Below are 54,591 nucleotides of genomic sequence, written 5' to 3'. Positions count from 1 at the left end.
TCATAAAACCGCTCCGGCTCGTCTAAACAAAGTGCGAAATCCGATAATTTCTTAAAACTAATGTTTTCGCGTTGCTGCAAACCATTTTTAATTGTATAATTAAGAGTACGCAAGTAGAAAGCGAATATACGGGAAGGAACGTGAGATCCTTGGGAAAATCCGCAGAAATACCCAAGCAAAAACACCAACCTGACCGAACCGCAAGGGACAATTAAAACATGGACAGAACAGCAGAAATTAACCGCGAAACAGCAGAAACCCGTATCCGACTCCGCCTCGACCTTGACGGGACTGGAACCTCTGATATCAATACCGGGGTCGGATTCTTAGATCACATGTTAGAACTCTTTGCCAAACACGGTTTCTTTGATTTAGCGGTCGAAGCGAAAGGCGATTTACATGTGGACGCACACCATACCACCGAAGATGTCGGTATCTGTTTAGGACAAGCCCTCCAAAAAGCAGTACTCGACAAAGCAGGGATGCGCCGGTTCGGCAGTTTCAGCGTCCCAATGTATGAATCCCTCGCTAAGGTTGACTTGGATGTCTGCGGACGCCCCTATCTCCACTTTGAAACACCACTTCATTACGGAAAAGTCGGCGATTTTGATAGCGAACTTGCAGAAGAATTTTTTCACGGGTTTGTCAACCATAGCGGAACAACTTTACACATCAACGTCCCTTACGGCACAAATCAACATCATATCATTGAAGCCATCTTTAAGGCAGTGGCGAAAGCATTGCATGTTGCTACACGCCTTGATGAACACATTACCGGTGTCCTATCCACCAAAGGAAGTTTATAGTTACCAGTTGTCAGTTTTAACCATCAACTCGTGCTTTAACATTTATAACGGAGTCGAGTTGATGGTTAAGGTTAAGAGAAGTTCCTGTAACAATTCACGTACGCTTGGCGCTCGCCGGACGCAGGTGATTTTGCCAAACAGTCTCTTAACTGAAAACTAAGAACCGATAACTATTAAAAGGAGCACGTTTATGAGTAACGGAAACGTTATTGCAGTTATTCTTGGAGGCGGCCGCGGCACCCGCTTATTTCCGTTGACACGCGACCGAGCGAAGCCGAGTGTCCCAATCGCAGGCAAATTTCGACTCGTGGACATACCGATTAGCAATTGCCTACATTCAGGACTGGAGAAAATCTATGTCTTGACCCAGTTCAACTCCGTCTCCTTGAATCGACATATTGCACAGACATACCGCTTTGATACATACCGCCGCGGATTCGTCCAAATCCTCGCAGCGCAACAGACGCTGATGGGCGAAGAGTGGTATCAAGGAACAGCGGATGCCATCAAGCACAATGAACCGTACATTCTGAATCCACGGTTCAAAGACGACTATGTTCTAATTCTTGCCGGTGACCACCTCTATCGGATGGATTACCGAAAAATGCTGCAGGTTCACACCGAATCTAATGCAGCTATCACTGTGTCTGTCATTCCGGTAAAAAAAGAAGACACCAGTGGACTCGGCATTCTCCAAGCAGATGCAAACGGACGGATCGTCGATTTCGTTGAAAAGCCACAAACAGAGGAGGAACTTCAGCGACTACGCGTTGACCCCGAAGTTTTCACCTCGCGGGGCATCGAACCGCACGGAAGGGAATACATCGCCTCAATGGGAATTTATATCTTTAACCGCGAAGTCCTCCAAGAAGTACTTCAAGATGACGCAAACGTAGACTTCGGCAAGGATATTATCCCAAAAAGTATTCAGACGCGTCCGGTCTCCGCATACTTTTTCGATGGCTATTGGGAGGATATTGGGACGATACGTTCTTTCTATTCAGCAAATATCGCACTCACTGATACCGCCCCGGCGTTCAATTTCTACGATGAACAGGCACCCATTTATACCAACCGGCGACATCTACCGAGCACAAAAGTCAATAGCAGTAGTGTTCGCTCCTCCATCCTTGCTGAAGGGTCTATTATTGATGATTCCGAGATTGATAGGACAATCGTCGGTATCCGAAGTGTTATCTCCAACGGCAGTCGAATTTACCAGTCTGTACTCATGGGAGCGGACTACTATGAATCAGGGACGGAGAGCAAACGAGCAGGCATACCTAACATCGGCATAGGTCAAAAGTGCCTGATTCAGAATGCAATCATTGACAAAAATGCGCGTATCGGTGATAATTCGGTACTTGTCAACCGAGAGGGAATTGATAATTACGATGGTAAGAACTACTACATTCGCGACGGGATCGTTATTGTGCCAAAGGATGCAACGATACTTCCCGATACCGTCGTCTAAGGTTATTTACCGCCTCACCGTTGCTGGCGAGGATTGTATCCTCGCCGTTGCGTTGGTGTATAAGTAATATAACACGGAGAATTTCTTATGTGCAGAGTACTAACATTTTTGGTCTTGAGTCTTTTCGCGCTAACACATTTTATGGCAACGCATGTCATGGCATTGGATACGGACGGCCTTGTCGGTGTATGGCTGCTGGATGAAGGCAAAGGGGAAGCCGTTAAGGATTCCTCCGGGAACGGATTGGACGGAAAAATCGCACAAGGCAAACCGAAATGGGTTAAAGGCAAATTTGATGGCGCAATGGAATTCGGAGGGTCGGATATGGTGACGGTCGATGATGATGACGCTCTCGACTTAGAAGAATTCACAATTGCCGCATGGATAAATATCCCAAAAGTCTCTGGCGCGTGGCAAATCATCGCTTCCAAAGAAAACCGCAATCCGACCGGTAGAAACTACGGACTCTTCGGGCATATTAACACCGGGGTTATCCATTACTCTTTCACAACGAACTCCGGATGGAAATCCTTTGATGCCAAAACCGTGGCAACGGATGGGGAATGGCATCATGTGGCAGGCACTTATGACGGTTCTGACTTCAAATTCTATCTTGATGGCGGCATCGATGCACAAGTGTCGCCAGGCACAAAACCCGACAACCACGATAATTTTCTTTTTATTGGTGGGTGCAACATTGGTAACTACTGGATGACCGGCACTATTGACGAGGTCGTGCTTTATGACAGAGCCCTCAGCGAAAAGGAAATCAGCGAGTTAATAGCGGATGGGATGTTGGTTACGTTAGACGTTCAACCCGGCGGGAAACTGGTGACAACTTGGAGCCAAATTAAAGCACAAGCGACTCGGTAGATACCAACAGATAAGGAGAATACACTCACACTATGTCTGAATTAAGACAACAATTGCTTGTACTCCATCTGCACACACCTGACTTAAATAGCGGTGTTGTCGCTTGGGCAATGTACGATGGTACAGGTGAAAAACGGTATACGACAGGTGACAGCGAGGCACCGCCCTATAGCTCGGTTGTGGAAGCTATGCGAGACGGTTGGCGGGTGATTCAGTTTCCACAGCAATTTCCTGCCTATCCAGGCATGGAATATCATACCTCATATCTCAGGTTTGAATATATCCTTGAGAAATTGGAGGAAATCCAATGATTGACAAAAAGTATTTGCTCAATACGGAACAGATGGCGAACTTCGTTGCGGACGGTTACCTTCGCTTCGATGAATTGATCCCTCGCGAATTAAATGAAGCCGCACATGTGGAAATGGAAGAAGGGATTATTGTGCGGGGGCGCGGCGGCACAGTTTTAGACGAAGTCTGGGATGATGACTCCGCAGTCGGCAAAGTCTTCCGACTTCCAGAAGTACAGGGTATTATCCACAGTCTGGTCGGTGAAAACCCACTCTACGATCATCATGCCGTTCATATCGTGCGTCCCCAAAATGAGATAGGACAAATTTGGCATGCCGATGCGATAATTGACTTGCGGATGCATTTCGACATCCAATTCTTCTATTTTTCGCACGACACGCCGCGCGAAATGGGGGGAACGATGATTCTGCCGGGGAGCCATTATCGCCGCGTCTGTGAGACAGACATCGCGCGTTATCAAAACTTCCTTGGGCAGCTACCCATTGCTTGTAAGGCAGGGACGCTTTTTGTTGTACATCACGGGATGTGGCACTGTGCACAACCAAATCTGACGGATCAGACACGCTATATGTTCAAACTCCGCCTCAATCCGACAGTCCGGCAGTGTCAACTCTGGAACACGGACGATATGGACACAGCGGGGGTCCACGGTGCTTTGGGCAGGAACCACAGATGGTATGGGAACGATGTACGGCTTGAGATCGTCAACCGCATCAAGCAGTGGCGTTTCCTTATCGGTGATGATTCGTTTGATATCGGATACTGGCTCTCTCGACTCGAGAACATGCCAGAGAATACCCAAGAAGCAGCATAGTTATTCGGTTAAAACAAAAAGGCGCGGTTTCAAATCGCGCCTTCTTATTTCCGTCCACATAAATCTTGGAGTAACCAAGCACCTATCTATCGCGTCCACGTCCTCGTCTGTTTTCACCGCGTCGCCTACGGAACTGCTCCATCATCTCTCGTCGTTCCTCTCCTGAAGCTTCCTTCATTTTTTCCATCATTTCCTGTCTCCATTTCTGTTGATTAGCAGCCTGCTCTTTCATCTCCATTTCCCTGCGCTTTGCGGCATCCATCTGATTGCCTCGGTTTCGCCCATCATTACCTGCTTTTTCGGAATCGCCTTCGCTGCGTCCACCTTCTCTACCGCCCTCACGTCCCCGACTCGTTGTCAGAAACTGTACGGGCCCCTCTTTCAGTGTGACTGGCTTTCCGGCTTTGTCCAAGATTACCTGTTCAGCTTGGATGTCCTTTACCGTCATATCACCGAGTTTTGTGCCTATCCTCACAAAGTGGTATCGGTTGGATCTCTTTTCAAGGAGTGTCGCCTGTGATATTCTGCCGTTTGCGTCAACAGCCGTCCCGACTAAACTGTATGCGGGTTCGTTGTTTGGTGGGGTCCACCCCAGAGGTCGAAAGAGATTGTTGTCAATAATTGTTTTGTAAAACGTCTCGTTCTCTCCGAAGTCTACTTCCGCTCTACCACGGTTTTGCCGTCCCCAGGCTCTATTGCGTTGTGGCGCGGCTTGTTCCTTCGCTTTAGCCATTGCCTCCATTTTGGCGGCATTCATCTCTTCCATTTTAGCAGCGTTCATTTCCGGTTTTGTACCGATAAACTCCGCTTTTGTTTTATCTTGCGCGTAGAGCAGTATCCCAAAACCGAGGAAGAGGCATACAACGCAACCGATTCCAAGTTTTGTAATGAGACCTGCCCGGTTATTAACACTTTTTAATTTCATTTGCTTTTCCCCCGTTGTTTCCATTTTTGAGGTACACTTCTTAAACGCACCACTTCATAAGAAGCACATTTATAGATCATGCATGAGCATCCATTTGCAAGTAAGACAATCTCTATTGTAAAAAGGTTCACGTTAATTTTACTCCATAATTTGCCGAATGTCAATAGAAATCGTTGTTACGGCGGAACCAGTCGGTTTTTCCCCTGTTTTATGGTGAAAGCGGACATCTTGTAGGGGCACCCCTTGTGGGTGCTGTTTTATGGTGAAAGCGGACATCTTGTAGGGGCACCCCTTGTGGGTGCCCGTAAACTGAATGCCGCTGGCGGTATAACAAAAAGCGTTGACTTCCAGCAAAAGATAAGGTAAACTTTATAGAAACAGAATCGTTACGAAAATAGAATCTTTTTTCGTCAGAGGAACAGACTCAACATGAAACGTTATAATCCCGTTCAAAAATACATTGCATTTGCGTGCAGTTGTGTCTTCATCTTCATCCTAACGACGCAGCATGCGGACGCTGCACGTCGCTCACGTGTGTTATCAATAGCACTCTTTGCCTCCGGTATGGGTCTCCAATTTGGGGGAAATTTTCTCAACGCCTCCGCCCAAGATCGTTATGATGCCTACCTCAACGCCGCAATCCAAGCAGACATCCAAGCACACAAGGATGCCTACCTCGCGAGAAAAAATGCCAGCACTATCGTGTCGCGCGTTGGTTTTGGATGTATAGGGCTTGCCGTGCTTCTCTCAATTTATAGCCAGTTGAATACACCAGAATCTGTGGATGAATCGGTCTCTTCAGTTTATGACTTACCAATCCTACCAACACGCCTCAGCAGTTTCGCAAATCATCTCTCTGGTAATACAAATTTGCTACTTCCACATACCTCGTTCCAGTTGCGTCCACACTATGATTTTCAAACACGGCGCGCGAGTCTAAGTCTTCTACGATCTTTTTAAGATTGGATTTTCGCCCCGTCTGAAGAACGTTGGTTATGGTAAGTCTTTTTAAGGAGAAAAAAGTTATGCGTCTATTCAGTAGATTATTCAACGGTAAGATTGCTGTGCTAAGCCTTTTTGTATGCTTTGCGTTTCTTCTGTTTAGTGCCTGCACAGGTGGTGAGGATTTCGCCAACCCCCTTGATCCTGAGAACCTACGGACCTCTGGTGCACCGGACGGTCTCACACTCTACGCAGGGGATAAGCAGGTGCGGGTCACGTGGAACGATACCGGACAAGAAGGCATTAAGGCATACCGTATCTACAGACGTTCCACAGGTGGCACAGACACAGCGTTCACGCAAGTTGGATCTATTGATGCCCCCGCAGATGAATTTATTGATACGCAAGGACTTGAAAACGATCGGCGCGATGCGGCTGGACGGATCCTTGCTTACGAATATCGCATCACTTATGTTGATATCAATGGTGTTGAAACCCCAGATCCAGCAAATCCACCTACTGAAAATGAAGAACCGCTCCGCGTCTGGAAAACTGCTCTCGCAACACCGAGTGTTCCGCCGCCTGCGCCAACTGTAACCCTCGGTGATCCAACGGATCTCACTATTAAACTCTTTTGGGAAGGCTATGAATTCCCTTACGATTTTTCTATTTTTCGTGTCTACGCTGCACTTGACACCGAAGACGACAAACCGCTCCGTTTTAGGTTAGTTGCCGAACCGAAGCGAGATAGGCTCTATTATTTTGACAACGATTTCAAGGTCGATGGCACTCGAAAAGTCTATCGTGTTGCTGGCGTTGATGAATTTGGAGCGGAGGCGATCACGACGATCACTGCGGCAGTGCCGAATGTGCCACCGGCTCCCCCGAAGAACGTTCGGGTACGTTACTTAGCGCGCTCGCTCTTTAACACGAAATACGATGCAGTCATCTCGTGGACACCAAACACCGAACCGGATCTCGCTGGGTATCAGCTCTATACTGTGGATGCAGATGGGAAATTGCTCCCGCGTCCCGCAGTCGGACCTAAAGATCGCTCCTTCACTATCCCCGGTGAAGACCCGATTCTTGTCGGGCAGTCACTCGAATTTAGGCGATACTACATAACCGCTTTTGACAATACACCTGGACCTGATGGACGACGGGACGAAAGTGCACGCGTAGAGGCGCGATCGCAATAGGAGTTAGACCACTTCGGCAAAGCACTTGAAAATAACTACAGAACTTACGCAGCCCCTTCGCTGGCGAGGTTTGTAACCTCGCCAGATGCACGTAATATATCGGGATTCATAAAAAAATTGCGTAAGTCCTAAACGATATACGCTAAAGGATAAATCTATGTACCCTAATTTTTCTGGAGAAAGTTTTGAGCGCACAAGTCACGCTCGAAAAAACAAACCGCACCACACACAAGTCTTCTTTCGTATTATCTTTACCTTAGTTCTTTTCATTGGTACAGCAGCGACACCGCTTTGGGCACAGTTGCCAGCCATTTCGCATCTCAGTACGATCCAAACCGCAGAACCGATGGGGAAGGGCGGCTATAGCACTTCGTTTGGGATACTTCAGTACAGCAAGGTAGACCTACTACCGGATCTAAAACAAAAGGTCGATATCGGTGGATTTGAGGAATTCCATCGCGTGACACTTGAGATTGAGACGTTCCTTATACCCGTCAGATTCACTTACGGCTTAAGCGACGAACTTGATCTCCTGCTCGGAGGGACATTTTCAACAGGCAATGGCGTGAGGAAAATTGTCCACGATTTCTATAATACTGCTACTGAAACCGCTGACGATCCAAACATCAATCGTCGCGTCTACGATCAACCGTTGTTTGACGGTGTCATCGGACTCAAGTATAATATCAAACCCGATCGGAATGATAACTTACCCAGTATTTCTGTTGGTGGAGATGCACAGTTTGGGTTCACCGCTGATGATCGGCTCAATTCGGACAATGAATTCCTTGACCATAGTCCCGCCGATGGGTTTCCATTTTTAGGCATCAATACCTATTTGGTAGGAAGCCAAAGGATCGGCAGTCTTTTTAAACTCCATGGCGGTGTTGGGATTTTCTTAACGTCAAAAGCACTCAAAACAACGGATTTTTTCACCCTTAACTGGCAAGTCGGTGGTGAAATCGCTGTCTCAGATAACATGTGGTTGGTCGCTGATTTCTCACGCGAACTCCCGTATGCAGGTGTACACGTAACCAACCTCATTGGGTTCGCGTTCCGCTATGAAATCTCAAATACACTTGCGTTTCAACTCGGATTCAACAGCCAACCCGGGTTCCTGTTCAACTTAACCTTCGGTGGCGAGAAAGCACAGTCGATTGATGAGGGAAACCTGCTCTTTTAGGGTAAAAATCGAGAGAATTATCAAGGAAAAATTAATAAAGATGTAAGCAGTATCCCGCAATCAGAGTCCATCCCCCCGTCCAATATGAACTAATCAGTAGTCCGTAACGTAGTGGAGGACGGCTTGAATACAGAAAACGTCAAAGCCTTAAACCCCGTTACTTATCCGCAAGGAAAATTAAAAGAATGCGAGCAGTTGTCCAGCGTGTCAAATCAGCGAGTGTTAAAGTTGAGGGTGAACTCGTCTCTGAAATCCGGGTGGGGGTACTTGTCTTCCTCGGCATTGCCCATGACGATACCGCAACGGAACTGGAATATATCGCTAACAAAGTCGCTAATCTGCGCATCTTTGAGGACGAAGAAGGCAAAATGAATCGCTCACTTCTCGAAACCGGAGGGGCTGCCCTTGTCGTTTCGCAATTCACGCTCTACGGCGATTGCCGCAAAGGCAGGCGACCGAGTTTTATCAACGCTGCCCGTCCCGAAGTCGCGAACACACTTTATGAGCAGTTCATCACTATCCTAAAACAGCAGAACGTCCCAACACACGGTGGCACCTTTCAGGCAATGATGGATGTGGAACTCATTAATGACGGTCCCGTCACCATTCTATTGGATAGCGACAAACAATTTTGAACCCGCATAGGTTTATCACTCAATTCTTCCTTAAAAGCACTCCAGCGGAGTGCTATGTCTATAGGAGTAACCATGGCTCGGAAAATGCGTCTCGGTTTAGGTCAATTCAGTGAACTCAGCGAAGAGCGATTGAAGTTTATCAAACAACTCGGTGTCGAAGATGTGCTGCTCAACACAGCACAACTTCCCGGCACAGAGCGGTGGGAGTTTATGGACATCCTTCAACTTCGGACAGAGGTAGAAGATGCTGGACTGCGATTAGCGGCACTTGAGAATGTGCCTGTCTCATTCTACGACAAAGCGATGCTCGGTTTGCCCGGGCGAGACGAACAGATTCAGAACATGGCAACGACGATTCAGAACATCGGTAAGGCGGGTGTTGAGATTTTCGGATACCACTGGATGCCCAATGAAGTCTGGCGAACCTCCCGAACCACGCCGGGGAGAGGCGGTGCCGCCGTTACCAGTTTCGATATGGAGCAAGTTAAAGACGCGCCTTTAACGCACGGCCGTGTTTACAGTGAAGCCGAAATGTGGGAGAATTACGAGTACTACATGAACGCCATCCTACCGGTCGCAGAAGAGGCAGGCGTTAAACTCGCACTCCATCCCGACGATCCACCCGTGGAATCCCTTGCGGGGGTGCCTCGCCTGTTCCGTAACTTTGAAGGTTTCAAACGCGGAATGGAAATCGCTGACAGCCCGATACATGGACTCGACTTCTGTGTCGGTTCCTGGTCAGAGATGGGACCGGGTGTTACGGACGCAATCCGTTACTTCGGCGAGCGTGATAAAATCTTCTACGTCCATTTCCGAGATGTCCAGGGGCATGTCCCAAAATTCGCTGAATCCTTCGTTAACAACGGCAATTGCGATATGTTTGACGTGATGCGCACACTCAAAGAGGTCGGCTTTACAGGCTTCATGATTACCGACCATGTCCCTCACATTGTCGATGATACAGGCTGGGGACACCGCGGACGCGCATACGCCATCGGATACATGACAGCATTCCTCGAAATCTTAACAGCCACGTAGAGGTGGAATGATTATAAATACAGATGGCAGATCAGCAGATGTCCCAAGATGAGTTCGCAGCGTACATCGCGCAGAAAATCCAGACCTGCTCTTCACAATCTCGTGCTCCACAATTGGTTGCACTAAGCGGGCCTGATTGTGCAGGAAAGTCAACCCTCGCTGTTGATGTGTGCAAGCAACTGGATCGTCTTGATTTGACCATGAGCGTAAAATTGTTGTCAATGGATGCTTTCTTAATTCCCCGACATCTTCGGACACCAAAAACGCCCGAATTCATGGAGTATTTTGAGTGTGCTTTTGACTATCCCACGCTTGTGGAGACGCTTAAAGCTGTGAGGTATCCTATGCCTTCAATCGATCCAAACAGTGTAGCCAAGGACACACCTGACATTGTTCTCGTTGAAGGGGTCTTTTTGCTGCGGAAAGAACTTTATCACTGGTGGAATCTTACGGTCTGGTTAGAGGTGGACACCTCTGTGATTATGAATCGAGCGATCAAGCGTGATAAGGAATACTTCGGTGATGAACGGACCGTGCAACGCGTTTATGAAAATAGATGTCTGCCAGCTCAGGATTACCATATACATCGAGATTTACCAAAGCAAAACGCTGACATCGCTGCTACCTTCGAGGAAGGATTGTGGACAGTACACACATCGTTAGCAACCGAACGCGCGCTTCGGGAAAAAGGCAAAGGAAATGAAACATCCTGAATACATTGACACCATCAAGCAGGGCGACTGCATCGCGTTGATGTCCGAAATGCCGGATGAATGTGTTGACCTCATCATAACGGATCCGCCCTTTGCCATCGACTTCAAAGCGACTCGCCACAACTATAACCGAAAAGGGGATCGTGTCCTTCAGGGTTACAACGAAATTGAAGGAAGGGATTATCTTGCTTTTACGCTTGACTGGCTTTCCGCTGCAACAAGAGTCCTAAAGGATTCTGGTAGTATGTACATCTTTTCCGGTTGGAACTATCTAAAAGACCTTCTCATAGCAATTGATCAGTGTCAACTTATCACAGTCAATCACCTCATTTGGAAATACCAGTTTGGTGTTGTTACGAAACGTAAGTACGTAACCTCTCACTACCACTGTCTTTTCTTGTGCAAAAACGATGAGAAACGAAAATTTTATCCCTATCGTCGATTTGACAAGGACGCAAAAACTGAAAATGGTGGGTCGGCACACTACAAGGACAAAGAGGATGTCTGGGAAATCAAGAGAGAATATTGGCAAGGTGCAGTCAAAACGCCAACGAAATTGCCAGCAGAACTCATAGATAAAATCCTTGATTATTCCAGTGAAAAAGGAGATGTTGTTCTGGATCCGTTTTTAGGTTCCGGACAGGTTGCTGTTGTCAGCAAAATGAAGGGACGGCATTACATAGGCTTCGAGATCGTGCCAGCATATTACGAATTCGCACTTGATAGACTTAAGTCGGGGAAATACTTAATAACCCAAGTTGCTACTAACAAATTCTGAACGTTCCAACGAGGGGTTTAGGTGTTTTCCGCACCCCAGCGGGGTGGTATATCTATAGAAACTGGGGTCCACAACTTCTTGCACTCCAGCGGAGTGCTATGTACACAAACAGGTGGCAACTTAGGTTACTTAATAGAAAAAACACGGAAGGAACCCGTCTGAAATTTATTTGGTGATGAGATGTAATTTTATAAAAAGGAAGACAAAATGACGCAAGTTATCCCCTTAAGATACGACACCGCTTTTAAAAAAGCGTTCAGCCAACCAGAGATCTTCTGTCAATTTGCCGAAGATGTCTTAGGTATCAAATTCCATACCGATGAGGTACATCGCGGCTACAAATTCCTTGAACCCATTGGGCAGGTTGATATTGAATACGATCTGTTTGCTGAGGACCAGGAATCTCGTATTGTCGTTGAGATACAACATGTCAAAGAGCGACACTTCTATGACCGTTTCCTATATTATCATCTTATTAACCTCGTCGAACAGGTAAAAAACAGCAAAGCGTACCAGTTTGATCGGACAGTTTACACAATTGTCGTCCTAACAAGTCCGTATAGTGAGAGCGAAATTGACTTTAGTGTTGCCATCACAGATTTCAATCCAATCAACGAATTTAGCCGTAAAGTCGAAGTCTATCCGCATCAACTTGTGTTTGTAGTGCCACGTATGGTTAATGAAAAAACGCCATCTGGCATCAAAACGTGGTTGGAACTCGTGTTGGATTCCCTTGATGGTGAGATAGATGAAAGCCACTACAACTCCCCAATTTTCGAGAGGGTGATTGAGGCGGTTAAACGGGACAACATCTCACCAGCGGAGCGCAGGGTCCTCAAAGATGAAGAGTCTTGGGAAGATACTCTCATAGATGTGAGGCAGAAAGAAAAGGAAGATATTGCACGCGCACTGATTAGCGAAGGCATAAGCACCGACGTTATTACACGAACAACGGGTCTCACAGCAACAGAAATCGAAAAACTGAAACAATCATAAACCCCGAGCCGTGCTAATAACGGTGCAATACGATAAACTACTAAAAACAATTACACACAACGAGGTGCTCTCATGTTCAACAGACCCCCAACCATCGGCGAATATCTAATCAGAAAACTGGAGAGCTACGACATTGAACATATCTTCGGCATCCCCGGCGATTATGTGCTGCGGTTCTATAACCTTATTGAACAGAGTTCAATTCAGCACATCGGCATGACGCGCGAGGACGCAGCAGGCTATGCAGCGGATGCCTACGCGCGGATAAAAGGCATGGGTGCGGCTTGTGTCACCTATTGTGTCGGGGGGCTATCGATGGTGAACGCCGTTGCAGGTGCTTATGCCGAGAAATCGCCCGTTGTTGTTATTAGTGGTGCACCCGGCATTAGAGAACACGGGAAGGATGCACTTCTACACCACAAGGTTCGAGACTTCCATACACAGCAACGGATCTACGACGAGATAACCGTCGCAACGGCATTACTCGATGAACCCTTTACGGCTTTCAATGAAATTGATCGCGTGCTTGATGCTGTGTATCGCTATAAACGCCCCGGCTATATTGAACTTCCACGCGACATGGTAGATGTCCGCGGCACGCTCTACCAGCGTCCTTCAACCGGTGGACACCTCAGCGACCCAGAAACATTGGATGTTGCTGTTGAAGAGGCTGTTGATTTCATTAATCACAGTAAAAGACCTGTCATCCTCGCGGGAGTAGAACTCCACAGATTCGGCTATCAAAATAAATTGCTTAGACTCGTCGAAGAAAAGCGGATTCCGGTGGTAGCGACGCTCCTCGGAAAATCGGTGATGCCGGAAGCACACCCGCTTTACTTGGGTATTTATGAAGGCGCAATGGGAAGGAACGAGGTCAGGGAATTTGTTGAGGATTCGGACTGTGTGATTATCCTCGGTGCTTTCATGACCGACGTGAATCTTGGAATTTACACCGCGAACCTTGACCGCGCCCATTCCATCTACGCCACCTCGGAAAAAATCTCAGTCCGCTATCATACCTATGAAGAGGTAATGTTTGATGACTTTATTGATGGCATCAATTCGCCAAAACTCCGAAGACGCAGGAAACCGAATTTAGGATGGGCATTGCCAGATGCGGGACCTTTCGAGGTCGAACCCAAGGCACCTCTAACAGTGCGCCGACTCTTCCAACATCTCAATGAATTCATCAATGATGAACTAACGGTTATCGCTGATGTTGGTGATAGTTTATTCGGTGCTGTGGAGTTGCGAATTCATCAACACACCAATTTTATCAGTCCTGCCTACTACACCTCAATGGGGTTCGCGGTGCCAGCGTCCGTTGGCGCGCAATTCAGCATGCCAAACACCCGATGTCTCGTTATTGTCGGGGATGGTGCCTTCCAAATGACAGGCACTGAACTCTCAACAGTTGCACGTTACGGACTCAATCCGATTGTCCTTATTTTAAACAACCACGGGTACGGTACGGAACGACATCTCCTTGAAGGTTCCTTTAACGATATTGGGGCTTGGAACTATAGCTGCATGCCAACACTTTTCAGTACCGGACGCGGATTCCATGTCCGGACCGAAGGCGAATTTGATGAAGCCATCAGAACTGCTCTTGATGAGACAGAACATTTTACCGTGATTGAAGCAGAACTTGACAAGTTGGACACTTCACCTGCACTTGCGCGATTGGCAGAACGGATGTCAGGAACAGTTTGAAATTAAAAGTAGTAGGCACGCTCCGTCGTGCCGTAACCACAATGTTTTTGAGATTAAAAGTAGTAGGCACGCTCCGTCGTGCCGTAACCACAATGTTGATTTTCAATATACCTCATTTTGCCACTTGACGAAACAATACGTTTTCTATAATACTTCAATCTTCTCTCGCAAAAATCCCGTGCAATACGGCACCTGCTCTTCTGACAAACCGTGCAGCACAACAGCACCGTCATAACCGCTCTCCTTTAGCAAACCGAGATACTGATCATAATCCAGCAGCCCTGTCCCAGCAGCGAGGTGTCCTGCCTGCCCATCGCGATCCAAGTCTTTCCCGTGTGCAAGCGCGATGTCATCACCGAGCAGTGCGAATGCTTCATCAAGGATTTCTTTCATTTTCGGCAGTTCACCTTTATGGAAGATATTCGCACCGTCCATACAAACCTTCAGGTAGGGCGATTGCATCTCGTCGAGCAAACGCCGCGCTTTCTGCGCAGAATCCACAACGTTCGCCACTTCGGGTTCGAGTGCGAGCGTCACCTCGTATTCCTCCGCGACTTCCAGTGCCTGTTTCATAGATTCAACGAGATCACGCCACGCCTCCGGTGTATTGTTATCGGGGTGGGCGCGCCACATGCTGTCCGGGTCACGTGAGCCGGTGCAGATCGTGATTACCGATGTTCCCATCGGCGCGCATTGCTCGGCAACGGAACGCAGCATCCGTAAACCGGCGTGGCGTTTCTCAACATCGGGATCAATCATGTTATAGGTGCCCCCAAGTGCCGAGATCGTAATCTGTCGGTCGTCTATCTCCTTGCGAACCTCCGCAAGCGACAGCCCCGCAGGCACATGATATTGTAGATGGTGGACATCGTGTTCCACAATAGCGTCCAAGGTCGCCCCGAGCGTTTTCCGCCGAATCGTCCCAACCATAAGTCCAACGTGCATAAGTCTCTCCTATCAATCAAAAATCGCCAAACTATATGGTGATTATACAACACGAAACATCAAATGACAAGGTAATAATGAACTTTGGATACTTCGCATCAATTAGCGCAACCTAACAGGATACGCTACAAAAGAGAAAACTAAACGAACCTGGAACCAAATGGCTCTACATTTGACCTTTTAATGCATTCATGATACTATGTTTTCCATTCAACAGTGCGGAGGTATCATTTCTGATGAAACCCGAAACAATGATAAACAAAATATGCAACGCTATTGATCTGATCATCGAAAGCAGTAAACCATACAAAGGGCTGTTCCCGTCCATTCTGCATCCGCAGACGGGTGAGATGCTAACGGAGAAGCCGACGAAGATTCCCGGACAAAGAGATGGAGACCGAGCACACCGCGGTTCTAATCTGATCCATGATGAGCCGTTGCTCGCCACGATGAACGCGCTCGCTGAAACTGAATCGAAACCGGAGTACGTTGAAGCCGTGGATTGGTATTTGGCGCACTTTGCTCAGAATTGCACGAATACGACAACAGGATTGTTCCCTTGGGGCGAGCATTCCTTTTGGCAACTGATTGAGGAACGGGTCGGGTGTTCGCGGAATCCGGCAGGTGGTGCCGCAATTCACGATCATCTTCGCAAGGTACCACTCTGGATCTGGCAAAAATTGAATACGTTTAACCCTGCCTGTGTCCAAAGTTTCGCCGATGGGTTGAACTATCATTGGACCGAAGGCGACGGGCTTGAATACATCCGTCATGCGAATATCGACACAAAAGCGCATCTCGTTCGCGGGAGTCGCGCCTGTGATTTTCCGAGGCACTCAGGTTTTTACATCTTCGATTTGGCGTTCGCGTATACGCAAGACCAGCGTCCAGAAACCCTTCAACAGATTCAGAATTATACCGATTACTGGTGGGAAAAACGGGATGACCGTGGGCTTTTACGTATTGAGAGTCGCTCACCGAAGGACGATGAACGTTTTTTTGAGAATAATGCTCCCACGCAAACGTTCTCGTTGGGGATTAGTTTACTTGAATCCGCAGCGTTGATAGAATCGCTCCAACCAGATTTGGCAGACCAGATGCGGAAATACGGCTTGGTTTACATTGACGGATTCCTCGCTGCCCCGCATAATCTTGAAACTCGTGAATTCATCAGTTTATGCCAGTGTAAGACGAATCGAGTTGTTGAACGTATGTCTGTTTGGGGGAGTGTCTACGGTGCCGGGACTTCCTGCAGCACGGGGGTGCTTTGTCTTGCTGGTTGGCGATTGACACAGAATGAAAAATTGATGGAATACGCACGCACCGTTGGCACGACCTATCTTGATGAGAAATTTCCGGTTGATCGCGTTCAGACGGAAGCGTTTAAGATTCCGGCATCGGATGCAGGTCTTACGCTGGAGTTGTTCGCCGATCTCTACGGCATCACAGGTGAATCGGTATGGTTAGAAGGCGGCATTGAACTTGCCGATACAGTGTTAGAAGTCTATTTCCCAGAGACGCTTCCGTACGGTGCATCAGGGATTGACTGGTATGAATCACAGATGGGAGCAGCGTTCCTGATTCACGGTTTAGCACGAGTGGCGTTATTGGCACTTCACCGAACCTGTCCACTCACACCCAATTACACTGCACGATAGAGAGACTAATAGAAACGTTTGTAGTAGGGCGATTTATCGCCCGTTGGTGTTTCAGTATAAAAGAAAGGAAAATCATGGCAAGAGTACCGATTGGTTTAGAACTATTCTCCGTCCGAAATGAGTTGGCAGAAGATGTTCGCGGCACAATAAAGGCAGTCGCTGAGATGGGATATGAAGGCGTTGAATTCGCCGGTCCACCGCAACATTCCGCCCAAGAACTAAAAGGTTATCTTGACGAGTTTGGCTTAATCTGCTGTGGGTGGCACACACCCTTCAACCTCGTCCAAGAAGACACGCTTGATGAGACGATTGAATTCAACAAGGTCTTAGAAAACCCGTATGTCATCGTTCCCGGTATCCCCGGTGAACTTCGTCAATCGCGCGCGGATTGGCTAAAATTAGCCGATGTTTTCAATGGAATCGCCGATAAACTCGCAGCGCACGATATGGTAACCGGCTATCATAACCATCACGTCGAATTTACGCCGCTTGACGGCGAACAACCGTGGGATACCTTCTTCGGTAGCACGAACGAAGGCGTTGTGATGCAACTGGATATGGGCAATGCGCTGTCTGGCGGTGCTGATCTCGTCGGTATTCTGGAGAGATACCCCGGACGTGCTGGTACAGTGCATCTCAAACCGTACACCGAATCAGCAGGCGAAGCGGACAGACACGCCGGTTTCCGTCCTATTATTGGTGAAGACAGCGTGCCGTGGGATGAAATTTTCCGAGTCTGCGAAACCACCGGTGGCACGAAGTGGTATATCGTCGAGTATGAAAGCGATGCCTACCCACCGCTTGAGGCTGTTGAACGCTGCCTAAGCGCGCTAAAAGCGATGGGTAAATAGCCATCAGCAGCAAAAACACCCATACCACCGCTGGCGAGGATTGTATCCTCGCCCTTATGTTGGTGTATGGAACAAACGCCTCACCGCCGCTGGCGAGGATTGTATCCTCGCCTTCCTATAATCGTCAAATAATGCTGCCCTTTACCATAAGTTTGTTCTTGGACCCTGTAGAGGTGATATGCCTGTAGAAGAAGGCATCCCAGGAGTGATAAAATGAGAACCTATTGTGCAAGCACCCTCCCATTCTCCCCTTTTCCTTTAGCGGAGTTTGTCGGCGAGTTATCCCAAAAAGGCGTGTCTGCCATTGAACTCGCCCAATCCCATTTCTCGGATGTGAAAGCCGAAACGATTGACGCGCTTCGAGAAGAGACCGGAGTCCGTTTCAAATCTATGCTGAGCACGGTAGCGGTTGATGCGCCGGACGGGCTTGAGGCGTTAATCTCTATTCTCGACACTGCCCAGAGGCTTTCTATTCCAATGGTCAGCATCGCAAGTGGTGGGAACGAGACCGCCGCGACTCGCGAGATTAAAACGATCATCGGTCATCTCAAAACGGTCACTGAAGAAGCACAGGCTCGGAATCTAACTCTTATGCTCTACGCGCACGAAGGGAGCTTGGCTTACAACCTTGAACGCACGCAGCAGATCCTCAGTGCGATCCCCTCCGAAAATTTCGGCTTCTACTACAGTCCGTTTCATTTCCATCGCGCCGGAGACGATCCGGTTGTTGCCTTGCGCACCTTGTCAGAACGGTTGTTCAGTGTCTATTTCAACTGCGGTGTGGATTCAAAGACAGGAAGCGAACCGTTCTGGGCACCGGAGATGGATTTTCCTGCCATTTGTCAGGAGATAGAGCGTGTCGGCTACACTGAGGAAATCATGCTCATCTATTTGGGATTGCAGGCAGAAACACCGCAGCCAATTGTTGAGGGTGTCGCGAACGCGCGTGCGAAGTTAGAGACCTACTTTTAAGCGAATTCACGTTAAAATTACATGAACACCCACTGGTAGGCGCGCTTTGTAGGCGCGCCGATTGACGTGTATCGTTTACTATAGATGAACGTTATCTCGGTAGCAACCGAATTTCAAATCCCACACTCCTTTTAACCATTTGAATCCAGAATACTTAATATATGATTTCAATCGGCACAGTGTTGTTAATATTTTGGATCTCGTCCCTGTCTCGTCCTCATTAATCAACATCTAAGAAAAAAATAACAACATCTGTGGTATTGTATGTGAGTGCTCCGGGTCCCTACGCAGTCGGCGGTTTATTGCGCGTTTGAAATCCGACCTTTGGAGAAAAACGGCTAAAAAATTCAGATAATTTTCATTTTTTTTCAGATTATGCACGTTTTCAGTACCCAAATTACGTCATTAGACAATCAAAGGGTAAAACAATCGTTTCGTTTTAACGATACTATGTGTTTTGCTTCAGTATTTATGTGGTTTACCTGAATTCTACAGTCCTATAAATAGGAGAAAAAAGATGTCAAAAACTTTTAACTCGGAAACTTTCAAAAAAACGTTTGACGCGTACATTCTAAGGTGGCATATATCGGAAGCAGTTTTATTGATTTTGGCTTTCTTGCCTTTCTTGGCGTACGGCATAGCGGCATATTTAGAACTTGTCAAAACCGAAATTACGCCATTTCTATTGGGTGACATAACTTTTGGCGCAATTTCATCCGGTATTGTCTCTTTCGGAGCGGTCTCTTTTGGAGTTGTTTCGATTGGTGCTGTTTCTTGTGGTGTGATTGCTATTGGCACCGTATCTTGCGGGATCATCTCGATCGGTGTAATATCCGCGGGGGGTTTCGCTTTTGGAAATGCCGCTGCTGTTGGGCTTATCGCTATTTCTACAGGTTCAACTGGGGTAACCCCTCGGGTCGGTGGAAATGCTTTTGGAGTTATAGCGATCGGTCGGCAGGCAAGCGGACTCTACGCGCTTTCCTATGAAAGAAAAGGCAACGATGTTTATCAGTTTTCACCTGAACGTCAAGATATAGAGGCTGTTGCACTGTTTACCCGCTGTCTCCCAAAATTTAAGAAGGTGTATGGGTAAACCCTTTAAACTAACGTGAGGGACGATTGAAGACATGGGGAAATACCCTATGTGCTAACGTGGTCCTACAAGATTTTGGATACCTAACACTTGGAGGTAAAAAGATGATTAACAGAATTAAACACGCCATCGTCGCATTCCTTATCCTTGCCAATTTTTCTCTCGCTTCCGCTGCACCGCCTGAGGTGACACGCTTTACATTAAGCAACGGCATTAAGGTTGTCAATCTCTATGTTGAAAATTCCACAGATGTGGGGATTTTCAGTTATTTGCCCCTTGGGCTTGTTGCGGATGGAAAAGCAAAAACACAGTGGAGCCATCTGATTGAACACTTGACAATCCGAACCACAGGACCCATTGATTTCAAAACGAGTGGCGCAGAAACAATGGCTGATAACATGCGCTTGGATTTCATCGGTAACACCGATAATTGGACACAGGGTTTGAAACGACACGCACAATGGCTTTCTGGATTGCCATTTTCAGCAGAAAGTTTAGCCGAGGAGTTACCGAAGGCCTTGTCCGAGATTGACGCTACTGAAACGAGATTAGCGACGCACAAATGGGCGTTCGCTGCATGGAATCAAGTTTTTCGACATGGTGAAACCGCCATATCAATGCGCGGTGATGTTCAATCAGCACAGTTGCGTGGATTACAGGAATACCGAGATCTACACTTGCTCCAAGCGGATCGGGTGCTTTTATGTGTCATCGGTGGAGTTAAGGCGGAAACACTACAGCCAGTAATCGAAGAACAACTCGGATCTATCAACCTAATGGCAAAAACACTTCCGCCAGCAACAGCAGCATCGGAGACAGCGAATGACCAAGTTGTCACTTGGGATATCAACGTAACCCACTACATGGAAACTTACGCGATACCCAACGTTGAGAACAGAGACTACCCAGCACTTTATATGGCGAGTCTGCTGTTGCGAATAGCCTGCATGCAAGATGTGCAATTGAAGGAATTGATTGGACTCGTTTTCTGTGGGGTTGACCTTATCACGCCTGAACAGATATACTTATATGTCAGTGCTTCGCTCAAACCGGATACAGATATAGAAAACGTTAAGCAGCGGATTAGAGAGTTGATAAACCAACTAAAGCAACCAGCGAACAACGCGCAGGTAACGATGTACGCCCAGGCACTTTCGATGGAACTCGGTTCACCGCCGGACATAACGATGGTTATGCAGCAATACAAATCTGCAGGTATGACAGAAACTATGATGCTTGGGAATATCGGTTTACAGTGGGGTATGCTTGAATATCAATATGGCGATACTTTACCGCACCTGGCGAAGGCGTTTGCCAATATCTCCGCGGCGGATGTTGCCGATGTTGTCAATCGGTATCTGACCGAAGATGAACGGATGACATTGCTTCTCACACCGCGGACGTTGGAGTGATATGAGGCATTAGTAGAAATTCAGTCGTTGTGTTGATGCATTATGGGGGGTTCTGATGGAGAAGAATGACGTTCAGTTGATTCACAGCATCTTGTCTGGCAACGATGAGGCGTTCAGCACCTTGGTTCAAAAATACCAAAAGAGTGTTCACGCCCTCGCATGGCGGAAGATCGGTGATTTTCATTATGCTGAGGAAATTACGCAAGACACTTTCCTTCAAGCTTATGAAAAACTCTCCACACTCAAGAATCCCCATCAATTTGCTGGATGGCTCTATGTCATTACAAATAATCTATGCACCGATTGGCTCCGAAAGAAGAGACCTGCGATGCAACCGCTGGGGGACGCGTCTGTGAAAGCAATAGATAAACTAACTTATGAGCGTTATATGTTGGAACAACGCGAGACAGAAGCAACCGAGCGTCGTCATGAAATCGTCAAGCAACTTCTGGAAAAATTGCCAGAGAGCGAGCGGACTGTGGTGACACTCTACTATCTCGGCGAGATGTCTACAAGGGAAATTAGCAAGTTCATTGGGGTATCAGTGAATACGATTACGAGTCGGCTCCAACGGGCGCGGGAGCGTTTACAAGCGTCGGAAGAACTCTTGATTAACGAAACGCTTGGCGGCTTGCAATTGTCTGGTAACCTACTTGAAAACATCATGCGGCAAGTTGTTGACATAGAACCGGGAGCTTCTCCGACCGGAAAACCGTTACTGCCATGGGTGTCTTTGGGTGCAGCTACGGTTTTGATTATATTGCTGCTCGGTGCAGGTCATCAATACCTCGTCAGATTCCAGCGACCGTATAGTTTTGAGGCGCAAGCCGAGCCTACTATTGAAATTATTGAGGCGGCTGTTGTTCTTGAAACCGACGCAAAACCGGCTGTGCGAAATCAAATCGGGCAGGCTGCCACCCCCGGTAAAAACAGTAGTGTAGACTCACAGATCTCTGAGGAAGTCTTAGCACCTAATGCATCAGAGGACTTCCCTAATCTGCTTAGTGCTAATACCACACCTAAAGTGACGCGCTTTACGTTAAGCAACGGTATCCGAGTTGTCAATCTCCATGTCGAAAATTCCACGGATGTCGGTATTTTCAGTTATCTGCCCCTTGGACTCGTCACTGATGGGAAAGCAAGGGCATATTGGAGCCATCTCATTAATCATCTGACCGTCCGAACCACAGGACCCATTGATTTCAAAACAAGTAACGCCGAAACAATGGCTGATAACATGCGCTTAGAGTCTTGGGGCGGGAAAGATACATGGACCCAGAGTTTAGCACGACATGCGAAATGGCTTTCCAGACTGCCGTTTTCAGCAGAAAGTCTTGCTGAGGAACTCCCAAGAGTCTTGTCCCAGTTTGACTATATCGAAACGAACTTGGCAACGCATAAGTTGGCAGATGTTGCGTGGAATCAAGTCTTTCGACATGGTGAAACCGATATAGCGATGCGCCGAGGCATTCAATCAGCACAACTCAGTGAACTCCAAGACTATCGCGATCAGCATCTCGTCCAAGCTGATAGCGTCCTTTTGTGCGTCATTGGTGGTGTTGATCCCGAGACACTGAAAGACACTATGGAAACACAACTCGGAACTATTAACTTAACCGAGAAAGCCTTTCCCACGCCAACAGTCCCTCCAGAAATAGCAAAAGATCAAAATGCTACTTGGGATATCAATGTAACCCATTACATGGAAACCTACCCAATTCCTCACCCTGAAAACAAAGACTACCCCGCGCTCTATATAGCGAGTCTGATGTGGCGGTTAGCCTGCACACAGGATGCCCAATTGAAGGAATTGACAGGTTACATTCACTGTGGTGTTGATCTCGTTACACCTGAACAGGTCTACTTATACGTCAGTGCCTCACTCAAACTGGGTACAGATATAGAAAAGGTTAAGCAGCGGGTACGGCAGTTGATGAACCCATTAAAACAACCGGAAAACAACACGCAGGTCCCTATGGTTGCCCAGTCCCTTTCCAAGGAACTCGGTGCACCGCCGGACATGAAAACGCTCATGCAATATAAACCAGAGAATGTGCCGGAGGCTCTGATGCTCCTTCAGCTCGGTGTGCGTTGGGGAACAATAGAATACCAATTTGGTGGGAACTTATCGCAGCTCGCGAGTGCATTCGCCGATGTCTCCGCCGCTGATGTTGCCACCGCCGTCAACCGATACCTAACCGAGGATCGTCGCATGACGTTACTTCTCACGCCACAACCAGTCGTTAATCCCCAGACTCGGTAGAGTTTTCACGTGGGTATTTCAACGTATAATTTATCTAAAACTGAATACTCCTCGACTTACTCACTCGCTTTCACAATAGTGTATTGCTGCGGTTGACCGTCAACAATTTTCAACACGCGGATACCCGAAGCAGGTTTGACAGGATGACGGTTACCATCAAAGCTCGAAATAATTGTCGCCCCTTGGTAGTCAGTGATAGCAGCAACTGCATCCCGAATCATAATAGGGTCTGTTGATTCCACGTTTTCAATCGCTATTGCCAATAACTTCATCGCATCGTAACCTAACGGAGCAATACCAATAGGCTGATTTTTAAACATGGTTTCATAAGCATCCATAAAATTTGCAGCAAGTTCATCCGAGATACTACAATAGTAGGAATTTTCAAGAGGCGTGTTATCCTCTAAAATATCTAACATCAACGAATCATCCCAACCATCGCTGCCGATAAACGTCGACTTAATGCCCATCTCTCGTGCCTGTTTCACTATCATCGGACTCTCTGGCGGAAAACTTGCCAGAAGCAGGACATCAGGGTTTGCCTCTTTGATAATCCCAAGTTGCCCATCAAACATTATATCGCCTTGTTCATAGATTTGATTGGCAACAATGCGACCACCAAGTTTCTGAAAATTCTCATCAAATGCGTTAACGAAACCTTTAGAGTAGACATCCCCGTTCTGCCAAATCATCGCTGCAGTTTTCTTGCCGAGGTCGTTCACCACAAAACCTGCCATCACTTTCGCTTGCAAGGCATTTGAATTCGCCACCAGAAAGAGAAAATCTCTCGGATCATTCCCAGTATTCGTCACGTCGGCACCTGTTGCACCCACAATGACAGGGATATTGATGATCGGTCCAACTTTAACAGCACTACTTGAAAACATCGGACCTAATATAGCCACAACATTTTCCATTTCAGCTAATTCTCTTGCAGAATCAGCAATCGTTCCTGTTTCTACTTTATAAATAAGTTCTACTTGCCGCCCAAGAACACCCCCTGCCTTGTTGATTTCGGCTAAGGCGAGTTTTGCTCCGTCGCCAAAAGTAGCGTAATTTAGCAACGGATGAATCAGGCCCACTTTAAGTGTAGGCATCGGTTCTTCAGTTATTCCGACATCTTCCGCTCTCACCCCCACAGACAGGTAAGCGACTGAGAGGACGAGTAATACGCATAGTGTTAACCTAAAAATTTTCGGATTCATAAACTACTCCTGTGTTTTTAGACCAACGCGCCTAGCGCAGGACAGTCTAATATTCTGTTGAAAAAACGCTCTATAACGTTGCAACGTAAATTTAATCAAAATTGCTTAACCCCATTTTCCACAAATGTATAGTTAAGCGCGAACTTTAAGTCGCGCCAACAGATCCGTCATCTCCGCATGAATCTGTTCTTCAACCGCTGGCAACAACGCCAACCGATACGGACCACTAAGCGCATGGTTCCGCGGACCCGCCTCATAACCCGCCTTCAACCCCAACTCGTAAGCCGCTCTGGTCGCAATATAGACCTCACTGCCGTTTGTGTATCCAAAAACAAATGTGTGTGAGAACGGGGACACTTCCTCTACAAAAAGTTGGTACTCCGAAAAGAGTTCGTGCGATACAGACAGAAAGCAGAGCGCATCGCCGACTGCAAACGCACTCATTGGGAAGGGTAAGGTGCGTTTCTCGCCACTTTTAGCGACCTCCAATAAAGCAACATAGCGTTCGTCATCGGGGAATTCTTCGATTAACTGCTTGCATTCTGCAACCGATGGTGGATCTCGGAACGGCAAATTGACGAGTTTAGAACACGCTTTAAGGGGTGCTGCTGGGATCTCCTTCGCAGTCTTTAACGCTTGGTGTGTCGCAAATGCGAGTGCGAATCCAGCGACATCGCACGCATCAAAACCACCTCGCAATGGATACCCGTTGATGTCTGCCGCGCAGCCTTGTGCGAACAGCAAAACACTTCCCGGCTTCAGGTCCAAGAAATTGCGCAGATGTTCAACGGCATAACCGGGGAAGTCCGCACCCATCTCCTCGCTCGACCAGTGGACAATCACCGGATGTGCCGCATGTGAGAATAATACCGCGATGATATCTCCGTTTTCATCATAGGCACCTAACACATCAACCCACGGCACAACGGGACCTTCCGGGTTCGGTGCCATTGTAATATAGCCGTCTTCGTTCATCAGGCGACGATTGTAGCCGATTTGGACAGGCGCGCGTCCTGACCGCAATGTTGCAGGTTCAAGTGCGTTTATCGCATCTTTTACCAATCCGGCAAGACACGTCGCCAACCACGCTTCGGATGCCTCTGTTATCCACCGTCCATCAACACCCGGGGCGTTATGTGTATGGCTGCAGTTGATAACAATATGCTCTGGCGGTATATCTGTTGCTTTCTGGATGGCATCGAGTAGTGCTTTATTGTACTGGAGTGGAAACTGTCCGTAGTCGGCTGTCACAATAGCGAGCTGTTTTTCGCCATCGGCAAGCACCAATGCTCGCGCATACAGTTCGGCGTAAACTTCGGGCTTGTCCTTTATGGAGGTAATCACAGTCTCGGCTGCACCTGCCATGAGGGTATCCATGAAATTACTCCTTGTCCGACATTACGACGCAGGATGTGTGTTGATTACTCTTAAGTCAGTTCCGTAGATTGGATAGAACGGATACTCTCAAAACCCTAAGAAATCATAGAAAAGCAACTTGCCACCGGAAGCACCGCCTCAACCAGAAACCCAGTAAAACCCAACACTCTTATGTCAAATCCGTGAGTTGCGGCATCACCTCGTTCTTGAGAAGTGTCATTGAGTTCAACCACTGCTCCTTCGGTTCCCATTCGTGTCCCATGGCGAGTAAGACTCCAAAACCACCGACTTCATCGTAAAGTTCGCGTAAACGATTGGCAACGTGATCCGGACTTCCAACGATCCACAAGGTATCTAACAGATGCTCGAGGGTCATATCGGCATCGTCCATATCTGGATCCGGTTTGAAGTTCCCCGGGCTAAATAACTTGAACCAATAGTCCGTAAAATCGCGTCCGAGCGTGCCTTCGAGTGCTTCTTTTCGCGCCTGTTCAGTCGTATCCGCAACGTAAACCTCACGGGCAATGCGCCACGTCGAGCGACATGGCGATAAGCCAGTCTTTTCCGCACCCTCTTCCACTGCGTCCCAGTGTGTTTTAATGGTAGAAACATGCGCTAAATTAATACTCATCGGAATCCAGCCTCGCTCACCAGCGAAGATGAGCGTGTCCGACCTTGCGGAAGACCCCGCCAACGCAATTGGCGGATGCGGTTTCTGATAAGGCTTCATGTGCATACTTACAATGTTCGGACGGTACTCGGGGATCTTAAATTCCCAGAAATCGGTCTTATAATGTCCGGGTTCTGGATCTGTCCAAATCTTGAGTACGGCATCAATCCCTTCACGTGTTGATCTACGCCTGTCTTCGCCAGCCATGAACATCTCCGCATCGCTCGGTGTGGAACTGGAACCGACACCCCAATGAAAACGTCCGTGCGTTTGATGGTCCAGTTGCGCGATGCGATGCGCCACAACAGCGGGATTGTGTATCGGCATACAGGTGATTCCCGTGCCGAAAATAATGTTCTCTGTCATCGCAGCCGCTTTTGCAATAAAGAGATCTGGGGACGGAATATTCTCCCATGTAAATGTGAAATGCTCGCCAACATACGCTTCCTTGTAGCCTAACTCGTCTAATACTACCATCTGCTCAATATCGTGGTCAAGCGTCTTGGTGGTGTCGCTACCGGGTGGATGCAAAGGCATTGTGAAAAAACCGAGTTCCATGAAAAGGCTCCTTTGTGGGTTGCAAATTTTTAAACTACTATTGGATATCCCAAACCTTCTTCAGCCCCGTAGGGCGAAATTTCTGTAGAAATGGATATCCCAAACCTCTTCAGTCCCGTAGAGGCGAAATCTCTATAGAAATACGTCTGCGAAAACTTATCTTCCATCCCTCTCGGTTTCAAAATGCAATTCAAGCCCGCGTATACGATCCCTGTAATCCGAGCAACGGGGCCCTTCAGTGAGCAAAAGGTGAATCAGAATGTACTCAAGATGGCTAATAGTTTCCTCATCAGGGTAGGCCTCAAGGTCAAGACCAAGAGCTTCAAGTATCTTATGAACATGGTAATAAATGGGATCGCCGTTAGGCATAATGTGTCTCCAGAACAAAAATTTGCGGACATCATATACGATATATTTTGGAAACTTGACAAAATCAGTTGTGTATGCTATTTTTTATCATGTTTTAGAACACAGGTAAGAACTTACCACAAATCCAAATATTTTTCAAGCATTTTCACCAAAGGAGAAAATCTGTGTTATGTCTATGAGAATTTTTATCCTAATTTCGGTTATTCTACTCGCCGCCTTGACAGGATGTGAACGGGTAGGTCAGATGGTTCAACCCGATGCTACCGCTCCGACCGAAACAGCATTAAAAATTGGCGTAATTCAACCGGCGAACACTTTTACTACCTTCAGCCAAGGTGCTGAAACCGCGCGCGCCCAAATTAATGAAAACGGAGGGGTGCTCGGTATGCAGGTAGAATTTATCAGTCAAAACAATCAACCCGTGTCGACTGAGCCGCCAACGCCGGAAGCCAGCGTTACTGCCGCAAAGGAACTGATTGAAGTGGAGAACGTTTTCGCACTATTAGGTCCCGTTTACTCCACTAATTCCGTCGAAGTCGGGCCGGTTGCGCAACAGGCACAACGGCTTATGCTTCCCGGTTCCAGTGGTTCAAACGTCCCTGAAACTGGAGATTATGTCTTTCTCATTACGGTGCCAAACCCATTTCAAGGAAAAGTGATGGCAAATTTTGCCATGAGCCCGAATGAACTTGGCGCGAAAACCGCAGCGACTATTCTTGAGCAAGGCGATGACTACACGACAGATCTCGTGCAAGCATTTGAGGCAGCTTTTCAGGAAATCGGCGGCGAAATTGTTTACAGCGGTGCCTATCCCGTCGGCGATAACACTTTCACGACACTGCTCACAGAAATTCAGGCTGCCGCCCCCGATGTCATCTTCTGTCCCGGTTTTCAACCCGAGGTCCCACTGTTAATAAATGAAGCGCGACAGATCGGCATCACAGCGACCTTCCTCGGTGGCAGCGCATGGGATGATAGGGAACGCTTCCTGAGCATATTAGAGGATAATAGTATATTGGATGGCAGTTATTATCCGACTAATTTCTCGGTTGCGACACCGGACGCGGATGTGCAGGAATTCGTGAGTGGGTACACAGCACTCTTCGGAAGTCCACCAGATGGTATCGCCGCGTCGGGCTACGATGCGATGCGACTCTTAGCACGTGCAATAGAGAAAACGGGTTCGCTTGATCCGATGGCTGTTCGTGATGCGTTCGCAAAGGTCAGTGATTACAAGGGGGCAACAACCATTTCGCATTACGATGCAAACCGCCACCCCGTCAAAAGCCTCACAATTCAAGTCATTCAGGATGGACAGGTCAAACACTACAAAGTTGTGGAACCGTAACACACAGAGAGGGCAATGCAGAAAATATCACCAACGCACCCGAAGGCTTTTTTGATCGATTTGGATGGGACGCTCTATTTTAAAGGCGAACCTTGTCCCGGCGCGATCGAAACTGTCAACTACTTGCGTCAGGAGAAGTACCAACTCCGGTTTTTGACGAATACGACTGCCAAAACGCCAAAGATGCTTCACGCACAGATGCAAGCGTTAGGCTTTGATATCTATGAAAATGAGATTTTCAATGCAACTTACGCCTGTCTCCAATACTTACGTTCGCAATCTAAGAACCGTTGTCACTTTATGGTTGACGATGCCGTCAAAACGTTTTTCAAGGAGATACCAGTAGATGACAACGCTCCTGATTTTGTCGTTGTCGGAGACTACGGCGAGGGGTTCGACTTTCACGCTTTAAATCATGCCTTTCGCCTGCTGATGGATGGGGCTGAGTTGATAGCGTTGCAGAAGGAACTCTACTGGTTTTCTTCTGAGGGGATGTTCTTAGATTGCGGTGCATTTGTGACGCTTCTGGAAGCAGCGTCGGGCAAAACCGCCAAGGTCATGGGTAAGCCAAGTGAGACGTTTTTCAAGTTAGCACTTGAGAGTCTTCAATGCTCTCCAAGTGAAGTGATTGTAGTGGGTGATGACATCACTTCCGACATCGTTGGAGCACAGGCAATGGAGATGCGGAGTATCTTGGTTAAGACTGGAAAGTTTAAACTCAATCAATTGGAAAATCCTGTCGCGAAACCGACATGGGTCCTTGAAAGTGTTTCGGAGTTAACACAACTTTTTTAAACAGTTTCCAGAAAAGTATCGGAGACGACACTTATGACGAACAAACGCATTCAAACAGGAGTCGTTGGGTGTGGATGGGCAGGCTGCCGGGCTATCGAAGCTGCCAATGCGACATCTCGACTGAACGTTATCGCAATCGCAGAGCGTGATCCAACCCGTCGTGAACAAGCAGGCGACGACAATGCTGTGCCACACCGCTATGCTGATTATCAAGAACTGCTTGAGAATCCCAATGTTGAAGCCGTCTATCTCGCGACTTCTCCTGATGGTCGGCTGCAACAGGTACTTGATACGCTCAATGCGGGTAAGCATGTCTTGGTCCAAAAACCGCACGCAATCCGCGCCCCAGAAATTTTAGAGATGGAGACAGCCGCACAAGAAGCCGGAAAGACGCTCCAATTCTGCTACTTTATGCGCCACTTCCCAAACAACCGAAAGATTCGGCGCGCTGTCCTCAACGGTGCAATAGGCGACCTGTATCACGCCCGCGTCTTCGGGAAATACAACTTCATCCCTGATTTCGATGCCAACAGTCGTTGGCTGCATGTCTATGGACAGAAAGGCGGTTCGTTGGGGCAGCACTACTCACACGAACTCAACCTGACGTGGTGGTGGATGGGATGCCCGAAGCCGGAATGGGCATTTGCTGCAAAGCATGTGCTTTACCCGCAGTATGACGGGCCCGAAGGCGCAGCGGAGGACTATTTTACTGGTCTCCTCGGATGCGAAGGTGGAAAAACCATCCAAATCGACTGTTCTCGGATGAGCCACTCGGACTCCGCGAGTGCCGTGGAGCTTTACGGCACCGCTGGCGCAATCACAAACGGAGGTATATCTCGCTTCAAAGATGGTGAATTTGTCCGAGAAGCAATTGATGAACCGCTTGAGGTTGACCACGGTGAATTGCCTGAAGAGGTACATGTCTTCTATTATGAACTGAACCACTTCGGCATGGCGATAGCCGGTGAGGTCGCACCCGATGTTTCTGCGCCAGATGCTTATGTCTTCATGCAAATCTTAGATGCACTCTACGACAGCGCGAAGAGTGGCGAAAAAGTGGACATTTCCTCGTAGCAGGGAATCCTGAAATAACGTTGACAAAAACAGTTTCTGCTGTTAATCTGATACAACCTCGGATACTAAGGAGGCGGTTCCATGTATAAAACTGCGATGTTAGGGTGCGGTGGTCGCGCCCGTGGGCACGCAGATGCGTATCGTTTCGTCAAACGCGGTAAGCTCGCCGCAATCTGCGATATGAACGAAGAACGACTCAACAACTTCGGTGCTGACTTCGGTATCTCTTCACGCTACGCTGATTTGGATGAGATGCTTGAAAAAGAGAAGCCGGATGTCTTGCATATCGTCACAAGTCCTGTGGTTCCGAGCAGCAACGAAAGGATCCGTTATCCGTTGATGAAACAGGCATCCGACCACGGCGTGCCAGCGGCGGTTATTGAAAAACCGGTTGCTATTGAAGGCGAAGATTGGAAACAGATTGCGGCGTTAGCAGAAAAGACGCAGACGAAATTTGTCGTCAATACACAGCTCAACTTCCACCCGAAAAACTTGGACTTAAAAAAAGATGTCGCAGCAGGACGTATCGGCGAGATTAGGTTTATTGATGCCAGTGCGCGTAGTAGATCCGCCGAGCAGGGAGGACATGTGCTACAGTTGGTGTCCTCTTACATTGACGGCGCGCATCCGGTCCGGGTTCTTGGCCAAATCGCTGGCAGCGAGCATTTAAATTCTGCGGGTGGGCATCCCGGTCCGACGCATGCTGCCGCTCAGGCTTTGTATGAGAACGGTGTCCATGTCTCTATTGCATTTGGTACGGAGATGGCACAAATGGCATCCGATGACCCGGGTATCTACGGGCACAAACGTGTGTTTGTTGTCGGAACGAAGGGCTTCGTACATTGGCGTTTCAGCAGTTGGGAACGTTCAACATTGGACGGTGGCTATGAGGGCGGTCCACTGAACTACGGGGAGCAAGATGTCGTCGCGCAGGCGAACTTCACCGAAGCCATTTTTGATTGGTTAGAAAATGAGAATAAGGTGCACCCGACGCATCTCAAACAGTCCCTCGTTGAGAATAACCTCATCTTAGGGATATACCACAGCGGGATAACAAACGAGATTGTTGATCTCCCATTTGAGCCGCCAGATGGGTTGATGGACTCACTCCGAGAGAGGCTATAAAACGTTAACTTATATTTTTCCTGTTAAGCAATCTTAGGTTTTGAGGAAGTGTAGAAGAGGAGGAAGATTGGAAGAAATACCGTGTTCGCTGTCTTCCGAACTTCCAGACTTCCAAACTTCCAACGCAATTGGGAATGCAAAACTTGAATATTAAGACTTATACTTGTTTAACCTATTTTCGCTAATAGTATTTTAAGGAGACATTTTTATGTATAAAACAGCGTTCTTAGGGTGCGGGGGTCGTGCCCGTGCGCATGCAGATGCCTACCGCTTCGTCAAACGCGGCAAGATCGGCGCAATCTGCGATATGAATGAAGAACTCCTCAACAGTTTCGGAGACGACTTTGGAGTTTCATCGCGTTATACCGACTTAGACGAGATGCTTGCAAAGGAGAAGCCGGATGTGCTTCACATCGTCACTGCCCCGGTGCTGCGCGGAACCAATCAACGTATTCGGTATTCACTGATGAAACAGGCATCCGATGCCGGTGTTCCAGCAGCGATTGTGGAAAAGCCGATTGCCGTTGAAAGCGAGGATTGGAAGCAGCTTGCTGGATTAGCGGAGGAAACACAAACGAAGTTTGTCGTCAACACACAACTCAATTTCCACCCGAAAAACTTAGAATTGAAGCGAGATGTCGCAGAGGGCAGGATTGGTGAAATCAAGTTTATTGATGCCAGTGCGCGCAGCACACCGGTCGATCAGGCACCCCATGTATTACAGCTCGTCTCTTCCTACATTGACAACTCGCGTCCGGTGCGGGTACTTGGACAGGTTTCTGGTGCTCAGGATTTGGATTCCACGCAGCCCTCCCCTATGCATGCTGCTGCGCAAGCCCTATATGAAAACGGCCTTCACGTCTCTCTTGCATTCGGGACAGGTGTAAGTCAGAAAGTGCCTAAAGAGCCGGATGCGGGTAATCACACCCACAAACGCGTTTTTGTTGTAGGAACGAAAGGATTTGTGCATTGGCGGTTTAGCAGCTGGGAACGCGCCACACCAGAGGGTGGTTACGAAAGCGGTCCGCTTGACTACGGAGAGCAGGATGTCGTCGCACAGGGTAACCTCACCGAAGCCGTTTTCGATTGGTTAGATGATGACAACAAGCAGCATCCGACACATCTCAAGCAATCGCTTGCGGAGTTCAACTTACTTCTCGGAATCTACTATAGTGGTGTAACAAATGAGATTATAGATCTACCATTTGAGCCACCCGATGGGTTAATTGATGTACTTCGAGAGAGGCTATAAAACGTTAACCGATATTTTTTCCTGTTAAGCAATCTTAGGTTTTGAGGAAGTGTGGAAGAGGAGCAAGGTTGAAAGAAATACCGTGTTCGCTGTCCTTTGAACTTCCAGACTTCCAACTTTCCAACGCTTATGAAGATCAAAAACGTCCATTTATGGTGAAATCCGAAAATAAAAGGACACTTTGGAAAACACAAAACACTTCACCACCGCTGGCGAGGTTTGTAACCTCGCCCTTCCATAACGTCTAATTAATTGTAGATTTTACTATAATTCAAACTTGCTTAATATCGTAAGGAGACATTTTATGTATAAAACAGCGTTCTTAGGGTGTGGGGGTCGTGCCCGTGCCCATGCAAGTGCCTACCGCTTCGTCAAACGCGGCAAAATCGCCGCAATCTGCGATATGAATGAAGAACTCCTCAACAGTTTTGGGGACGACTTCGACGTTTCCTCACGCTACACTGACCTTGATGAGATGCTTGAGAAAGAGAAGCCGGATGTCCTCCACATCGTCACCGCACCAGTGCTGCGTGGGACGAGTGAGCGTATCCGATATCCGTTGATGAAGCAAGCATCCGACCACGGTGTTCCTGCGGCGATTGTAGAGAAACCGATCGCTGTCGAGAGCGAAGATTGGAAACAGATTGCTGAGTTAGCGGAAGAGACGAAAACGAAGTTTGTCGTCAATACACAACTTAACTTCCATCCACAAAACCTTGAATTGAAGCGGGATGTCGCCGAAGGACGTATCGGCGAGATTAAGTTCATTGATGCGAGTGCGCGCAGTACGCCCGTTGATCAAGCACCGCATGTGCTGCAGTTGGTGTCTTCCTATATTGATAACTCGCGTCCAGTACGGGTGCTGGGTCAAATCGCGGGGAGAGAGCAGTTAGACTCGGCGCAGCCGTCTCCCATGCATGCCGCTGGACAAGCCATATATGAGAACGGCCTCCACGTCTCTCTTGCGTTTGGCACTGGCATGGGAACGTTGGCATCGGACAGTGAGAGCACTGTTGCGCATAAACGTGTTTTTGTCGTCGGGACGAAAGGTTTTGTGCATTGGCGTTTCAGCAGTTGGGAACGTGCAACCCCAGAGGGTGGCTACGAAGGTGGACCACTCAACTATGGCGAACAGGACATCGCTGCACAAGGCAATCTCACGGAGGCGGTCTTTGATTGGCTCGACGATGAGAACAACGTACACCCAACGCATCTCAAGCAATCACTCGCAGAGTTCAATTTACTCTTAGGGATTTACTATAGTGGGATAACAAACGAGATTATTGATCTACCGTTTGAACCACCTGATGGCTTGATGGACTCGCTTCGAGAAAAGTTGTAAACGCTGACAAGTATAGCGGCAGGTGAGACATCATCCTGCCGCAGACTCCTTCAAAAAATTGACATACCCCCCAACTTGTGCTATAATTTCCAAAAAGAGATGCACTAAAACCGAGAAAGGAGTCGGATGGCAAGTTTTGATACTGCCTCTAAGAAACAGATCGAAACAAATCCTCAAGATTTCGTAAATCTCTGCTTCAAATTCGGATTGACAAATATCACTGTCCTGGAGGTTGTTACACCCGAGCAACCTACCGTTGAGATGCACCAAGCAGATACGCTCATTAAAGTACTGCGTGATGGTCAAGAGGTACTGGTGCATTTCGAGTTTCAAACTACCGATAGTTACAATCCTGAAATGCCACTCCGAATGGCGGGTTATATCATTCGAGCCATTGAAGTCTATCGGTTACCGGTATATTCCAATGTTATCTACCTGCGTCCTGATGCAGGTAATAAGGACCCGGGAAAATTTGCGCAAAATCTGGAAGGTCATAATATTTCGATTGAATATCAGGTTTTTCGTCTAATTGAGATGGATGGACAGGAAATTCTTGATTTGAAGCCTGTGGGATTGATACCCTTCACGCCGCTCATGAAACGCCCAGTGGATATAAATGAAGAAGAGTGGCTTCGCCGTTGTGTCCAAACTGCGGATGGCATTGATGTCCCCAACAAGCCGGAGTATCTTGGGAGTCTCGCTGTCTTGGGAAATTTAGTTTACGATGCGCAAACGATTTTAGAGATTATTTCGGAGGAAACCATGCAACAATCTTCCATCGCTGAATACTTAGCACCGCAAGCACGCGAACAAGGTGCTCAAGAAACCACTCGTGAGAATATCCTTGAGATACTTGCATTTCAATTACAACCTGAAGTTGCAGAGACTTTTAAATCTGATTTGGAGTCAATTAAGGATCTGCAGCGTCTCAAGCAGCTCTTTCGCACCGCATTACGGGTGGAAAGTCCTGAAGAATTCACGCAAGCGTTGAACGAAAAAAACAAATGAACCACTGCACCGTGTTGCTGATTGGAGGAAACTGTGCAACAACCGCCTATTGTTGAATATTTAAAGAAAAAAGCATACGAACAAGGATTTCAGCAAGGGTTCCAGCAAGGTGCTCAAAAAACCAGTCGCAAGTGTATCCTCAAGGTTCTAAAATTTCGATTCCAGTTTGATGCAGCGCAGACCTTCAAATCAACGCTGGATGCGATTGATGATCTGCAACGCCTCGAGCAATTGTTCAGTGTTGCAATGCGGGTGGAAACGCCGGCAGATTTCACGCAGGCATTGAACGAAAACGACGAATAAACCGTACTGTAGTTTTTCCACAAGTTATCCTATATTTTTCCTACTAACTTTCATTTACCTTGGTTTACAAAATATTAAAGGAGACATTTCTGTGTATAAAACCGCAATGTTAGGGTGTGGTGGCCGCGCCCGTGCGCACGCCGATGCTTACCGTTTCGTCAAAGGCGGTAAACTCGCCGCAATCTGCGACATGAACGAAGAATTACTCAACAAATTCGGAGACGATTTCGACATCTCATCACGCTACACTGACTTGGACGAAATGCTTGAAAAAGAGAAACCCGATGTCCTCCATATCGTCACAGCACCGGTGCTGCGGGGTAGCAACGAGCGCATTCGTTACCCGCTGATGAAACAAGCATCCGATGCGGGTGTTCCAGCAGCGATCGTCGAGAAACCGATCGCCGTTGAAAGCGAGGATTGGAAACAAATTTCCGAACTTTCCAAAGAGACGAAAACGAAGTTCGTCGTCAACACACAACTCAACTTCCACCCACAAAACCTTGAATTAAAAGCAGATGTGGCAGCGGGACGTATCGGGGAGATTAAGTTCATTGATGCGAGCGCACGGAGCACACCCGTTGACCAAGGTCCGCACGTGTTGCAATTGGTGTCTTCCTATATTGACAACTCCCGTCCGGTACGAGTGCTCGGTCAGATATCTGGTGCCGAACACTTAGATTCAGCCCAACCCTCACCGCAATATGCGAGCGCGCGCGTCCAGTACGAGAACGGACTTCATGTTTCTGTTGCGTTCGGGACAGCCATCGCACCGACCGCGTCCGACGATCCGGTTGTCTTCTTCCACAAACGCGTTTTTGTCGTGGGGACGACAGGGTTCGTGCATTGGCGATTCAGCAGTTGGGAACGCTCAACCCATGAGGGCGGTTATGAAGGCGGTCCACTCAGTTATGGAGAACAGGATGTCATCGCGCAAGGCAACCTCACCGAGGCGGTCTTCGATTGGTTGGACGACGAAAGCAAGGTACATCCCACGCATCTTGAACAGTCGCTTGCAGAGTTCAATCTGCTTTTGGGAATTTACTATAGCGGTATCACTAACGAAGTGATTGATCTCCCGTTTGACCCACCGGATGGACTGATGGATAAACTGAGAGAAAAACTATAGTGGACGCTTTGTCACGTCTTCGCGAACCGTCGTGGGGTGTCTTACAAGCGCGTATCACCTTATTGAACCGCAACCGCCGCGGGCGAGGATTGTATCCTCGCCTCTGAACCTCGCCATATGCTCACTTGAATTGAGGTATAATCGTGTCCCTTTCAAAAATTGTGTGTCTGATCTTCTTCCTATCTGGCATTGTCAGTCTCACAGCAAATGCAGGATTGGTGGGGTATTGGTCTTTTGACGAGGCAGACGAGGCGAACGATCTGAGTGGGAACGGTCACGATGGCGTTATCCGTGGAAATCCGAAGGTGATAGCCGGAAAATTCGGTGAGGCATTAGAATTCAACGGCAGCACGGACTATGTTGAAATACCGGACGCACCGGCAATTTCTGAATTAAAAGCACTATCTATGTCGGCATGGATTAATCCAACGAAACTTGGTTCGTGGGTAGCGGTTGCTGAAAAGGGTATCCATCTCAACTGGAGTTACGGTTTTTTCATTGAACCTGACGGGACACTCTCCTTTTACGTCTCCACTGGTCCTGGCAACAATCTCGTCTGTTGTGTTGGCAATTTTGCGCTTGAGATTGGAAAGTGGTATCACATTTTCGGTTCCTATGACGGTAAGTCCGTGAAGGCTTACGTTGATGGAAAGCTGGAAGGCGAGATGCCCAGTAATGATGCCGTTCATATCACTGAGGGCTTACCCTTTACGATCGGCAGTCGCAATGGTCAGAACCATTATGGTGGTGCTGTTGACGAGGTCGCATTCTGGGACGAAGCCATCGCTGTTGAGGACGCTATGGACCCACTTCTTGTGAAACCGGGACGAAAACTAACGACTACTTGGGGGGCAATCAAAACGCTACGTTAAAAACAATGGGAACGAATTCTGAAAAATTTACGGAACAGGGGTACCTTGTCGTCCAATCGGCACTGGCTGAGTCTGATCTTGCTCCGTTAATTGCTGTTATCTCTGAAGTCGTTGATGCACGCGCTACTGAACTCTATAACGAAGGTGTCATCTCGGATACATACAAAGAGATGTCTTTTGAACACCGTTGGCATGCTGTCCTAAAAGCCTGTGGCAGAGAGAACGAGGTCTTTGGCTGGCATACGCTTGTCTTCAGCGAAGCACTCTTTGATCTGATAACCCATCCAAAGGTGCTAGATGTCTTAGAATCCCTTATCGGAAGTGATATTCAGTTCAACGGCGACTTTTGGGTACGTCCAAAACTTCCAAACGAAAAGTTGACGACACTCCCATGGCACCAAGACAGCGCATATATGCCGAACACCGAAACAGATACGCATCTCACCGTTTGGCTTCCACTCGTCGATGTCAAAACGGAAAACGGTGCTTTGCAATTCCTGCCCGGAAGCCATAAGTCGGGTCTTCAAACCTATCACCGTGTTCCCGGTGAGGCATTCGCTGTGCCGGAGCTCTCTCCCACATCATCTGACACCGACATTCACACCTTAGAGATGAAGAAGGGTGACCTGCTTGTTTTCAACAATCTGGTCTTCCATCGGTCGCTATTCAACCGCAGCGACATCATCCGATGGTCGGTGGATTTTCGGTTCAGCCCGACTGCCACTTCACTTGATGGGCTTTGGCACGAAGCGATCGCATGCCCTGCGCGTGAAAGCACAGCTCGGCAATGTCCAACGCCGTGGCAGACGTGGCGTGCCCAATGGGAAGCCAGTCCACATAAGGATAGATTTGTTTAACCCTTCGGTGAACATTTCCAGTCTTAAAAAGAGGTGGTATTTCCATATTTTTTATGTTACAATTGGTTAAACTATGCGCAGCATAAGAATATTTCGGAAGAACCGGAAAATATACACGATTTACCGGTCTTCCGGTAACACGTAGGAGGTAGATTTGTTAAACGCAAGAGGTATAACAATTATTCTCAGCCTGATGCTCATGTTGAGTGTGAGTCTAACTGGTTCTGCTGAGATCAACGAAGATATGATTGCAGCGGCATGGTTGTTTGAAGGCGATGCCGAGGACGTGTCTGGAAACGGATTTGATGGCGAAGTAAAAGGTGGCAAATTTGTTACAGGCAAAATCGGGGACGCGCTCGAACTCAACGGCTCAGACGAATGGGTCGAAATTCCGAAACGGATCGGCGAATTTGAAGAAATTACCTTCACGCATTGGGTCAAATCCACTGGACGCGAGGCAGCATGGCGTGTTTTCTTCAACGTCAACGGTTGGAAAGCCGGGGACATCCATTACCAGATGCACCCGAATAATAAGGTTGAGTTCTCCATTCACAGTAATCCAGGTGGGAATGATACCTTTGCGAACTATATGTTAGCAGGGGATCAGATGGACAAATGGGTCCACATCGCCACCGCCTACAGCGCGACGGAAAAGAAAATTCGTTTTTACGTTAACGGCGAACTCGATATCGAAAACGATTGGGGTGGAAACCCCGGGGTCCTCGACCCAGCTCGGATTGGTGACTGGGGTCAATCAAGACAGTGGGAAGGGTTGATAGACGAGTTCATTATTTTCAACACCGTTCTCGACGAAGACGATATCCAAGCGGTTATGAATGACGGTTTGGAAACAACGCTCGCTGTGGACGCAAAAGAGAAATTGGCTGTCACATGGGGCAGTCTCAAGAAATAACGGAGAAGTGATCACCGAATCACTTTTCCAGAGAGGAAATAAATATGTTTTTGGCAAAACGCTATCTGAATTACATACTGACTGCAGTTGCTATCATTGCTCTCGGTTTCGCTGTGATGGCTACAAGCCACGCCGCGTTTGATGAAGACGACATTGCAGGGATGTGGACCTTTGAAGAAGGTAAAGGTAAAGAGGTAAAGGATCTTTCCGGTAACGGAACCGACGGTGAATTTGTCGGCGACCTGAAATGGGCGAAAGGCAAATTCGGCGGTGGGTTGGAATTTAACGGTGCAGACACTTGGGTCAAACTCGGTACCAAGGGTGAAGACAAAACGTTAGCCGCCTTGGATTTCAAAGATTCCAAAGGGTTCTCAGTCCATTCTTGGGTCTATGCAGCGGAAGACCCGAATGGGAAATGTGTGATATGGAAAGGGCTTGGATGTTCGACGTGGTCGCAGTTCTTACTCGGAACCGGAGCACATGAAAACGGGCAAAATAGCACGCAGGCTGCCTTTCACATCCGTGTTGCCAACGGGGGCGCGAAACTTGAGGTCCTCGGTGATGAACTTCCTGCTAAAGAGTGGATTCATCTCGTTGGCACATGGGATGGATCACGACTCCATGTCTATGTTAACGGCAAACTGCAAAACTCCGAGGATGCAAAAGGACCACCGTGGGCATCTCCCGAAGAGGTCTATATCGGTGCTGACCCAGGCTGTGGCAAACGCTGTCAGTGGAACGGTATCATTGATGAAGTCGTTGTCTTTGACACAGTACTCTCTGATGATGACGTAGCAAAACTCGGTGAGGGTATTGAAGGCGCATTAGCCGTTGAAGCCGCTGGGAAAATAGCAACAACTTGGGGTTCACTTAAGTCCTCCCAATAAGTATCCTTTGAGACACGCATCGTGTTGAAAATGAGATGTCTACCAATTGAGGTGGACATCTTATCTTATCTTATACAGACTAAGTGAAATGTATGAGGACAGTTGATCCATGGATTTAGGACTCCGCGGAAAACGTGCAATTGTTACCGGCGGTAGTCGCGGCATTGGTAAACAGTGCGCGCTTGCACTCGCACTTGAAGGTGTTCACGTTTGCATTGCTGCCCGGACTGAAGACATACTCAATCAAACCCTTGTGGAACTTGAGCAGACCGGCGGAAAAGGACATACCGTTGCGGTGGATCTAACTACACAAGCGAGTTGTGAAAAAGTGGTGCAGGAGACGATAGACCGTTTTGGCGGTGTTGACATCCTCGTCAATAATGTCGGTGCTGCGCGGAACGCTGATATTTTAGGGCTGTCGCCGAAAATGATTGATGAAGCACTTTCATTGAAAACCTACAGTTATCTACGAATGTCACAACTGGTTATTCCGTATATGAGGGAGAATCAGTGGGGACGAATTGTCAATATAGCAGGTGCCGCTGGCACGAGTCCCACCCGTGGTAACATACCGACAGGAGCTGCGAATATCACTATTCTGAACATCACACGGGCACTCTCTGATGCTGTCGCAGGTGACGGAATCTTGGTCAATACTGTTTGCCCGGGGTTGACCAATACTGGTCGAGCACGCACGCAGCAAAGTGCAAGAGCCAAGCGTGAAGGACGCGATGTTGAGGAATTATTGCAGGAACTTGGACAAGAACTGCCTGCAGGACGTATCGCAGAGCCGGAGGAGGTGGCGAATGTCGTGACATTCTTAGCCTCTGAGGCTTGCTCCTATATGTTTGGGAGTACGCTTTATATGGACGGTGGCAAACGCCGCGCAACCCCGTGAGAATAAAAAATCTATTCGGACGAGAACTCTTGATCCAACATTAGGAAACTAAATCAACAAGATGCTACCTTGAAGGAGGTTGTTCCGATGAACGTTGTTAAGAGTTTATCAACCCACAAATATCTCCTCTTCACGCTGGTATATGCCGCCATTTTTGTCTGGACTTCCAGCAGCTTTGGTAAGGTTTTATACCTTGACAATTTTGACGATGGGAAAATTGATGGTAAATATGAATTTAAGAACCATGAAGGCAAATGGGTAGAAGAGGGCGGCGTTATCAGCCAAACCCACGAATCTCCGGGCGATCACACCTATCTTGTTCTTGATGGTGGTTTTAAAGAACCGCATACTGGATTGGTGATGATTCGTGTTGATGAATGGGGAGACCACGATCTTGCCCGTTGTGGACTTGGGTTTCGTCTTGATCCGGGAGATGCCTCGGGTTACGCCTTTCTGATTCATCATTTCCTCAATAACATGGAATTCCTCAATGACCATCTCGCTTGGAAACAGAACGATACCAAACCTCCGTTTGATATCGTAGAAATCGGTAAATGGTACTGGATGAAAGCCGAAATATCCGACAAAGGGTTTACCGGTAAAATCTGGGAAGATGGCGAAGAAGAACCCAAAAAGTGGCTTCTTGAAAGCAAACTCGACTTTGGAAATGTCAGACCTGAGAGTGGACAAGTTGGTCTTAACGGGGGTTCAAGCAGAGGTCCCCCCGCGCTAACCATTGTTTCATTTGACAATTGGGCAATTTGCGATACGCCTGACGATTGCACACCAAAACAAATTCTTGCCATTCAGGCAACTGGCAAACTTCCAACCGTTTGGGGCGCGCTCAAAGCGCGCTACTAAAGCAATCCATCTCTAATAGGACGATGGATTGATGTGAACAATAACAACCGGGCGCGCTTTTTAAGCGCGCCTCTTGATAAGCTGCAACACGTGGATCCATATCCACATACATTAACGTATGGGAAAAATTTTACTCATCATTTTCGGGATATTCATATTTGTTGTATGTATCCTGATTCTCTTCCAAATTTTGCAAGCAATTTTCGCCTTCGTCTTTTCCGTCGCGCTGTTTATCATCGTTGTCGGCGGCGCGTTTCTAATTCTCAGGAAGATTTTTAATGGATGAGGGTGCCACACTGTGGCATACGACTTGCAGATTTCCATATTCTACCAAATCAAAGGAGATTTAATTGTGCTACAGAAAGTTAACTTTGTGATATTAATTTTCACTATTAGTCTAATCGCGACCAACCTATCTGCCCAAATTGTTGAGGATGGATTGGTGGGTTATTGGAGTTTCGATGCAAACAACATTAGCGGAAAGACCGTTACGGATGGGACAGGTAATTACGACGGGACTATCAACGGGAACCTGAAAAAGGTTACTGGTAAAATTGGCGATGCGTTAGAGTTTGATGGAAACGAAGCGAACTTCGTCGAGATTGATAGTCCTGAAGACTTTGATTTCAACAGCGACTTCACTTGGACGGCATGGATAAAAACCGACAACTCGGGTCCGGGTGTCATTTTCGCGAAAACCGGTGGCCCAGGGACCGATGATAAGGGACCCAAGACCTTGTGGGTTCGCAATAGCGTCCTCAACCTTGACACCGGTTGGGTAGGCAATGTTGAAGACGTAGGAAACAACATTGATGACAACAAGTGGCACCACATCGCTGTCGCAGGCACACCTGAGGATAGTAAGGTCCAATTCTTTGTTGATGGCGAAGCGACAACCGAGGGAGTACTCAACCTCGCCTAATTTCCTGAAGAGGATTTTGAAAGTCATATTTTCATTGGTTTGGATGGTAGAGCTGATGGCGAGTTCGGTGTGTTTACCGGCATCATTGACGAATTTAGCGTTTATGACCGCATTCTTGAAGAAGCCGAGGTCAATCAAAACTTCAAATCTGACAAAGGACTCTCTGTTGATCCCAAGGCAAAACTCGCTGTAACATGGGGCACGCTCAAAGCGCGCCGATAAAACGCTATGCCCTTCGTAGGCGCGTCTTTAAGCGTGCCTACATGACTCTATTTATAGGCAATAGAATGAATGTCGAGAACCGAACCATCTTTGAAGGGGACAATCTGCATGTACTTCGCGGTCTTGACACAGACACTATAGACCTGATCTACCTCGACCCACCCTTTAATTCCAATCGAACCTTTGAGGCACCGGTGGAGAGCGAGGCAGCGGGCGCAGCATTCAAAGATTCATGGACGTTAAGCGATTTGGATAAAGCATCGCACGGTGAACTGGCGGAAAGAGACCCTCCGCTTTACTATGCCATCAGTTCCGCCGCGTTTAGTCATGGAAAGTCCATGAAAGCCTATCTCATCATGATGGGTATCCGAATGCTGGAGATGCATCGCATCCTGAAACCGACAGGAACTATCTATCTCCACTGTGATGATAACGCAAGCCACTATCTCAAAGTGATGATGGATGGCATTTTTGGGAAAGACAATTTTAGGAACGAGATTGTTTGGCAAAGGGCTGCAACCAGCAAGGGAAACCTTAAAAAAGGGTTAGCGCGAGATTCGGACCTCATCTTCCGTTATTCAAAAAGCAACGACTTTGTATGGAACCCTGAGGCTGTTACAATTCCTTATGATATGTCGGATTTGGATGAAAAAACCAAACGCCAATATTATTACGTTGAACCGGAAACTGGACGACTCGTTTCACATACCTCTATAACCGCTCAGATCCAAGATCCTGATTCGCATCTTACCTATGAAGTGATGGGAGTCGTCAGGACATGGCGATGGGCGAAAACGCGAATGCTGAAAGAGATTGAAGCAGGACGTGTTGTACAAACAAGTCCCGGAAATGTTCCTCGATATAAACGGTATCTTGATGAACAAAAAGGCAAAACGCTGAACAATATTTGGGTTGATATACCAAACTTAACGGCAAGAAGTAAAGAGCGGATTGGGTATCCCACACAGAAACCGCTTGCGCTGTTAGAACGAATTATTCGTGCCAGTAGCAATCCGGAGGACATGGTGCTTGATCCGTTTTGCGGGTGCGCTACCACATGTGTTGCTGCGGAACACCTACAGCGCCATTGGATAGGCATTGATTTGAGCCACAAATCTTTTCAACTCGTCAAATCGCGTCTTGAACAACGCGGTATCGTCGAACGGGTTATCCACCGAAAGGGTAACCCTGAGTTTTACCAACAGGATCGAACCTATAAGCACACATTGTTCGGGTGCCAAGATGGCAGGTGCAACGGTTGCCAAATATTATTTCCGTTTTCTAATATGACAGTTGACTATATTCTAACGAAATCCAAAGGAGGTGCCGAAACTCCCGACAATCTTCAGTTATTGTGTAGTGGATGTAAGTTAATGAAGGGGTATGGCACGCAGGAACAACTAATTCAGAAGTTGAAAGACGGAGGAACTCTCCAATGAAGACGTTGAAGTTTGCGGTTGGGATAATAACAGTGGTTGCACTGATGTGCTTTTTGACGCATCCTACCGCCTTTGCGAAGCGTGATAAACAGTACGTTGCTAAACAGATTAGAAACATTAAAATAGATGGAAAACTTGACGAATGGAAACGCGCCGAAATCGTTGCCTTTGATGAATTGAAAGATGTCGGGGATGGTATCCCGAAAGCTAATGATTTTACCGGTCAAGGCAGAGTCGCATGGAGTTCACAAGACGCGACCCGTATCTATTTCGCTGTTGAAATTACGGACGATGAACTCCAAGACATTAATCCGCCTGATGCCAAATGGTGGGAAGACGATAGCGTCGAGTTTATGTTTGATTTCAAAAACGGCATGGTGCGGGACACCCTCGTCCAGTGGACACTTGGTGCCAATGGCAAGGACTTATCCGCCGCCGCCTCAAAAGAGAACACCGAATGGGTGTTAGTGAAGAATGGGAATGATTACATCTACGAAGTCGCCATTGACCCGACGAAACCGCGCGGTAATCCGGCGTTCGCAAACCCGGGGGAAGGGAAGAACTTCAAAGCGAAAGACGGGTTGACGATTGGGCTCAGTTTCCACATGAACGATTGTGAGAACGGCGGACGCGAACATCAGATCGGATGGATACCCGGCGGCGCATGGGACGGTCTCGCTTATGGCGACCTCACTTTTGATGATGAGATATTAGCCGTTGAACCTTCAGGCAAACTCGCTGTGCTCTGGGGATCCCTTAAAAAATAAAAAGCCTTAACCATCAACTCGTGCCTTCGCAAAAGTATCTGTAGACGAGTTGATGGTTAAAGCCGTCGGCAATCAGCAGTCAGTATAAGGGTTAGATATGTCGAAAACCTCTTTACTGATTGCTGAAAGCCGATAGCCAACCCCTATTTAAACATGCCAGAATCTCGTACTTCCTTTACATCTGGAATTACGCTCCGTGCACTTCTGATTGGGACACTTCTCGTTATTGGGAACGCCTATTGGCTTGCCTACGCTGCGGAAATGATCCAGCCGCAGTTCCTCCTCAACTTCGTCTCGCTCTTCTTCAATGCTATTTTCACGCTTTTTGCCGTTATTGGCTTCAACCTGGCGTGGAAGAAACTTTCACCCAGCAGTGCACTGACCACACGAGAACTCCTCGTTATCTATATCATGGTCGTCATGGTATCGACGATCGGCGGTCATTCCATGATGACATTCCTGATCGGCACGTTGGCACATCCGTTCCGATTTGCGACCCCGGAAAACGAATGGGCAGATCTGTTCTGGCGTTACATTCCAACGTGGTTCGTTCCTGATAACAGTGCCTTAGATGCCTATTTTGAGGGCGATTCAACCTTTTATCTCGCAAAGCATCTGCGCGGTTGGGCAGTACCGATTCTTGTCTGGACAGGGTTCGTTGCCCTGCTCTGGTTCACGCTGATATGCCTCATTACGCTTATCCGCGTCCAATGGACCGAGCGTGAAAAGTTGGCATATCCAATCATCCAGTTACCCCTCCAGATGGCACAGGGGCGGAAAAGCTTTTACAAAAACGGCACGATGTGGATAGGCTTTTCGGTCGCCGCATTTATTGAACTCCTCGCAGGATTAAGTTATCTATTTCCCCAAGTCCCTTCTATCCAACTCAATTATTACTCCATCACGCATCTATTTACCGATAAACCGTGGAACGCTGTCGGGTGGGTATCGCTATCTGCCTATCCTTTTATCATAGGGTTAACGTTTTTCGTGCCGTTGGATATTTCGATGTCGGCGTGGTTTTTCTATCTATTCGGTAAAGCGGAGCGGATTATCCGCGTCGGGATGTTAGGTGAAGGTGAACTCTATTTTGCGGAGCGCGCCGGTGGCGCGTGGCTTGCTGTCGGTGTTCTCGCGTTGTGGGGAACTCGACGCCATCTGCGCGATGTCGTGAAGAATTGCTTTACGAACAGGCAAGCGTTTGACGATTCAAACGAACCGATGTCTTACCGGACTGCTGTCCTTGGATTGGTCTTCGGAGGCATCGGGCTCACTATATTTTCAGTGCAGGCGGGGATGACCTTGGTCGGTGTCCTCGGCTTTATCATTATTTTTCTCTTGATGGCACTCGGTGTAACGCGCGTACGTGCCGAATTCGGTCCGCCATCACATGAGATTCTCGCACTGGATCCAGCGCGGTTGATGGCAGTGACCTTCGGACCCCGGTTTGTCGGTACCAGTAACCTCACAATTATCTCGTTCTACTACTGGTTGAATCGACTCAACGTCTCGCATCCGATGCCCAATCAATTAGAAGGTTTCAAGCTTGCTGAGCGTTCCGGTATTAACAGCCGAAAACTGGTCTGGGTGATGATGTTCTCAATCGTCATCGGGACGCTCGCCTCGTTTTGGGCATTTCTCTATCTCCTCTACGACACAGGCGCACTGGCGGTGCATGGATACGTCGTCGGTATCGGCAACGAGGTCTTCGGGAGACGCTTGCAACGGTGGATTAACAACCCCATCGGTCCAAACTGGGGCGGAACGCAATCCATGGGGATGGGGGCAGTGATGACATGGATCCTCTACTTCCTGCGCCATAAATTTATCTGGTGGCCCTTCCATCCGATCGGGTATGTAATGACAGCGGCAACGTGGGGCGGACTTGCGGATTTCTGGTTCTCAGTTTTCCTCGGTTGGTTGATAAAGTTCATCATTGTTACCATCTTCGGTTTACGGGCACATCAACGAGCGATCCCCTTCTTTTTAGGGTTAGTGATGGGTGATTATGTATTCGTCGGAATGTGGGCACTGCTCGGCACACTGTTTAACATCCCGACGTACGTACTCTGGTCGCCTTAGCGGTTTGCACATCTTCGGAGACTCCTGTCTGAATGCGATTTCAACATAATCTGTGTGTAGGTTGGGTTGAACGGAAAAACAGGTATATTCCTCAATAGAAATCCCACTTTCACTTTTCCAATAGGCTATGGTATGAAATATGTCGAGTGAAACCCAACAAAACCGAGCCGGACAAACCCCGCGGACCATCCCTACAATTTAGGCAAATTTTCGACGATTTCCACCGTCTTTAGACTCACGTTGATAACACGCGCAATTAAGTCCACAATATACCGCGGTTCATCCTCGCGGTTTGGGTCGTTTTTAATACCGCTCCGTTTATCTACCTTGATACGATACTGATCCACGATCCACTCCAAAGCAGAACGCGTCCCTAACTTATAGTCATAAACTTCTGTGGGGATGCCGTCCAACGTCAAAAAATCGTTATATTTCAACTGCGTTTTGTCTTTAGAGAGTTTCATCTTCTCAACATCCCAATTGACTTGCATGTCGGGGGTTTCAACCTTTCGGAGTTTATCGTATTTCGGAACGGATTCATAGTTGACGTGGAGGTCCGCCAACGCCGCACCCGCTTTGGAGAAACCCCAAAAGTCTTCAGCAAAAGGGATATGCGGTAAATCGCGCTTGAGGTTCATCTCATACTTCTCACGATAAACGGGATGGTGCAAGAGGGCGTAGGTATAGTGGAAGATGTCCCACTTGGTGAGGGTGTCATCGCCGTAGTGGGTTTGGAACGCTGTCAACACCCAATCGGTGATGTTTTCTCGTCGGTTTGTGCCGTCCTCATCGTAGGTGTAGAAGGGAAAGCATTGATCTGAACCGAGTAAGCCAAGACATGGAATTATCTTTGTCATCAACGGCATAAAAGGCCCCTTGTTTCCTATGCCGCTGACGCAAATTACCAGATTTTCTGTTTCCGTTTCAGGTGTAGGAAAGATCGAGGGGAAAACATATACTCGCTCGGTCAGCATTCGCTCAAAATAGAGGTTTGATTTGGTAAATGGCCGGTAAAGAGATTCCCTCACATTTTCTTCCAAAAAGGCAGCGGTTCTTCCCCTTTGTAAGTTCCGTTTTAGTGCCTCACTCCAACTGATTTTTGTGTCATCACTCACCACAAAATTATCAACGTTTGCCTCCCGGGTTTTCCGTTGTGTCCATCGTGCCACTTCCGCGTTGTAATTTTCAATCATTTTATTTATATTCTCAGTCAGCATATCTTGATTGAAATTGTAAGCCCAGGCATCACGGCAGGTTACAACACCACGACTATAGGTTTTGAAAATTACATCCGATGCCGTTCCTTTCTCTGCCTTCGCTTCTTTCGTTCCTATTGGGACAAAAGTGTCAAACTCAGCGTGGAGACCTTCCGTCAACCATGTATGCTTTGCATCAATCGTTCTTTGCTTCATTGGAACGTTTGTATAGTCCCTGAAGTCGGCTAAAAGTTTCTGTTTCTCGCGGGCTTTCAAGTAGTCGTCAACGGAATAGATCCAGACCTCAGCAGGTGCAGAGGTCGCCGCCGCCTTTTTGATAAAAAAACTGATACCAACACCGACCCGAATCTGGTCATCAAAAACGTTACCGCCCTCTTTTCGTCGGCGTTCACCGGAAGTACGGGCATTCCCTTTGAGGTCAATGTGATAAATCTTGGTGAAATCCTGTCCGAGATGTTTCCGCATCCCGTCAAACGCAATACCGTCGAGAAAACCGTTGTTCGTCACAAACGCGACAACGCCTTCGTTCCCAATCCGTTTTGATGCCCACAGTATCGCTTTTATGTATGGATCCGAAAGCGCGTTTTTATTCGTTGCTTTTGAGTCTTGTGAATACGTCTCTTTTAGCAGCGCGTCCATTGTCTCGTACTTCCGATTTTTGTTGTTGTCGTTTTCGTTAATCTGTCCCATGTTATAGGGTGGATTGCCGATAACGACAAACATATCCGCTGCTTTCTGTCTCTCCACCCGTTCTGTATTTTCGCGTGTAAAAAGTTCCGTTTGCTGCTGCTCAAGCAACTCAAACGTATCTGCAAGCGCGATACCTTCAAACGGCAGATATGTCCCTGTACGTTGAAAGTACTCCTGCTCGATGTTCAGACTCGCAATATAGTAGGGCAGGAGCATCACCTCGTTGCAGTGCAGCTCATGGCGGTATTTCTCTTCTAACGCCGTGCCTTGAATGTCCTGCATGAGCCGAACGATGAAGTTCCCCGTCCCGACGAAAGGATCGATGATATGTACGCCGGTATCCGACAAAGACCTGTCAAACTCGGTTTTCAAGATATGTTCAACGCTATTCACCATGAAATCGACGATCGGTTGTGGTGTATAGACGATGCCGTGTGTATCCGCCACATCTTCAGAGAACCCTTGAAAGAACTTCTCATAGAATGCATTGAGGAAGTGCTGTTTTTGGGAGAAGTCTTTGCAGAGCGTCGCTGCTTGCTCAATAGCAATGTAAAACCGATCTAACGGTTCAAGAAACACGTCGCGACTCACTTCATGCCGCATGAGCGCGTGGCTGACGTTTTCAATCTCACGGGCGATAATATTTCGCAGGGTGAAGTCTGACCTATTGAAAACGGTACGGAAAATGCGCTCCGTGAGGATGTGTTGGATGAGCATCTCCTCAACAGCATCTTGTGAGAGTTCAGGGTTAATAGAGGTGCGGCAGATTTCATAGAAATCGGTGAACGCCTCCTTGAACGCTGGATCTGTTTCGTGGCGTTGATCGATGAGTACTTTCAACGCGCTTGCGAGGTCAGGTACATACTCTCTGAAATCGGAGACAGCCGTTTGCCAATTGTCGAGCGCGGGAGGGACGTAAGAGAACAGATATTGAAGTGCAGCAATCAAGCATGCCGGTTCGGTGATGTCCACGTCCAAGGCGTTCTGTCCGTTTTGGTATAAAATGGCGCGGTGCGGTGTTTGGAAGAGGATATTGTCAAACGGGTAGCCAGCATCGCGTTTACCTTGGATGGCTTTAGCGAGGTCGTCATCTATATCTTTCGCTTCCCAGTAGGCGAAGGGGAGTCCGTATTCGTCGAGGACCACGCCATCAATAACGATACGGTTTCCCTTTGCTGTGCGCATCGCATATTGCGGAATAAGCGTGGCGTTCACCTGTTTTGCACAAGTATCCAGCAAAAAGGCAAAAGGATTGCTGACTGCACCTTCATGGGTAGCATTGTGTCGGTCATATTGCTGCAGGGTGGTGTAGTAATCTCGGATCGGTTTGTGAGTGGGTTTTAGATTCAACTTTGGCATAGGGGCATAATAGCATGTTTGGTATTAGAAGACAAGAAGAAATTGTCAAATTTGACATCTTCTCTAAAATCTGTTATACTCTGCTCTATTCAATTCATAGGAGTTATACCTGAATGTACAACTTAAATGAAAAAGTCGCCTTGGTAACAGGTGCGGGAGGCAAGAACGGCATCGGGCGTGCAATTGCGACCCGTTTGGCGAAAGAGGGTGCCGATGTCGCTGTCAACGACATTACCGAGCATCCCTATGCTGCAGATCAAGGGGATTGGCAAGGATTACCCGATGTCGTCCGTGAGATTGAGGCGATGGGACAACGTGCCATCAGCGTCGTTGCGGACGTTTCGGATGCAGATCAGGTCCGCGAGATGGTGGACAAGACCGTTTCGCATTTTGGGAAAATTGATATTCTCGTCAATAACGCAGGGACAATCGCTGGTAAGGATCGCGTGCCTGTCGTAGATCTGGCTGAAGAGGATTGGGATAGAGTGCAACGGGTCAATGTGAAAGGTGTATTCCTCTGTTCTCAAGCGGTGGCACGGCATCTCATCGCGCAAGGAACGGGAGGCAAAATTATCAATATGTCTTCTGTTACCGGGAAACGCGGATCGGCGCGCTTCGCTGCATACAGTGCCTCAAAATTCGCCGTGATCGGCTTCACGCAATCGCTCGCGTGTGAACTCGCACCCTATCAGGTCAACGTGAACGCTATTTGCCCTGGACTTGTGGATACAGAGCGATTTGGACATCTCGCGTCTGTGCTAATGCCTCAGAATCTTTCTGCTGATGAACAACTCGCGGAATACGCACGCCGCTCTGAAGCAGCCGTACCCATCGGGCGACTCGCTGAGGGAGCAGATGTCGCCAAAATGGCTGCTTTCCTCGCCTCAGACGAAGCCGCCTACCTATCAGGGATTTCCATCACCGTTTCAGGCGGCTCAGTGATGGACTAAGAATTAACGCAATATCCGTTGATCGCTCAGGTCCTTTCCACCGACGCTTTTGACAATAGATGCCCCACGCCACTCTTTGACTTCCAACTCGTGGAAGGCGTTGACAATGTTATACTGCGTCGGTAGGTCTTCCCAACGTGATTTGTGGAATTCCACCGTTCCTTCACCGCGCCAATGCTCCTGTACAACTCGATTCGGTGTGCTTGCAGGTGTTAGCACTGCGTATGCAATGTCGGCAGTCCCCCATTCACCCGTTCTCGGCATATATTTGTAGTGGAGTGTACCGGTGAGCGGTTGTTCACCACTCGTCTGTTGCGGGGATGAAGACGGGGTTGGTATCGGAACTTGCTCTGTCGCTCTCACGTGCATATCCATGAACTTAAAACCGAGCCAACTGGCAGTGCAGTGTGTTTCGCCGTTAAACGTTAGCGGATCTGGCAGTTCGCAGTAGATTTTGGAGAAGCCTAATTCCTCACGTCCTGTCAAAATCGGATCAGTCAGGTTTTCCCACAGCACTGTCAAGAGGGATCCAGTTGCCCTGTCCACTTCACCTTCAAAAACCGCTGGGAAACTGACACCGAGCGTATTGTAGCCGCGTCCTGCCAACCACTCAATTTCTTTCATATAGCCGGCGGACACAGACACGACGGGTTCACCGTTAAGCGAGAAACCTGGCGGTAGAAAAGCCTCAAGTTGTTCGCTGTTTGTCAGGAAACTCACTGAAACTGATGTCGATTTCGGATTATCTTTACACTCAAATTTTCTGCCATCGGGTCCAAATCTCGGTCCTGTCCTCGGTCCAAAATGTGTCGGCATCCGATACATTGCGTTCGGATCTAATTTATATCCCATCTCATTCCCTCCATGTTTTGGATAGTATGTCTTTATTGTATCAGTGTGAGGCAGAATGTCAAGTACGAATCGTCCGGTTTCTGAATAGCAAGACTAATTGACTTTGGCACTGAAATGTAATACAATACCTTCAATACCACACCGAAAGGAGCAATTTGTACATCTATGAACATCAGACCCCCTACGTACGCAGTGCTAATAACCCTTATGGTGGTGATATGCCTTGTGACCGGATGTGAAGAGATTTCAACACAGATGCTCACTGTGGAACCTATTGACAAAGTCGCAGTTGCCCTGATCTCTGAAAAAGACGGGAGCGGTCTGACTGGCGAAGCCATGTTCGCAGAAATAGATGGAACAGTTCACGTCCGGATTGAAATTCAGAATGCATCCCCAGGTTTGCACGCGGCACACCTCCACATTGGCAGCTGTACCGATGTAGGACCACACTGGCATCCTATGGCGGTTCCAGCAGGTACTATCGGCGTTCCTGTTGCTGAAGCGACACCTGACATGCCGCCTATCGGTGTCGGTGAAATCGGCAACATCCCAGTTGGCGAGGACGGTACAGGGGTTTTAGAATTTACAACACCACTCTGGTCTCTTGGTGGTACCCCGGGGACCGACATCCTCGGTAAACTGTTACTTATCCACGAAACAGGTGATACGTTCCAAACCAATCCACATGGGCATCATACCGCAATGGGAATGTTAGAAATCCCCACCCCCCATACAGGCATTCATACTCATAATATGGGGCAGATGCAGATGGAAATGGGAATGGTAGAAGCCACCCATGCTTGTACACTGGTAGTGCTCGGGCAGCAGATTGACTTAGAAATGGAACACCATCTTCCAGATCAAGTAGTGGATCCGCATAGCCATGATCCGCTGGAGCTGCTGCTGAGTTGTTTCTTTACGCCTGAGCAATTGTTGGATCTTGCATTTTTGGCTGTGATTCAGCTGACAGAATCGCCCGAATATCAAGCGTTTTTGGAAACCGGACCGAGCAGTTTAGCTGCCTACCACGACTTTTTTCTCTCTAAAGGTGCACCCATAGATCCCGATTTCTTTACAAACCAATATCGACGTACCTTTCCCACTGGAGCACCCGAAACATTTGAGCCGGAGATGCGGATGAGGTTAACACATCTCTACATTTCATCGGGCATAGATTTTGAAAACCCTGTTGACTTAGCGGGCTATAATCAACTTCTCATTACGTTTCTGGATGATCGGACGACCGCGTGGATGTTAGGCTATTTTCAAGGGGACGATACAGCCTTCGGTGAATGGATTGTTGCGGTGCTTAAAGAGGTACAAGTAAGAGCAGGCGGTGGTGCCCGCATCGGTTGCGGTATGATTGTGTTGATAGAATAATACCGTTTCTAAAAATTTAGATTGCATTAACCACACTGTCCACCCAGGCTCGGTAGGTGCGGTTTTGCGGCGTACGCGAAGAAACACCCCAGCAAAAACCCCAAATGCGACCTGCATTCCTAACCGCACTGGGCATCTGTAAAAATTACCCAAACCCCATAAATCTCAATTCAGACAATCATCAAAGCACGTGGTCGTCTTCAATAATCCCCTTCGCCTCCAAACCAGCAAGCACATTCTCAGCACATTCAAACGGGATGTCGAGTCTCTGGC

At 47.9% G+C, this 54,591-nt stretch carries 51 protein-coding genes; 43 read left to right on the top strand and 8 right to left on the bottom strand.

Features of this window, described 5'->3' with window-relative positions; all coding sequences use genetic code 11:
• Positions 1-218: 218 nt before the first annotated feature.
• The 5 genes from hisB to OXH39_01380 all read left to right on the top strand — a co-directional run bounded on the left by hisB (position 219) and on the right by OXH39_01380 (position 4,279).
• A complete protein-coding gene (hisB, locus tag OXH39_01400) occupies positions 219-806 on the top strand; it encodes an imidazoleglycerol-phosphate dehydratase HisB (GenBank protein MCY3549086.1) in 588 nt (195 codons plus the stop codon).
• Positions 807-996: 190 nt separating this feature from the next.
• A complete protein-coding gene (locus OXH39_01395; GenBank protein ID MCY3549085.1) occupies positions 997-2,280 on the top strand; it encodes a glucose-1-phosphate adenylyltransferase in 1,284 nt (427 codons plus the stop codon).
• 87 nt (positions 2,281-2,367) lie between these two features.
• Entirely contained in the window at positions 2,368-3,153 is a 786-nt protein-coding gene (locus OXH39_01390) for a LamG domain-containing protein (GenBank protein MCY3549084.1), read from the top strand.
• Positions 3,154-3,185: 32 nt separating this feature from the next.
• Complete coding sequence (locus OXH39_01385) at positions 3,186-3,464, top strand: hypothetical protein (GenBank protein MCY3549083.1); 279 nt, start codon at positions 3,186-3,188, stop codon at positions 3,462-3,464.
• Positions 3,461-4,279 (top strand): phytanoyl-CoA dioxygenase family protein, encoded by an 819-nt coding sequence (locus OXH39_01380; protein MCY3549082.1) that lies wholly within the window; start codon positions 3,461-3,463, stop codon positions 4,277-4,279. The genes OXH39_01385 and OXH39_01380 overlap by 4 nt, the downstream gene beginning before the upstream one ends.
• 82 nt (positions 4,280-4,361) lie before the next feature.
• Here the strand turns inward: OXH39_01380 and OXH39_01375 are convergent, their stop codons facing one another.
• On the bottom strand, positions 4,362-5,204 hold the full coding sequence (locus OXH39_01375; protein ID MCY3549081.1) for a hypothetical protein: 843 nt from the start codon (positions 5,202-5,204) through the stop codon (positions 4,362-4,364).
• Between the two features lie 429 nt (positions 5,205-5,633).
• Between OXH39_01375 and OXH39_01370 the strand changes: the two genes are divergently transcribed.
• The 9 genes from OXH39_01370 to OXH39_01330 all read left to right on the top strand — a co-directional run bounded on the left by OXH39_01370 (position 5,634) and on the right by OXH39_01330 (position 14,401).
• Positions 5,634-6,164: a hypothetical protein gene (locus OXH39_01370; protein ID MCY3549080.1), complete on the top strand. Its 531-nt coding sequence runs from the start codon at positions 5,634-5,636 to the stop codon at positions 6,162-6,164.
• A 65-nt stretch (positions 6,165-6,229) separates the two neighbouring features.
• Positions 6,230-7,345: a hypothetical protein gene (locus OXH39_01365; protein MCY3549079.1), complete on the top strand. Its 1,116-nt coding sequence runs from the start codon at positions 6,230-6,232 to the stop codon at positions 7,343-7,345.
• Positions 7,346-7,502: 157 nt separating this feature from the next.
• Positions 7,503-8,528, top strand: coding sequence for a hypothetical protein (locus OXH39_01360; GenBank protein MCY3549078.1), 1,026 nt, complete (start codon positions 7,503-7,505; stop codon positions 8,526-8,528).
• Between the two features lie 185 nt (positions 8,529-8,713).
• Positions 8,714-9,163 (top strand): D-aminoacyl-tRNA deacylase, encoded by a 450-nt coding sequence (dtd, locus tag OXH39_01355; GenBank protein MCY3549077.1) that lies wholly within the window; start codon positions 8,714-8,716, stop codon positions 9,161-9,163.
• Between the two features lie 72 nt (positions 9,164-9,235).
• Entirely contained in the window at positions 9,236-10,201 is a 966-nt protein-coding gene (locus OXH39_01350; protein MCY3549076.1) for a mannonate dehydratase, read from the top strand.
• 23 nt (positions 10,202-10,224) lie between these two features.
• On the top strand, positions 10,225-10,914 hold the full coding sequence (locus OXH39_01345; GenBank protein MCY3549075.1) for a hypothetical protein: 690 nt from the start codon (positions 10,225-10,227) through the stop codon (positions 10,912-10,914).
• Entirely contained in the window at positions 10,901-11,692 is a 792-nt protein-coding gene (locus tag OXH39_01340) for a site-specific DNA-methyltransferase (GenBank protein ID MCY3549074.1), read from the top strand. Before OXH39_01345 ends, OXH39_01340 begins: the two co-directional genes overlap by 14 nt.
• A gap of 207 nt (positions 11,693-11,899) precedes the next feature.
• Positions 11,900-12,688 (top strand): PD-(D/E)XK nuclease family transposase, encoded by a 789-nt coding sequence (locus OXH39_01335; protein MCY3549073.1) that lies wholly within the window; start codon positions 11,900-11,902, stop codon positions 12,686-12,688.
• Positions 12,689-12,760: 72 nt separating this feature from the next.
• A complete protein-coding gene (locus tag OXH39_01330) occupies positions 12,761-14,401 on the top strand; it encodes a thiamine pyrophosphate-binding protein (protein ID MCY3549072.1) in 1,641 nt (546 codons plus the stop codon).
• 144 nt (positions 14,402-14,545) lie between these two features.
• Here the strand turns inward: OXH39_01330 and OXH39_01325 are convergent, their stop codons facing one another.
• The gene (locus OXH39_01325) at positions 14,546-15,346 is read right to left on the bottom strand and encodes a sugar phosphate isomerase/epimerase (GenBank protein MCY3549071.1); all 801 of its coding nucleotides are present in this window, start codon (positions 15,344-15,346) and stop codon (positions 14,546-14,548) included.
• Positions 15,347-15,582: 236 nt separating this feature from the next.
• On the opposite strand from OXH39_01325, the gene OXH39_01320 reads away from it, so the two are divergent.
• The 6 genes from OXH39_01320 to OXH39_01295 all read left to right on the top strand — a co-directional run bounded on the left by OXH39_01320 (position 15,583) and on the right by OXH39_01295 (position 23,595).
• Positions 15,583-17,004: a hypothetical protein gene (locus OXH39_01320; GenBank protein ID MCY3549070.1), complete on the top strand. Its 1,422-nt coding sequence runs from the start codon at positions 15,583-15,585 to the stop codon at positions 17,002-17,004.
• A gap of 74 nt (positions 17,005-17,078) precedes the next feature.
• The gene (locus OXH39_01315) at positions 17,079-17,855 is read left to right on the top strand and encodes a sugar phosphate isomerase/epimerase (protein ID MCY3549069.1); all 777 of its coding nucleotides are present in this window, start codon (positions 17,079-17,081) and stop codon (positions 17,853-17,855) included.
• 213 nt (positions 17,856-18,068) lie between these two features.
• A complete protein-coding gene (locus tag OXH39_01310) occupies positions 18,069-18,827 on the top strand; it encodes a TIM barrel protein (GenBank protein MCY3549068.1) in 759 nt (252 codons plus the stop codon).
• A 517-nt stretch (positions 18,828-19,344) separates the two neighbouring features.
• The gene (locus OXH39_01305) at positions 19,345-19,920 is read left to right on the top strand and encodes a hypothetical protein (GenBank protein ID MCY3549067.1); all 576 of its coding nucleotides are present in this window, start codon (positions 19,345-19,347) and stop codon (positions 19,918-19,920) included.
• Positions 19,921-20,024: 104 nt separating this feature from the next.
• Positions 20,025-21,332, top strand: a complete 1,308-nt coding sequence (locus OXH39_01300) for an insulinase family protein (protein MCY3549066.1) — start codon at positions 20,025-20,027, stop codon at positions 21,330-21,332.
• A gap of 55 nt (positions 21,333-21,387) precedes the next feature.
• Positions 21,388-23,595, top strand: a complete 2,208-nt coding sequence (locus OXH39_01295) for a sigma-70 family RNA polymerase sigma factor (GenBank protein MCY3549065.1) — start codon at positions 21,388-21,390, stop codon at positions 23,593-23,595.
• Between the two features lie 56 nt (positions 23,596-23,651).
• Here OXH39_01295 and OXH39_01290 read toward each other — a convergent pair whose 3' ends face one another.
• The 4 genes from OXH39_01290 to OXH39_01275 form a co-directional block, all read right to left on the bottom strand.
• Complete coding sequence (locus OXH39_01290) at positions 23,652-24,800, bottom strand: ABC transporter substrate-binding protein (GenBank protein MCY3549064.1); 1,149 nt, start codon at positions 24,798-24,800, stop codon at positions 23,652-23,654.
• A gap of 132 nt (positions 24,801-24,932) precedes the next feature.
• Positions 24,933-26,177 (bottom strand): hypothetical protein, encoded by a 1,245-nt coding sequence (locus tag OXH39_01285; protein MCY3549063.1) that lies wholly within the window; start codon positions 26,175-26,177, stop codon positions 24,933-24,935.
• 169 nt (positions 26,178-26,346) lie between these two features.
• Complete coding sequence (locus OXH39_01280) at positions 26,347-27,405, bottom strand: LLM class flavin-dependent oxidoreductase (GenBank protein ID MCY3549062.1); 1,059 nt, start codon at positions 27,403-27,405, stop codon at positions 26,347-26,349.
• A 156-nt stretch (positions 27,406-27,561) separates the two neighbouring features.
• Positions 27,562-27,774: a hypothetical protein gene (locus OXH39_01275; protein ID MCY3549061.1), complete on the bottom strand. Its 213-nt coding sequence runs from the start codon at positions 27,772-27,774 to the stop codon at positions 27,562-27,564.
• Between the two features lie 169 nt (positions 27,775-27,943).
• On the opposite strand from OXH39_01275, the gene OXH39_01270 reads away from it, so the two are divergent.
• The 21 genes from OXH39_01270 to OXH39_01170 all read left to right on the top strand — a co-directional run bounded on the left by OXH39_01270 (position 27,944) and on the right by OXH39_01170 (position 47,870).
• Positions 27,944-29,122, top strand: a complete 1,179-nt coding sequence (locus OXH39_01270; GenBank protein ID MCY3549060.1) for an ABC transporter substrate-binding protein — start codon at positions 27,944-27,946, stop codon at positions 29,120-29,122.
• A gap of 15 nt (positions 29,123-29,137) precedes the next feature.
• Positions 29,138-29,917 (top strand): TIGR01458 family HAD-type hydrolase, encoded by a 780-nt coding sequence (locus OXH39_01265; GenBank protein MCY3549059.1) that lies wholly within the window; start codon positions 29,138-29,140, stop codon positions 29,915-29,917.
• 33 nt (positions 29,918-29,950) lie between these two features.
• Positions 29,951-30,991 (top strand): Gfo/Idh/MocA family oxidoreductase, encoded by a 1,041-nt coding sequence (locus OXH39_01260; GenBank protein MCY3549058.1) that lies wholly within the window; start codon positions 29,951-29,953, stop codon positions 30,989-30,991.
• Positions 30,992-31,072: 81 nt separating this feature from the next.
• Positions 31,073-32,116 (top strand): Gfo/Idh/MocA family oxidoreductase, encoded by a 1,044-nt coding sequence (locus tag OXH39_01255; protein ID MCY3549057.1) that lies wholly within the window; start codon positions 31,073-31,075, stop codon positions 32,114-32,116.
• A 208-nt stretch (positions 32,117-32,324) separates the two neighbouring features.
• Entirely contained in the window at positions 32,325-33,368 is a 1,044-nt protein-coding gene (locus OXH39_01250; GenBank protein ID MCY3549056.1) for a Gfo/Idh/MocA family oxidoreductase, read from the top strand.
• 68 nt (positions 33,369-33,436) lie between these two features.
• Positions 33,437-33,616, top strand: a complete 180-nt coding sequence (locus OXH39_01245) for a hypothetical protein (protein MCY3549055.1) — start codon at positions 33,437-33,439, stop codon at positions 33,614-33,616.
• 56 nt (positions 33,617-33,672) lie between these two features.
• A complete protein-coding gene (locus OXH39_01240; protein ID MCY3549054.1) occupies positions 33,673-34,710 on the top strand; it encodes a Gfo/Idh/MocA family oxidoreductase in 1,038 nt (345 codons plus the stop codon).
• Between the two features lie 126 nt (positions 34,711-34,836).
• Positions 34,837-35,718: a hypothetical protein gene (locus OXH39_01235; GenBank protein ID MCY3549053.1), complete on the top strand. Its 882-nt coding sequence runs from the start codon at positions 34,837-34,839 to the stop codon at positions 35,716-35,718.
• Positions 35,719-35,751: 33 nt separating this feature from the next.
• Positions 35,752-36,021: a hypothetical protein gene (locus OXH39_01230; GenBank protein ID MCY3549052.1), complete on the top strand. Its 270-nt coding sequence runs from the start codon at positions 35,752-35,754 to the stop codon at positions 36,019-36,021.
• 91 nt (positions 36,022-36,112) lie between these two features.
• A complete protein-coding gene (locus tag OXH39_01225; protein ID MCY3549051.1) occupies positions 36,113-37,150 on the top strand; it encodes a Gfo/Idh/MocA family oxidoreductase in 1,038 nt (345 codons plus the stop codon).
• A 143-nt stretch (positions 37,151-37,293) separates the two neighbouring features.
• On the top strand, positions 37,294-38,022 hold the full coding sequence (locus OXH39_01220; GenBank protein MCY3549050.1) for a LamG domain-containing protein: 729 nt from the start codon (positions 37,294-37,296) through the stop codon (positions 38,020-38,022).
• 5 nt (positions 38,023-38,027) lie between these two features.
• Positions 38,028-38,879, top strand: coding sequence for a phytanoyl-CoA dioxygenase family protein (locus OXH39_01215; protein ID MCY3549049.1), 852 nt, complete (start codon positions 38,028-38,030; stop codon positions 38,877-38,879).
• Positions 38,880-39,033: 154 nt separating this feature from the next.
• Positions 39,034-39,792, top strand: coding sequence for a LamG domain-containing protein (locus OXH39_01210; protein ID MCY3549048.1), 759 nt, complete (start codon positions 39,034-39,036; stop codon positions 39,790-39,792).
• A 44-nt stretch (positions 39,793-39,836) separates the two neighbouring features.
• Positions 39,837-40,679 carry a LamG domain-containing protein gene (locus OXH39_01205; protein ID MCY3549047.1) on the top strand — a complete coding sequence of 281 codons (843 nt, stop codon included), beginning with the start codon at positions 39,837-39,839 and terminating at the stop codon, positions 40,677-40,679.
• Positions 40,680-40,788: 109 nt separating this feature from the next.
• Positions 40,789-41,577 carry an SDR family oxidoreductase gene (locus tag OXH39_01200; GenBank protein ID MCY3549046.1) on the top strand — a complete coding sequence of 263 codons (789 nt, stop codon included), beginning with the start codon at positions 40,789-40,791 and terminating at the stop codon, positions 41,575-41,577.
• An 87-nt stretch (positions 41,578-41,664) separates the two neighbouring features.
• The gene (locus tag OXH39_01195; GenBank protein ID MCY3549045.1) at positions 41,665-42,438 is read left to right on the top strand and encodes a hypothetical protein; all 774 of its coding nucleotides are present in this window, start codon (positions 41,665-41,667) and stop codon (positions 42,436-42,438) included.
• Positions 42,439-42,790: 352 nt separating this feature from the next.
• Complete coding sequence (locus tag OXH39_01190; protein MCY3549044.1) at positions 42,791-43,360, top strand: hypothetical protein; 570 nt, start codon at positions 42,791-42,793, stop codon at positions 43,358-43,360.
• Between the two features lie 69 nt (positions 43,361-43,429).
• A complete protein-coding gene (locus tag OXH39_01185; protein ID MCY3549043.1) occupies positions 43,430-43,582 on the top strand; it encodes a hypothetical protein in 153 nt (50 codons plus the stop codon).
• 65 nt (positions 43,583-43,647) lie between these two features.
• The gene (locus OXH39_01180) at positions 43,648-45,021 is read left to right on the top strand and encodes a DNA methyltransferase (protein ID MCY3549042.1); all 1,374 of its coding nucleotides are present in this window, start codon (positions 43,648-43,650) and stop codon (positions 45,019-45,021) included.
• Positions 45,018-45,788: a hypothetical protein gene (locus OXH39_01175; protein ID MCY3549041.1), complete on the top strand. Its 771-nt coding sequence runs from the start codon at positions 45,018-45,020 to the stop codon at positions 45,786-45,788. The genes OXH39_01180 and OXH39_01175 overlap by 4 nt, the downstream gene beginning before the upstream one ends.
• A gap of 153 nt (positions 45,789-45,941) precedes the next feature.
• Positions 45,942-47,870, top strand: a complete 1,929-nt coding sequence (locus OXH39_01170; GenBank protein ID MCY3549040.1) for a hypothetical protein — start codon at positions 45,942-45,944, stop codon at positions 47,868-47,870.
• A gap of 191 nt (positions 47,871-48,061) precedes the next feature.
• Here OXH39_01170 and OXH39_01165 read toward each other — a convergent pair whose 3' ends face one another.
• Positions 48,062-51,136 (bottom strand): N-6 DNA methylase, encoded by a 3,075-nt coding sequence (locus OXH39_01165; protein MCY3549039.1) that lies wholly within the window; start codon positions 51,134-51,136, stop codon positions 48,062-48,064.
• A gap of 113 nt (positions 51,137-51,249) precedes the next feature.
• On the opposite strand from OXH39_01165, the gene OXH39_01160 reads away from it, so the two are divergent.
• Positions 51,250-52,086, top strand: a complete 837-nt coding sequence (locus tag OXH39_01160) for a 3-oxoacyl-ACP reductase FabG (GenBank protein MCY3549038.1) — start codon at positions 51,250-51,252, stop codon at positions 52,084-52,086.
• A 3-nt stretch (positions 52,087-52,089) separates the two neighbouring features.
• Here the strand turns inward: OXH39_01160 and OXH39_01155 are convergent, their stop codons facing one another.
• On the bottom strand, positions 52,090-52,938 hold the full coding sequence (locus OXH39_01155; GenBank protein MCY3549037.1) for an acetoacetate decarboxylase family protein: 849 nt from the start codon (positions 52,936-52,938) through the stop codon (positions 52,090-52,092).
• A gap of 165 nt (positions 52,939-53,103) precedes the next feature.
• Here OXH39_01155 and OXH39_01150 point away from each other — a divergent pair, with 165 nt between their 5' ends.
• Complete coding sequence (locus OXH39_01150) at positions 53,104-54,318, top strand: superoxide dismutase family protein (GenBank protein ID MCY3549036.1); 1,215 nt, start codon at positions 53,104-53,106, stop codon at positions 54,316-54,318.
• The last annotated feature ends 273 nt before the right edge of the window (positions 54,319-54,591 follow it).

Source organism: Candidatus Poribacteria bacterium (genome assembly GCA_026702755.1).
GTDB lineage: Bacteria > Poribacteria > WGA-4E > WGA-4E > WGA-3G > WGA-3G.
This window is presented reverse-complemented; position numbering and strand designations above follow the sequence as displayed.

What these genes read in the sequence shown, in the direction of transcription:
- hisB (MCY3549086.1), top strand. Translation starts at nt 219, where the DNA reads ATGGACAGAACAGCAGAAATTAACCGCGAAACAGCAGAAACCCGTATC.
- OXH39_01395 (MCY3549085.1), top strand. Translation starts at nt 997, where the DNA reads ATGAGTAACGGAAACGTTATTGCAGTTATTCTTGGAGGCGGCCGCGGC.
- OXH39_01390 (MCY3549084.1), top strand. Translation starts at nt 2,368, where the DNA reads ATGTGCAGAGTACTAACATTTTTGGTCTTGAGTCTTTTCGCGCTAACA.
- OXH39_01385 (MCY3549083.1), top strand. Translation starts at nt 3,186, where the DNA reads ATGTCTGAATTAAGACAACAATTGCTTGTACTCCATCTGCACACACCT.
- OXH39_01380 (MCY3549082.1), top strand. Translation starts at nt 3,461, where the DNA reads ATGATTGACAAAAAGTATTTGCTCAATACGGAACAGATGGCGAACTTC.
- OXH39_01375 (MCY3549081.1), bottom strand. Translation starts at nt 5,204, where the DNA reads ATGAAATTAAAAAGTGTTAATAACCGGGCAGGTCTCATTACAAAACTT.
- OXH39_01370 (MCY3549080.1), top strand. Translation starts at nt 5,634, where the DNA reads ATGAAACGTTATAATCCCGTTCAAAAATACATTGCATTTGCGTGCAGT.
- OXH39_01365 (MCY3549079.1), top strand. Translation starts at nt 6,230, where the DNA reads ATGCGTCTATTCAGTAGATTATTCAACGGTAAGATTGCTGTGCTAAGC.
- OXH39_01360 (MCY3549078.1), top strand. Translation starts at nt 7,503, where the DNA reads ATGTACCCTAATTTTTCTGGAGAAAGTTTTGAGCGCACAAGTCACGCT.
- dtd (MCY3549077.1), top strand. Translation starts at nt 8,714, where the DNA reads ATGCGAGCAGTTGTCCAGCGTGTCAAATCAGCGAGTGTTAAAGTTGAG.
- OXH39_01350 (MCY3549076.1), top strand. Translation starts at nt 9,236, where the DNA reads ATGGCTCGGAAAATGCGTCTCGGTTTAGGTCAATTCAGTGAACTCAGC.
- OXH39_01345 (MCY3549075.1), top strand. Translation starts at nt 10,225, where the DNA reads ATGGCAGATCAGCAGATGTCCCAAGATGAGTTCGCAGCGTACATCGCG.
- OXH39_01340 (MCY3549074.1), top strand. Translation starts at nt 10,901, where the DNA reads ATGAAACATCCTGAATACATTGACACCATCAAGCAGGGCGACTGCATC.
- OXH39_01335 (MCY3549073.1), top strand. Translation starts at nt 11,900, where the DNA reads ATGACGCAAGTTATCCCCTTAAGATACGACACCGCTTTTAAAAAAGCG.
- OXH39_01330 (MCY3549072.1), top strand. Translation starts at nt 12,761, where the DNA reads ATGTTCAACAGACCCCCAACCATCGGCGAATATCTAATCAGAAAACTG.
- OXH39_01325 (MCY3549071.1), bottom strand. Translation starts at nt 15,346, where the DNA reads ATGCACGTTGGACTTATGGTTGGGACGATTCGGCGGAAAACGCTCGGG.
- OXH39_01320 (MCY3549070.1), top strand. Translation starts at nt 15,583, where the DNA reads ATGAAACCCGAAACAATGATAAACAAAATATGCAACGCTATTGATCTG.
- OXH39_01315 (MCY3549069.1), top strand. Translation starts at nt 17,079, where the DNA reads ATGGCAAGAGTACCGATTGGTTTAGAACTATTCTCCGTCCGAAATGAG.
- OXH39_01310 (MCY3549068.1), top strand. Translation starts at nt 18,069, where the DNA reads ATGAGAACCTATTGTGCAAGCACCCTCCCATTCTCCCCTTTTCCTTTA.
- OXH39_01305 (MCY3549067.1), top strand. Translation starts at nt 19,345, where the DNA reads ATGTCAAAAACTTTTAACTCGGAAACTTTCAAAAAAACGTTTGACGCG.
- OXH39_01300 (MCY3549066.1), top strand. Translation starts at nt 20,025, where the DNA reads ATGATTAACAGAATTAAACACGCCATCGTCGCATTCCTTATCCTTGCC.
- OXH39_01295 (MCY3549065.1), top strand. Translation starts at nt 21,388, where the DNA reads ATGGAGAAGAATGACGTTCAGTTGATTCACAGCATCTTGTCTGGCAAC.
- OXH39_01290 (MCY3549064.1), bottom strand. Translation starts at nt 24,800, where the DNA reads ATGAATCCGAAAATTTTTAGGTTAACACTATGCGTATTACTCGTCCTC.
- OXH39_01285 (MCY3549063.1), bottom strand. Translation starts at nt 26,177, where the DNA reads ATGGATACCCTCATGGCAGGTGCAGCCGAGACTGTGATTACCTCCATA.
- OXH39_01280 (MCY3549062.1), bottom strand. Translation starts at nt 27,405, where the DNA reads ATGGAACTCGGTTTTTTCACAATGCCTTTGCATCCACCCGGTAGCGAC.
- OXH39_01275 (MCY3549061.1), bottom strand. Translation starts at nt 27,774, where the DNA reads ATGCCTAACGGCGATCCCATTTATTACCATGTTCATAAGATACTTGAA.
- OXH39_01270 (MCY3549060.1), top strand. Translation starts at nt 27,944, where the DNA reads ATGTCTATGAGAATTTTTATCCTAATTTCGGTTATTCTACTCGCCGCC.
- OXH39_01265 (MCY3549059.1), top strand. Translation starts at nt 29,138, where the DNA reads ATGCAGAAAATATCACCAACGCACCCGAAGGCTTTTTTGATCGATTTG.
- OXH39_01260 (MCY3549058.1), top strand. Translation starts at nt 29,951, where the DNA reads ATGACGAACAAACGCATTCAAACAGGAGTCGTTGGGTGTGGATGGGCA.
- OXH39_01255 (MCY3549057.1), top strand. Translation starts at nt 31,073, where the DNA reads ATGTATAAAACTGCGATGTTAGGGTGCGGTGGTCGCGCCCGTGGGCAC.
- OXH39_01250 (MCY3549056.1), top strand. Translation starts at nt 32,325, where the DNA reads ATGTATAAAACAGCGTTCTTAGGGTGCGGGGGTCGTGCCCGTGCGCAT.
- OXH39_01240 (MCY3549054.1), top strand. Translation starts at nt 33,673, where the DNA reads ATGTATAAAACAGCGTTCTTAGGGTGTGGGGGTCGTGCCCGTGCCCAT.
- OXH39_01235 (MCY3549053.1), top strand. Translation starts at nt 34,837, where the DNA reads ATGGCAAGTTTTGATACTGCCTCTAAGAAACAGATCGAAACAAATCCT.
- OXH39_01215 (MCY3549049.1), top strand. Translation starts at nt 38,028, where the DNA reads ATGGGAACGAATTCTGAAAAATTTACGGAACAGGGGTACCTTGTCGTC.
- OXH39_01205 (MCY3549047.1), top strand. Translation starts at nt 39,837, where the DNA reads ATGTTTTTGGCAAAACGCTATCTGAATTACATACTGACTGCAGTTGCT.
- OXH39_01200 (MCY3549046.1), top strand. Translation starts at nt 40,789, where the DNA reads ATGGATTTAGGACTCCGCGGAAAACGTGCAATTGTTACCGGCGGTAGT.
- OXH39_01195 (MCY3549045.1), top strand. Translation starts at nt 41,665, where the DNA reads ATGAACGTTGTTAAGAGTTTATCAACCCACAAATATCTCCTCTTCACG.
- OXH39_01180 (MCY3549042.1), top strand. Translation starts at nt 43,648, where the DNA reads ATGAATGTCGAGAACCGAACCATCTTTGAAGGGGACAATCTGCATGTA.
- OXH39_01175 (MCY3549041.1), top strand. Translation starts at nt 45,018, where the DNA reads ATGAAGACGTTGAAGTTTGCGGTTGGGATAATAACAGTGGTTGCACTG.
- OXH39_01170 (MCY3549040.1), top strand. Translation starts at nt 45,942, where the DNA reads ATGCCAGAATCTCGTACTTCCTTTACATCTGGAATTACGCTCCGTGCA.
- OXH39_01165 (MCY3549039.1), bottom strand. Translation starts at nt 51,136, where the DNA reads ATGCCAAAGTTGAATCTAAAACCCACTCACAAACCGATCCGAGATTAC.
- OXH39_01160 (MCY3549038.1), top strand. Translation starts at nt 51,250, where the DNA reads ATGTACAACTTAAATGAAAAAGTCGCCTTGGTAACAGGTGCGGGAGGC.
- OXH39_01155 (MCY3549037.1), bottom strand. Translation starts at nt 52,938, where the DNA reads ATGGGATATAAATTAGATCCGAACGCAATGTATCGGATGCCGACACAT.
- OXH39_01150 (MCY3549036.1), top strand. Translation starts at nt 53,104, where the DNA reads ATGAACATCAGACCCCCTACGTACGCAGTGCTAATAACCCTTATGGTG.